Here is a 57,671-nt window from a genome sequence, read left to right as displayed (position 1 = left end):
ATTTATACTCCATATTCAATTTCAAAAGGAACTAATGCTACAATTGGTATTAAAATTCTGTTTAAGATGATAATTGATATCTTAAAAAAATTTTAGGTTTAAATATAGCTATAATAAATTGGATAATAAGAAATACTTTGAAAATACTAGTATAATTAATGAATAAATAATCAGTTATCATATGTATTTTCATTGAAACAGGTGTAAAAATGATATATCAATATTTAGGTGTATTAATAGGGATATTGGCCGTTATAATAGCTATTATTCGTTTTAGAGATGGTAAAACATCTTCTTCTATGTTAATCTTTTGGATAGTTATATGGTCATTGATTAGTTTATTATCTGTATTTCCAGAAACTACTACTATTTTTGCCAACTTGTTTGGAATTGGCAGAGGGCTTGATTTAATTTTGATTTTAGGTCTTATCGCATCTTACTACCTCATATTTAAACTGTACACTCTGATTGAAAAACTGGAAATGGAAATTACTGAACTAGTACGCCAAATTGCACTTAATCAGGAAGAAAATGAGACAAAAAAAGATATTAATGAAGATGAAGATCTTGAAGAATAAGAATACCTTGAAAAAATAAGATCATAATTAATAAAATTGTTAATTATTTTAATCATTAATTTAAAATATTTATATAAAATGGTTTTATCATGAGAATATGCATTATCACAGAATACTTCCCCAAAAGCGAAAATTTCGAAGTTAAAGGTGGTGTAGAAGCTGCTGCCTATAATGAAGCTTATCAATTAGCAAAAAAGCATGAAGTAATAGTTTTAACTTCACTTGAGGAAGGAGTTCCTAAGGAATATGAATTAAATGGAATTAAAGTGATTGGTTGTAGTAGGGAAAGATCTTATGTCCAAACAGGATCCTTTAAAAACCGCTTGTCTTTTATGAAAGATGCATATAATCAAGGAAAAAAACTAGATATAGATTTAACAATTGGATATAATTTTATTACATATCCTGTGGCCTGGAAAATTTCTCAAAAATTAAAAATACCTTGTGTTGCGCGATATATGGATGTATGGATTGGGGAATGGATAAATAACATTGGAATCAGTGGTGTGGTAGGTGAAGTATTGGAAAGGTACGTCTTGTCGCGAAAATTTGATTTAATAATTTCTATTTCAGACTATACTAGAAAAAAATTGGAAAGATATTTCCCTGCAGAAAAAATCATTGTGATTCCACCTATAGTTAATTTTCCCCCGGTACATGCAGAAAAATATTCACAAACAACTATTTCCTGTGTGGCACGTCTGGTAGAATACAAAAAAGTTGATAATTTAATCAGAGCCATGCATATTCTCATCGAGGATTTTCCACAACTTCAATGCAAGATAGTAGGAACTGGCCCTAAAGACCAGGATCTTAAAAATCTGGTTAAAAAGTTGAATCTAGAGAATAATATTGAATTTTGCGGTTTTGTTGAAAAACACCAAGATGTATTAAAGATTATAAAGTCCTCACATATATTCTGTCTTCCCAGTAAAGTAGAAGGATTTGGAATAGTAGTTGTAGAATCATTGGGATGTGGAGTTCCATTTGTTGCATCAAAAATACCACCTATAATGGAAGCCAGTGGTGAAAAAGGAGGATTATTCTTTGAACCAGAAAAATGGATGGAATTATCTGAAAAGATAAAATATCTTTTGAATAATCCTCAAATTTATGAAAAACTCAAGAATGAAGGCGCAGCTCAATATAAAAAATATGAAGGGGCGCATATTACTAATCAACTGGAAAAACTTTATATTGGTTTATATGAACAGCAAAATAAGAATAAAACTGTTTTAGAGTCATAATTGGAATTTTTAATTAATATTCAATCGAAAGGTTCTTGATAAGTTACGTTTAATTTATTTATATAGATTCAATTTGGATTTATTAGATTATATTTAACAATATTTTATTTATTTAAGTAAATAGGCTTATTATTATTATTATTATTATAAAATTAAACGGTGCAAAAATGATATACTTCAGGGGCTGTGTAGCCCAAAAAAAGCTGGGAAAAATATCTGAATCCACAGAGGTCATCTTAAAAAAAGCAGGTGTAGATTATCAAATTATTAAAGATGAAACTTGCTGCGGATCTATTCTTTTACGGACGGGCTTTGTAGATGAGGCATCAGAACAAATGAAATTAACGGCCCAAATTTTAAAAGGAGAAAAAATACTTGTTTCATGTGCTGGTTGTTACCGTACATTTAAAAAGGATTATAAAGAGTTATTGGATGTGGATTTAGATGTGATTCATACCTCACAATTTTTCAGTGAATTAATCAGTAATAATAAAATTACTCTAAATAAATTTTCATTAAAAAAAGTAACTTATCATGATTCCTGCCATTTAGGACGGCACTGTGGTGAATATGAATCTACTAGGGATGTTATAAATTCATTTGCCACCTTAGTGGAAATGGAACATAACCATGAGAATGCCATGTGTTGTGGTTCTGGTGGGGGAGTAAAATCTGCATTTCCGGAAATTGCAGATGAAATATCATTGGAAAGATTAAAAGAAGCTAAAAAAACTGGAGCTGATACTTTAATCACTGCTTGTCCATTTTGCAAATTAAACCTTGAAAAAGGGGATTTAGAAGTTTTAGATTTATCAGAATTCATCATAAGGTGCATTAAGAATGAATAAAAGTGAATTAGAGACCATGAGGAATTCATTCAAAATACTGGATGAACGCAGAAGTGAAATTCTTCATGATCCCAAAATTAAAAAGCTACAGGAAAAGGTTAAACAGATTAGGGAAGAATCTATAGAAAACCTGGAAGAACTCGTGGAAACTGCACAAAAAAACTTTGAAGAGAATGGTATTGAATTATGCTATGCAGAAGATTCGAAAATAGCTTGTGATCTTATTTATGATTTGATTAAAAATGAAAAAGTCGTTGCCAAATCAAAATCAAACACGGTGTTTGAAATCGCCTTAAGTGATTTTTTAAAGGAAAAAAATATTAATCTGGTGGAAACTGATTTAGGAGATAGAATTGTTCAACTTAATCCCTATGATAAAAGACCTGCACATCCTATTGGCCCAGCATTACATCTTAATGTGGAAAAAATTGCTGAAATAATTTCTGAAAGTATGGATGAAGATATAGAACCACACCCACGAACTATTATGGAACTGGTTAAAGCAAATGTGTTGGAAGAGCTAAATAAGTGTCAGGTTGGAATCACCGGTGCCAATTCTGTTGCTGCTGAAGATGGTTCTTTAGTAATGGTCCATAATGAAGGAAATATAAGTTTGTTGACTATGATGGACACACATATAATTGTGGTGGGAATTGATAAACTGGTTAGTACTATTGAAGATTCTATTTCTGTAATAAAACTGGAAACTGCTTATGCTACAGGAACTAAAATACCTTCTTATATAAATGTTATTTCTGCACCATCAAAAACGGCGGATATTGAAAAAAGACTTTTAAATGGAATGTATGGGGCCAAAAAAGTTGTGGTTATTTTGCTGGATAATGGGCGGAGAGATGCTTTGAAAGAATGCTTGTGGTGTATTGGTTGTGGAAGTTGTATTGTGGCCTGCCCGGTTTATAATGCCGTGGGACATGAATTTGGTTATAAAGGATATTTGGGTGGTCGAGGAGTGGCTATGAGTAAATTTATTAAGAACGAAAAGACTAGTTTTGATTCTGGTCTTTATATGTGCACTCTTTGTGGTTTATGTACTTTAGAATGTCCAGTTAGTACACCAACATCAGAATTAGTAGAAAAACTACGAATAAATTCTCAAAAAGCGGGCTTCTATCCAAAAGCACATGGTGTTATTAAAAAAAATATCAAATCTTCGGGCAGTCCATTCAAATCTTAAAATTCAATCAATATAATTTAAGTATATCTCAAAACTAATCATAATAAATACTTTTTAAATATAATATTATAAATTCTTATTAAATATGCTTTAAAATTCTAAAAGTTTTTATAGGCTAATTCATCATATAATTAAAAAATACTTTAAAATACTAAAATTATTGCTTAGAATTTTTTTACTTAAAATTTCAATTTAAGTTATTGGTTAGAAAATATTATAAAAATATTATAAAAATATTATAATTGTTCCAATCAAGCATATTTTGGTAATGCACTTTAAAGTTGCTTTTTAAATATTTAATTTGTTTAAAATGTTTTAAATTCCTTTAGAATAATTTTAATTCATAAATATTTATTTAATAAATTAAATGCAATTAAATGATAAAAATTACAAATTTAAGGTAGGAGGTATAGGAATTGCTTCTGTTAATCAGTCCAATTAATACAGAGGAAGCACTGGAGGCCATTGAGGGCGGTGCAGATATTGTTGACGTTAAAAATCCAAAAGAAGGATCATTGGGTGCTAGTTTCCCATGGATAATAAAAGGTGTTCGGGAAATGACTCCTGAAGATATGCTGGTGAGTGCTACCTTGGGGGACGTTCCATATAAACCTGGAACAGTTTCTTTGGCAGCTATGGGTGCACTAGTTTCTGGTGCAGACTACATAAAAGTTGGTCTTTATGGTACCAAAAATTATGATGAAGCACTGGAAGTAATGGAAAATGTAGTACGCACTGTTCGGGAAAACAGTTCTGATGCAGTGGTAGTGGCCTCAGGATATGCTGATGCTCATCGTGTAGGTGCTATTGATCCTATGGAAATTCCTAAAGTTGCTGCTGAAGCTGGTGCTGACCTGGCCATGGTTGATACTGCAGTTAAAGATGGAAAAACATTATTTGACTTTATGGATATAGATGATTTGCAAAAATTTGTTAATGAAATTCATGACTACGGATTAAAATCTGCACTAGCAGGTTCTGTAAAAAAAGACCAGTTAAAACCACTATATGATATTAATTGTGATGTAGTAGGAGTTAGGGGTGCTGCATGCATTGGCGGCGACCGTAACACTGGAAAAATCCATCGTAGTGCTGTTGCTGAACTTAAAAACATGATAAGTGATTTGAGTAGCTAAACGGTGTTTGGGGAATGCTTTTGTAATAAATGTATATTTTTGCAAGTGTTTTCATTAAAAAAGATTTAAATTGAGATTAATTAGGGGGTAGGAGTTTTTATGTATTCAAAAAAATTGAAAGAAGCTAAAACAGGATATACATTTGATGATTTTCTTTTAGTACCAGGACCTTCAACTGTAGAATCAAAGGATGTGATTACTAAAAGTAAAGTATCCCGAAACCATGAAATAACCACTCCAATTATAAGTTCTGCTATGGATACTGTCACAGAATTTGAAATGGCCATAGCTCTTGCTCAAGTTGGGGGTTTAGGTGTTATCCACCGAAACATGACTATTAAAGAGCAAGTTCAACAAGTAAAAAAGGTTAAAAGGTCAGGTGACCTCACGATTCGTGATGTAATAACCATTGCTCCTGATTCTTCATTAAGGGAAGCACATCAAATTATGGATCAAGAAGAAATTAGTGGACTTCCTGTTGTTGAAAATGAGGAAGTTGTAGGTATTATAAGCCGACGTGATATAAAACCGATTCTCAATTCTGATGCACAAAGGAAGGTTAATGAAATAATGACCTCTGATGTGGTCACTGTAGATGAATCTATTACCCCAGGGGAAGCATTAGATATTGCCTATGAAAATAAAGTTGAAAGACTTCCTGTCGTTAAAGACAATAAAATTGTGGGAATTGTAACCATAAAAGATATTTTAGAGCATAAAAAGTTTCCTAATGCTTCTCGTGATGGTAAAGGCCGATTCATGGTTGCTGCAGCCACAGGCCCATTTGATTTAGATCGGGCTATGGCATTGGACGAAGCAGGTGCAGAAATACTGGCTATTGATAGTGCACATGGCCACAACCTGCATTTAGTTAAAAATTCTAAAGTTATAAAAGATAACATTGATGCTGATTTAATTGTAGGAAATATTGCTACAAAACAAGCCGCGGAAGATTTAATTGCTCAGGGAGTGGATGGCCTTAAAGTTGGTATTGGGCCAGGATCCATGTGTACTACTCGTATTATTGCTGGTGTGGGTGTTCCTCAATTGACAGCCATATCTGAAGTTGCAGAAGTTGCAGAAGAATATGGGGTTCCAATTATTGCTGATGGTGGTTTAAGATACTCGGGTGATATGGCCAAGGCCATTGCTGTTGGGGCCGATGCCGTAATGATGGGTAATCTTCTGGCAGGGACTTATGAAGCTCCAGGAGAAGTTGTTGTAATGAATGGACGTAAATACAAACAATACCGTGGAATGGGATCATTAGGCGCCATGACTGGTGGAATTGGCGCTGGAACTGACAGATATTTCCAGACTCAAGAGTCCAAAGGGCCTATGAAACATACGAAGCTGGTACCTGAAGGGGTAGAAGGTGTAGTTCCTTACCGAGGAACGGTCAGTGAAGTTATATTCCAAATGGTTGGGGGCCTCAGGGCTTCTATGGGCTATTGTGGTGCTAAAACGATCAAAGATATGAAAGAAAAATCAAAACTGGTTAAAATAACTTCCAGCGGTATCAAAGAAAGCCATCCCCATGATCTTTTGATTACCAATGAAAGCCCGAACTATCCTACCTTAGAATAAGGAATTACGTGAAGAATTATTTCTTCATATTTCTTAAATAAATTTTTTGTCATTAAATATGTGGATTTAATAGCTGTTTTGATCATATACTGAATTCCCTAATCCTTTTCAATATTTTTATTTTAAAAATAATCAAATTGAGGTTGTTAAAATCCTAAAAAAATCTTCAAGATCATTTATTATCCTTTGCGGCGGTTTGAGCACTAGAATGGGTGAAGATAAGGGACTAATGAATTTTAAAGGCGAACCTCTTATTTTATATATTTTAAAAACAGTTAATAAGTCTGCAGATGAAGTTTTACTTATTCTTAGGGATGATAATCAATTAAAAAAATATAAAAATACTATAATGGAGTTTATTGGTCTTGAGTTTTTTAATTTTAATTTAAAGTTTTTTGTTGATGAATTTAAAGGAAAAGGCCCATTAGCTGGAATACTTGTTGGATTATCAAATATTAATAATGAATATGCTTTGGTATTGCCCTGTGACTCACCTTTTGTATCAGAATTTTTTATAAATTCGATATTTAGCAAAATGGAGATATCTAATGAAAATTATGATTCAATTGTTCCTCAATGGAAAAACGGGGATTTAGAACCACTGCATTCTATTTATAGTGTAAAAACAAAAAAAATTATTTTAAAAATGATTTCCAATGATAAAAGGGACGTTAAATCATTTATTGGTGAAATTAATTCGCTTATGGTATCATCGGAAATTCTTGATCCCACCGGAATGAGCTTTAAAAATTTTAACAAACCGGAGGATATTATAATCTAACTTTACGGCTTAAAATAATACTTTAGAATAAATTATTAGATATTCAACAATCATTTTAATAAACCATAAAGAATATTGTTTTCAAGATTAATTAATTATTAAGTTAACCATTTAATTCAGCTCATTTAATAAAAAAAATTTATTTAAAATAGATGCACGATTATATCAATAATTTTTGAACAAGATGTCTTAAAAAAGAATATAACTATAAAAAAGATAACTAAAAGCTTATATTATGATTCTATTTCTACTGAACGTGGATTTCTTCCCATTTCCAGTATGAATTTATTCACGCGCTCAATCATGTCAATGTAGCTATCTTTTTCAATTCTACATCCATTAACAAGGGCGTATTCAGGCATTATGCCCTTTTGATTTTTGAATTCTATTATTTCATTAACCATTTCTCGATATTGTTCTAGACTTAAACTATCCATCAATATCAACCAACTAAGTTTTTTTATACTCTATTCATCTAACTATATAAAAATAGTTGTTTTGGTTTTCCTTTAAGCTTTTTATGACTTATATTAATATATTTAATACAATAAACTTGTTGAACTTAAAGTTAAAGATTTTAATAAAGGGTTAATTGAAGTTTTAGATCTGAAAACTAATTGCTATAAACGAATTTTAATAAAAAAATGAAATCTCTAACTTAAACAAATAATTCCTTTCATACCAGTTACTTCAAGAACAGAAGTATCCATACAATTTAAAAAAAGAAAAAGGAATCATGATTTTTAATAATAACTCCATTTTATTTTTGAAATATTTCACCAGTAACCGTCGGTGAACCTGATTCTAACCCAATCTTCTCCTCTGCTTGTAAGATATCCGCCCAGTGCTGTGAGATAAATAATTATAGGGTATATAATCAACCTTTCGGAACCTCCTTTACCTATTAGTGCTCCTATCGGGTTTGTAGCTCCCATACCAAAAATTAATGGTGAAATAAGAGTTATAAGGGCTATTAATCCAAGTAAAATGGATATGATGGTCATTGGGATATTGATTCCAAGCCGGTAACTGAATATGAGTGCTAAGCTTCCGGATATGAAAGCTATCGTTGCGAAAGTTACATGGATTGCATGGGTGTATTCTGGGAATATCCCTAGTGCTGCGATACAAATGCCAAAAATAGCAAGGCATGATGAGAAAAGACGGCAACCTCCACTTTTGAGGATTAGATAAACTGCTAACACAATTAAAATTCCTAAGAGGATATTACTGAGGTTGAAGATGAGGGCCGCTGGTTCGACCAATGGTAATGATCCCCCAAGATCGCTCAAACTGTTTAAAGCAATGCTGTACCCAGGAAACATTGCCTCGGCAATGTTAACTGCTAGAATATATTGGATACATCCAACTAACAATAATATTCCTGCACTTTTATAATGGTTATTTTCCGGTTTGAAAATACTTCCTTTTTGATATTTCATTCAAAATTTCCTCCTAATTAAAGATTATCTATATGAATTAAGTTTTTAATTCTGTAATTGTTAATTAATCTCTATTTGGCATCTGGATCAAACGGATTAGTCCTTAAGGCCAGTGAAAATAGATACGGATAATTATTCATTAGATGTTCCATGTAATGGAGCCATTCATAAATTAAATGGGAATAAACCAGTTCAAGATCTATGGAAAGGTGTTGGTAATCAGAATTAGGTAATTTATCTAAATTATATCTGTTTTCCAGTTCTTCAGCTAAATGAAATGCAGCCCATAACATATCTGTAAAACTTTCATGTTCTAATAAATTGGGGTTTTCGAGTAATCCTAGCATAAACTGTCTTTTATCCAATAATAATGATTTTAAACTTTTTAAAAGTAAAATCGAATTTTTATTATCCTCAGTTAAGTGTATGGAATAATCATAATTTTTAATTATATGTGATGATTCAGAGAAATTTTTTTCTTCCCATCCCATATCAACTTTCAGGTTCTTTCTTATATTATCAATATCTGGATCAAATGAAGAAATTTCTTTCAGTAAATCTGTTCCTAATTCACTAAAAAAGCTCCAATAACCATATTGAGTTTTTCCATCATCATGGCCTTTTCTTTGTTGATTATAACTCTTTCTATAACTAAAACTAAGATTAAAGATTCTAAGGGGATGAATGCCAGGTCTATTCCAATGTAAAAGAAAACTGTCTTGGCGTCGTGAAAAATCATATATACACAAAAATAGATCATGCTGGATATTAAAATTAGCACTAGGCCGGTTTTTATCTCCCAATTAGAATTTTTAAGTGATTTCATGATATCTCCAGTTTATAATTCTTTTAAATATTCATGCATTAATTAAATAGTATAAATAATGGCTATGGGGTTTTGAGAGAACATCATGGTTCCACGATCAATTATACGCCCTTTAGAAATATTTACTTCAATTATTTCCACTTCAAAACCTAATTCTTTAAGTTTGGATATGGATTGTGTTTTAGTTTCCATTAAAATTGCAGTAACTATTATTCTGCCGCCAGGATTCAGCTTGGTGCTGGCTTTTTCAATTATGGAATATAAATCTCCTCCACTTCCACCAATCATCAAAATGTCAAATTTTGGTATTGAATTAAGGACACTAAGCGCATCATCTTCAAATAATTTTACATTATCTAGAAGTTCATGTTTTAAAAGATTCTCTCTAGTTAGTTTAACCGCTTTTGGATTTTTATCAATTGAATAAACTTGTTTTGATCTTTTTGTAAACTCTAAAGTCAAACCACCGGTCCCACATCCAATTTCTACTACCGTATCATCTTTTTTTACTTTAGATTTACAAATTACAAGACATCTTATTTCTTCTTTAGTGGGGCCCGGCACATCCTTTTTTGTTTTAAAATCTGAATCTCTAAACATATTTTTAACCTTTAGATTTTAATATTTATTTAATAGAGTAATTTATTTAATAAATTGGAATATCAATATCCTAAAATAATGAGTAAATGGATTTTTTATATTAAATTATTTTATTTCCATTAGATATTATATTGCTTAATTAACAGAAAAAGTTTAAAAAAATAATATTGATTTTCAATTATTTGATTTCATTACCACTCCAGCGATTAAAAAGGTCATGATCAATTTCCAGAACATCTAAAACTTTTCCAGCAATAAAATTAGTTATATCATCTAAATTTTTAGGTTTATGGTAAAATCCAGGCATTGCAGGAAGAATTACTCCTCCTTCTTTACTAATTTTTAACATATTCTCCAAATGGACAGAACGCAGTGGTGTTTCACGAGGAACAAGAACTAATTTTCTCCTTTCTTTCAATGACACATCAGCGGCCCGGGTAACAGCATTATCTGCATAACCGTTAGCAATTGCAGATAAAGTTTTCATGGTGCAAGGAACAATTACCATACTTTCAAAAAGACAAGAACCACTATTGATAGAAGCAGTAAGGTCTTTTGAATCGTAATAATAAGTTGCAATATTTTTTAGATCTTCCAGTTGTATTCCTAACTCATAATCTAAAATAAGCTTAGCAGGTTCAGTAACAACTAGTCCAGTTTCTTTTCCACATTTTTTAAGAGATTTTAACACTTTTAAACCGTATGCAACACCACTTGCACCAGTTATGGCAACGATAATCATTTTATCACTTTTTAAATTAAATTTTTTAATCACATAATTAAATTTTTAATTATTTAACTTACCTTATTTGACTATTATGAATAACAATATATGAATAACTATTCAAAACTATTATAATGGACTTATTAGTCGCATTTGCTTGTCATGTCTGTTTTTTTGTTCAGGTAAGTTCAAATAATCGTAAAAATTGAAATCATGTAATTTTGATGTGTGTTCTTCAGGAACGTAAAGACAAAGATCCGCATGATTAAATCTAGCATCTCTTAAAGCGCCCACAATACTGGATATTTCACTTAATTTTACTATGGCATCGCCCACTGATACTAAAGTTCTCATTTCATCAAATGATGGATATTCTGGCATGTTAATAATTAAATAATCTTCAGGAATGTTTTTATCTTCAGCAATCTCTTTTTCAGCTTTTTTTAGCTCTTTCCTTTTAATCTTAAATGCTTGCTGTGGATCTTCAAGATCACTAATTTTTAGAGAACTTATATTTTTTAATAAATCCCGATTGTCTAATTTATGCATCATCTCCCCTATGAAACCTTCCTGACCTCTGGAAAGCGTAATTATATCTGCATCATCGTATTGGTATATTTTTTTGGCGTCAATTTCTTTTTTTTCAATTAATTTTCTTAAACAACGTCTAAACATGGCATTAACAATTCGGGTAGTATGGTGTTGATAAACACTGGGATACATGAAATAACGTGCTAAGAGTGTTGACTCTGCAGCTTGAACTCCTTTTTTATCAAGTACTAGATTATTTTCTAGTTTCATATTATAAATGAGTCTTTCTATGTCTATTATTCCGTATGCAACCCCAGTATAATGTGAATCACGTAAAAGATAGTCCATTCTATCTACATCAAGCTCTCCAGATATGGCCTGACCTAATACTGTTTTTCCATTTATTATATCAATTATTTGATTAATATCAAATTCTTCAGACAGCAATTCTCCAAGACTTGAGTTTTTGATGACCCTAGCAGTTAGAACTTCATGCTTTTCATCTAAAACTGCTTCAGAAACGTGAGAAAAGGGCCCATGTCCAGTATCATGTAAAAGAGCACATGCTCTTAAAATTCTTTTTTTCTCATTATCTAGCTTTAAATGATCAGCTAATCTAGAAGCAAGATACATGGTGCCAATGGAATGCTCAAAACGTGAATGATTTGCACCGGGATAAATTAAATTGGTAAATCCTAATTGCTTTATTCTTCTTAATCTTTGTATCTGTGGAGTATCAACTAATTTAAGCTCAAAATCGTCAATCTGTAGATTACCATGAACACTATCTCTTATAAACTTCAAATTAAACCCCCAATATGGATTTGCTAATTATTTGCAGTTAAATATGTAATTAATAAAGATTTATTGACTAATTTTGAAATATAATTGAATTAATATATTAAAATCCTGTTTAATTTAATTTAGAGTATTAACCACCAGACATTATAATATTAGTGCCTTTATTACTTTTTTCATCTTTTTGAAAGTCCAGATCAAATTTTGTTCTTTCAATAACTTCTTTTAATGCATCTAAAGTTTCATGACGGTGTGCACCTGCCACAACAACTAAAAATAAAGGATCTCCTATGTAAAATTCACCTAAATAATGTACTACAGCTATTTCTTTAACGGAATATTTGTCTTTAACTTCCCTAACAATTGATTCCAGACCTTTTTGGGTTTCAGTAATATTGGGAGTACTTAATATTAGTTTTTTAACTTCTAAATCCTTTTCTTTTCCTCTAACAATCCCTTCAAAGGAAAAAATAGCCCCGGATTCATCTATATATGGACTTTTTTTAACTTGATCAATGAGATCAGATATATTGATCTGCTCTTCGTCTTTTTTAATAATTTTAACTAGCATAAAATCCTCTTTAAATGTCTTTATAATCTTTAATATCAGATAATATTAGGTTTTTAATAATCCGATTATTTTGAGTTAATATATTTGCCATTTTTTTATTATTTTTCGCTTACTTCTTTTTTGGCTAGATGTTTTATTCGTTCCAGGCCGTCAATTTCACTTATGGCTTCTATTACTGAACTCGGAACAAGTGATTCCCAATCTTCTCCATTAAGCATTCTTTTCCGGACTTCAGTGCCCGATAAAGTATCTCTATAAAACAATGGTGGTGTGGTAACCTGGTAACCTTCTTCCAGGAATAAACGTTGAACTAGAGGATTTCCAGTGTATATTTTCTCAAAAGGTGGAGTTAACATCTTAATATGTGCCACCCACACCGAATTACAAGCTATATCTTGAATTGGTAATATGTAATATTTGGAAGCGGGAATCCCATCCTCACTTAATGCTTTGGTCAGCATCATCACTCGCTCTCCACCAGTAAAAGGATCTTTTAAAGTGTGACTCAGCTGAGCACTTCCTATGCAAATAATAACTTCATCTACTTCTTCTAGTATCCTTTTTACAACCTGAATATGGCCCTGATGAACTGGTTGCATTCTACCTACGAGTAATCCCCTCATTTAATCACCAAATTAATTTTATTAATTCTATTTATTCACTTTCTATTAATTAAGATTTTTTAATTAGAAACTAAGAATTATTTAATAAAACTCATATCTATTAGGAACATTAATTGATTATTTGAATTTTAGAATGGAATTAAAGAAATGGAATAATCATATCATATACTTTTAAGTGTATAATCATAGAAAAAGAATTTCATTGTATTTAAAATATATTCAGATAATACACAAGTTATATTCATATTCGGTATCTTAAAAAATTTTAAAGAAGTATTTTATAAAATTAAGATTAATGCAAGTTTCTTTACGGATTAATAATATCTTGGTGATACACATGATTGAAATTGAAAATCTTTCAAAAACTTATAAAATGGATAATGGAGCCGAAATTAAGGCCTTAGATAATATCAATCTTAAAGTTGAATCTGGTGAAATACTAGGAATAATTGGGATGAGTGGGTCTGGTAAAACCACTCTTTTGAGGATTTTAAGAGGCGTAGAGCCATTTGATGAGGGAGACATTGTATTGGATGATATCAAAGTTTCGCATGATTCAAACCCCTATTATTTTACCAAGCTCAAGAGGGCCACAGCTATTCATTTACAGAGATCATTCGGGCTCTGGGCAGAAACTGCTCTACAAAATGTAGTTAGAAAACTCTATGGTGCCAAGTATGGTGATGAATCCATGAGTGATAAAGAATATGCTTTTGATGAATTTGAGCAAGAGGCCATGGAATTATTGAAATTAGTGGGCTTAGAACATAAAGCACAGCACTTTGCACCAGTATTAAGTGGTGGGGAAAAACAAAGACTCATAATGGCTCGACAACTGGCTAAAAAACCAAAAGTCTTACTTTTAGATGAGCCGGCGACCATGTCTTGTCCTAAAACTAAACAGGAAATTTTTGATGCTATTAAAAATATAAATAAAGAACTGGGCGTTACTGTAGTTTTAGTATCTCATTTGCCAGAAATTCACCAATATCTCGCCGATAGATTAGTTTTAATGAAGAATGGGAAAGTTACCGATGAAGGTGAACCTAAAAAAATCATAAAAGAATTTTTAGAGGATTTAGAGCCAGAAGAAGAAATTAAATTAGAAGCTTCTTCTGAAGAAATTATAAAAATTAATGATATTGAGAAAAGATTTTTCCTGATAAAGGGAGGTTCTGTTCTGGATATTAAATCCATTAACTTTGAGGTCAATAAAGGAGAAATTATTTCTTTAATTGGTCCTAGTGGTGCGGGCAAAACGGTTTTGCTTAGGATGATTGCCGGTTTAGACTTTCCTGATTCTGGATCTGTGCAATTTAAAACTGATGGTGAATGGGTGGATATGCACGAGCCCGGAATTAAAAGAATGAAGATCAGAAGTCAGATGGGATTTATGCATCAAGAATTTGCATTGACTCACTATTCCACTATTAAGGATCAGATTGCTTCTCGTTTAGGAATTAAGGGACAAGATGTTGTAAGGCATGCTAAAAAAATTGCTGAAGAATTAGGTATCAGTGATCAGGTTTTAGATGTTTTATACCAGCTTACGGATCTACCTGAAGCTGAGGCCAAATCAAGATTGGAAAAAATAGGACTTTCTGCTGAAATTTTACATGAATTATTCCCTAGCTTCCCGGATAATGAAGTTAAAAAGTATGCAAAACCAATTTTTGAGGCTCTTGATTTGTCTTTGGATATTCTTGATAGAAAATCATTTGAATTATCTGGTGGGCAGAAGGTAAGGGCCACTATGGCACTAGTACTTGCTTCACAACCAGAAGTTTTAATTTTAGATGAGCCTTTTGGAGATTTGGACCCAATAACATTAAGATCTGTTTCTAATTCTCTCAAAAGAATAAATAATGAATTCGAAACTACTATTTTAATGGTGAGTCACCATCTGGACTTCGTAGAAGAATTAAGTACTCGCGCTATCTTAATAGATGATGGAAAATTCATAATGGATGGTATTCCTCAAGAGCTATGTTCAGAATTTATTAGAAGAAGTGATGTAGACTATTTAAATGATTAATAAAATTTAAGTGAGATATAACCTTTATTTGGTTTATCTCAATTAATTAATCATATAAATTTAAAAGTAGATTAAATTGTAAATTTTATTATAATTAAAATAATTATATTAATATTAATAATAAAATTATATTCCTAGAATTAATATTTTAGAATAATATTTTTCATAATATTACTTAAACGTGATTAAAATGAATTTTGAAGACTTTCCAGCAGAGAACGCACACAGAATATTAGCTCCCAGACCTACGGTTATCATAACGACAGTTAATTCTAAGGGAGATATTAATGCAGCTCCATTTTCATTTGTAATGCCTGTTTCAATGAATCCACCAATTATAGCTTTCGCATCAGCCCCTAAACATGATACTAACTTAAATATAAATGAAATTGGGGAGTTTGTGGTTAATCTTACTCCAGATAGCATTTTGCAGAAAATGTGGATTACAGGTGAAAAATTACCCTATGGTGAAAATGAACTTGAAAAAGCAGGATTGACATCCATACCGTCTAAAATTGTTTCCCCGCCTAGAATTGTAGAATCCATGGCCCATTTAGAATGTGAAGTTCTAAGGGTAAATACAGTCGGTGACCACAATTTGATAACTGCTTATGTGGTTCATGCCTCAGTTCAGGAAAATTGCATGAAAGATGGCCTTTTAGATGTTGAAAAAGTTAAACCTATTCTTCATTTAGGTGGAACTAGTTTCATTATCGGTGATAATCTCAAAAAAGTTGAATAACTGTTTTAAAGAGGGAGGGAGTTTTTATGTTTAATAAAATAATGATACCGAGTGATGGGTCAAAATTCGCGGAAAAAGCTGAAGATGTGGCCATCGATTTGGCTAAAAAACTTGAATCAACTGTCGTAGCGGTTCATATAATTGATGAAAAGCTCATTTATCCTTTTGATATTATGGAAGAAGAAGGAAATAAGATTTTATCTAAAATTAGTGAAAAGGGAAAGGCTAAAGATGTAAAAGTAGATGAGGTCCTTATTTTTGGAAATCCTAGGCATGATATGAAGAAAATTGCTGAAAAATCTCATGCCGATATGGTGGTTATCGGGTCACATGGGCGTTCTGGTATTGAAAAAATTTTAATGGGCAGTGTGGCCGAAAATGCTTTAAAAACAGTTGATGTACCTGTTTTACTTGTTAAGTAATTCTTTTTAATTTTAATATTCTTTTTTAATCTGAATAGATATTCATAATAATATAATTTAAATATATTTACCATGTTTTTAAATAGTTTAATATATCCATAATTGATATATCGAAAAATATAATATATAATGAATTCTAATATAATAAATTACAGTATCTGTGATAATTAATTATTTAGAGAATTTGATTCATTAATATGGGTGTTTATATGAATAAAATAATAAATGGCATTAAAAACTATTTTTTAGATTGGAGAAATTGGCTTACACACAGTTTAGTGGGAATTTTATTGCTAGCAATTGCAATTTTTGCCCCAATTAGTATTTATCTTAAAATAGCGTTTATAGTTTGTGTGGTGGGCTTTAATGTGTTTAGAATGAAATATTTTAGCAAATGAACCGATATTCAATTAATTAGGAGTTATTTTTATCCTTATTTAAAAATCAAGACTAAATACGAAAAATATTTTTTACCGATATTTATAAACATTTTAAAGTCCAATATAGATACATCTAAAAATTATATCTAATAAAATATTTTTTATTCACTAAGCTGAGGTAAAAAAAATGAGATATAAATGTCGAGTTTGTAAATATATTTATGACCCTGAATCGGGTGAAGCTCGTTCAGGTGTTAGTCCTGGAACTGAATTTGAACAACTTCCTGATGATTGGCACTGCCCTAAATGTGGCGCGGGAAAATTAAGGTTCTTACAGATTAAATAAAATTCATAAAATAAATAATGGAAGATAAATATATGAATTTACAGATAATTCAATTATAATCATTTATTATCAACTCAAAGATTAAAAAGGGTGTTTAGATGAAAAGATACAAATGTAAATTATGTGGCTATATATATGACCCCGAAAAGGGTGAATCTAGATCTAATATTGAACCTGGGACTTCTTTTGAAGATTTACCTGCTAATTGGAAGTGTCCATCTTGTGGAGCACCCAAAAGAATGTTTATTGCTTTAAAGAACTAATTAAATACTTAATTAGGCATAATATTAAGCAAAAACTAGAAATTAATTAGAATAAAAATTAAAATATTAAAATTGATTTTTTAATCAAATATAATTAATTTAAGTATCGGAGGTAAAAATATGGCTAAATATATCTGTGAAATGTGTGGTTACATATATGATCCTGAAAATGGAGACCCAGACTCTGGAGTAGAGGCTGGAACTTCTTTTGAAGACATTCCTGATGATTGGGTCTGCCCCATTTGTGGTGTAGGAAAAGATCAATTCAAAAAGATGGATTGAAATGGCTGTTAGAATTATAAAAAGTGGAATCTACTCTGTTGGAGCTATTGACTGGGATAGAAAACTGTTTGATGAGTTAATACCCCTTCCACAGGGTACTTCTTATAATTCTTATATTGTGGAGGGAACAAATAAAACTGCATTAATCGATACAGTTGACCCTTCAAAAACACAAGAATTATTGGATAACCTGGATGAAACAGGCTTAAATATAGATTATATTATTTCTAATCACGCTGAACAGGACCACTCTGGTTCCATTCCAGCAGTTCTGGAAAAATTTCCAGACGCAGTTATTGTAACTAATCCTCAATGTGAAAAACTTCTTAAAAGCTTTTTTGAACTTTCTAATGCAAAATTAAAAGTTATTGGAGATGGAGAAACCCTATCTTTAGGTGATAAAACTTTAAAATTTATTTTTACTCCATGGGTGCACTGGCCAGATACTATGGTGACTTATGCAATAGAGGATGAAATTCTCTTTTCCTGTGATTTTTTTGGCTCACACCTGGCCACTAGTGAATTATTTGGCCCAGAGGGTATGTCAAGTTTAATTCCATCAAAAAGATATTATGCGGAAATCATGATGCCTTTTAGACCTATGATATTGAATAATCTCAAGAAAATAGAATCCCTAGAAATTGAAATCATTGGACCTTCACATGGACCTTTAATTTCAAACCCTACTGAAATTATGAATTTATATGTAAAATGGGCTTCTAATGAGACATCTAATCAAGTAGTTCTTCCTTATGTTTCCATGCATGGAAGTACGGAATTAATGGCCAAATATTTGATAGATGCTCTGATTAAAAGGGGCATTGAAGTAAAACCATTTAATCTGTCTAAGATGGAATTGGGAGAATTTTTAATAGATCTAGTGGATTCATCTACACTAGTAATGGCGGCACCTACTGTTTTGACTAAACCACATCCTTTCATGGCCCAAATTCTTTATCTGGTAAATGTTTTAAGACCAAAACTTAATTATGGTGCGATTATTGGTTCTTATGGCTGGGGAACTATGATGGAAGATGAAATCAAGGGCCTATTAAATAATTTAAAAATTAATTACCATGAAACTCTATTAATAAAAGGTTTACCCAAAGAAAAAGACTTTAAAAAGTTAGATAATTTGGCAGATCAGATTTTAGAAACAATGGGGAATTAAACATTCATTTTTTTATTTAATTTTCTATTTAGATATTTTATTTTAATTCAAATATTTCCTCAAATTAGTTCAATAATAAAAATTTAGAGTATATGTAGATGTTTGATTGATGTTTTTTAAATTAGATTGGATTTGAATCAAATAATTAAGATTAATAAAAAAGAGGGATTAAAATGGTAAGTGAAAAAATGCAAGATGCTTTAAATGGACAGATGAATGCTGAATTGTATTCTGCTTATTTATATTTGGCCATGGCTGCTTATTATGAGGACTCGGATTTACCTGGATTTGCTAACTGGATGAGAGTCCAGGCCCAGGAAGAAATGACTCATGCCATGAAATTCTATGATTATTTGGTGCAAAGAGGTGCTCGGGTTGCTTTAGACACAATTGAAAAACCTCCATTTGATTGGGAATCTCCTTTAGATGTTTCTGAACGTGTTTTGGAACATGAAAAAAAGGTTACTGGATTAATTAATAATTTAGTAAATCTGGCCATGGATGAGAAGGACCATGCTACCAACAATTTTCTGCAATGGTATGTTGCTGAACAGGTAGAAGAAGAGGAATCTGTGGGTGCAGTACTTCAAAAAGTTCGTTTGGCAGGAAATTCTTCCAGTGGCCTTTTAATGGTGGATGCTGAATTGGCTACTCGTGTCTTTAATCCACCATTAGCACAGAAATAGATTATTTACTTAAATATTTACTTATTTCTAACTTTTTTATTTTTCTAGTTCCATTTCCATTCTATTATTCATCATATTCCATTATTTTTTCTATTTTTTTAAGACTTCATTTATTTTATAAAACTTAATTTTATTAATTTACACTTCCACAACGAAATTATAAATAAAAATAATTACAAATATATTAATTATATTAATTAATAGTATTAAACCATTAAAGGGGGCTTTAAATGGGAGATAAAGTATATGAAGTAAGAAAAATTAAGAAAAAAGGTCGAGGAATGCCATTAATAGGAGATAAATTTCCAAAAATGGAAGTTCAAACAACTCAGGGAATGATGAAACTTCCCAAAGCATTTAAGGGTAAATGGTTTATTTTATTTTCTCATCCGGCAGATTTTACACCAGTGTGTACTACGGAGTTTGTTGCATTCCAGAAGCGCTATGATGAATTTAAAAAATTCAACTGTGAATTGATTGGCCTAAGCATTGATCAGATTTTCTCGCATCTGAAATGGATAGAATGGATTGAAGACAATCTGGACACAGAAATTACATTCCCAGTAATTGCAGATACTGGTAAAGTAGCGGATACATTGGGTTTGATTCACCCGGCCCGACCTACTAATACGGTTAGAGCAGTGTTTATTATGGATCCTAAGGGTATAATACGTGCTATATTGTATTATCCTCAAGAATTAGGCAGGAACATGGATGAAATTCTGCGTATGATTGAAGGATTTAATAACATTGAGGAAAAAGGGGTGGCCATACCTGCTAACTGGCCAAATAATGAGTTAATCGGTAAAGGTCTTATAATACCTCCACCATCTGACGTAGAGTCTGTAAAAAAACGAAAAGAGCAACATACTTGCTATGATTGGTGGTTATGCCATAGAAATTATTATAAATGGTGATTAAGGCCACATTATTTTTTTATTTTTAATTAAATGGTTTTAATTAATAACTCAACAGATTAAAGGTCAATCGTATCAGAACTCAATAAATTAGATTATTAATTAGTTTTAATAAATAATAAACGGTATTGAGGTGTTAAAATGGAAAAAAAATTTTACGAACTTCCCGAGCTTTCTTATGGATATAAAGATTTAGAACCTTATATTTCTGAAGAACAATTATCTATTCATCATAAAAAGCATCACCAAGCCTATGTGGATGGAGCAAATGCATTATTAAAGAAATTTGATGAAACTCGAGAAAAAGGTGAAGATTTTGATATAAAAGCAGTTGCCAAGGAACTGTCATTTCATGTGGGAGGTTTTGTACTTCATAGATTATTCTGGGGGAATTTAGGCCCTGCAGATAAGTTTGGAGGAGAACCAGAGGGCATACTGGCCAAGTATATTGAAAAAGATTTTGGAAGTTTTGAAAGGTTTAAAAAAGAATTTTCTCAAGCAGCAATTGGAGCAGAAGGATCAGGATGGGCCGCATTAACTCTTTGTCGTAGGACTGACCGTCTTTTTATCATGCAAATTGAAAAACACAATGTTAATGTTATTCCAAACTTCAGAATATTGATGGTTCTGGATGTATGGGAACATGCCTACTATCTGGACTATAAAAATGTCCGGCCGGATTTTGTAGCGGCTTTCTGGAATATTGTTAACTGGGAAGAAGTCAATAAAAGGACTGAAATATGGTTGAATTCTCCTTTGTGACTTTTTTAATTCTTTAATTTATTTTAATTTTATTTTTAACAATGATTTGTTATTTTAGTTATTTTAGTTATTTTTTAAATTTTTTTCAATTAGCATATTTTTAAGTTAATTCTTTTTATTTTTATTTTATTATAAGAAACGTTTTAATAGTTATTTGCACCTAAACATAATTTATTGTTAACAAATTATGTTGTTTAAAAATTTGCAAAATTAAGCTATTCATTTAAATATTCTTTAAAATCAAATTTAATAAACATAAAAATGTTAATTGTTGTTATATGGTTTATATTTCGATTATAGGAATAATATTAGCAGATTAAATTGTTAATGATTATATTTACTTAATTAATGATTACAGCTATACTCGATTCAATCAGGATTTGATAAAATGGTCTGGAATGAAAAAGCAGAATGCATGTCTAGAGATGACTTAAATGACCTACAACTGAAAAAATTACAGGATGTTGTCAAAAGAGCTTATGAGAATGTTCCTTATTATAATAAAAAATTCCAAAATATGGGTGTTTTTCCAGAGGATATCCAATCTTTGGAAGATATTCAAAAGCTTCCTTTCACCACTAAAGATGATTTAAGGCAAGTTTATCCCTTTGGAATGTTTGCCGTACCTAAAAAAGATATTATTGAAGTCCATACCTCTTCAGGAACTACTGGAAAACCGGTTGTATCTGGATACACCAGAGAAGACCTGGATTTATGGGGTGAAGTTATGGCCCGGGGATTGACTATGATGGGGGTTGATGATGAGGATATTATTCAAAATACTCATGGATATGGTCTTTTTACAGGAGGATTTGGTGTCCATTATGGTGCCCAAAAAATCGGAGCTACAGTTATCCCTATTTCTACAGGACAAACCAGAAGACAGATTGAAATCATGACTGATTTTGGAACTACAGTAATGATTTTTACACCTTCTTATGGCCTTTATTTATCTGAGGTTGCTGAGGAGGAAGGATTTGTTCCTGAAAATTCTCAATTAAAGGCCATTGGTTTTGGAGCTGAGATGTGGACCAATGAAATGAGAAAGGAAATCGAAAAAAGATTTGGTGCACCTGCATTTAATATATATGGTCTTACCGAGATTATGGGGCCTGGAGTGGCCATTGAGTGCAATCAACAGAATGGATTGCATATTTTTGAAGATCATTTCTATCCGGAGATTATAGATACTAATACTTCTCAAAATTTGGATGCTGGAAATGCTGGTGAACTTGTTTTAACTACTTTGAGCCGGATTGGAATGCCAGTTATTCGTTTTATAACTAAAGATATAACCTCACTTCGCTATGAGAAATGTGATTGTGGCAGAAGTTTAGTTAAAATGGATAGAATAACTGGTCGTTCTGATGATATGTTAAAGGTTAAAGGTGTGGCGGTTTTCCCATCTCAAATTGAAAAAGCCCTTTTAAAAATTGATGGGGTTGAACCACACTATCAAATTATTGTTACTAGACCGCACAACCTTGATGAAATGGAAGTTAAGGTTGAAACTTCTGAAAGCTTATTCTCTGATGAAATAAAAGAAATGGTGGCCATAAGGAAAAAGATTGCTAATTTCATTGAAAATGAGATTGGGATACGTGTTAATATTACTCTAGTGGAACCTAAAAGTTTACCTCGCAGTGAAGGTAAAGCAGTTAGAGTCATTGACAAACGAAACATGTACTAAGCCAATAAACTTTGCATTTAATCGAGGCCGCTGCACATTAAAATCATATAAATTAATTTGTAGATAATTGATTATGATTACCAATTAATTATCATAACAATTTAATATCAGGGGTAAATTCTGGTTAATTAAAATATTTTATGGGATAATATTGGAAATTCGATTAGGGGATAAAAAAATGAAAATAAAACAACTATCTATTTTCCTAGAAAATAAAAAAGGAAGACTTTGGACGGCTTTAAATACTTTGGCCGGTGGTGGAATAAATATACGAGCTTTATCAATAGCTGATACTTCAGATTTTGGTATTTTAAGGCTAATTGTTCCGGAACCTGAAAAAGCTAAGAAATTACTTGAGAAAAATAACTTTATAGTTAAAATGAAGGAAGTTGTTGCGGTTGAGTTATCTGATCAGCCAGGCGGTCTAGCATCTGTATTGAAAATATTAAATGATTCAGATATTAATTTGGAATATCTTTATGCATTTGTTCATGAAAAAAAAGATAAAGCAATATTGCTTCTAAGTACTGATGATTTAGATATTTTAATGGAAGTATTAAATGATGGTGGGGCCACTTTAGTACCTCCTGAAGAAGTTTACGACCTTTAAATATTCATTTTTATTTTATTAAAATTTCATCATCTCTTTTAATTAATTTTTATTTTAGTTCTTTTTAAGAATAATAAAATTAAATCAAGTTTTAGTAACATCTTCTAACGTATAATGTACTCCTTCTTCATCTAATCTACGTGTTATACTATTTTTCATTTTACCAACTGCAAATACAAGGATGTCAAGGCCTCTTTTTGCTGCAGCAACGGTTGATTGGGGCGTTGCAAATTCAAAATCTATATTAATTTCCAACTTATCAACAACTGCTCTAGAAACAGTTCCCATTATTCCAACACGATCAAAACCTTTTTTATAGATTTCAAAGACCTTATCCAGATCTGTTTTATTGGAACCACCTTGATTTATGGTTGGTAGGACTAATATGACTACATTACCTGTTTTTAATTCAATAGTACCGCCCAAACCTATTAAAGCAACATCTTCCCCAGCCAAACAATCTTTTAAGACTTCTGCGCGTGCTGGAGCTTTTTTCTTCGAAGCATACAGAGTTCCATCTTTCATGAAAAGTCCTACTTCCTCTCCGGAATTAAGATTTTCCTCAGCAATAGCTGGCCAGACAGATTTATAACTATTCATAGTATCTAATACTTCTTCAGAATACTTTCTAAGAGCCAGAGCTTCTTTTTTTATTCGTTCAATACCTTTTTTTGTTATTTTATATCTGAAACGACCTCCACCGGATTCAACATAACCATCTTCTACAAGGCTTTTTATATTTTCTGAAACAGCTTGGATAGTTATTCCAAGCTTATTACCTATATCCTTTTGTCTTAGGTGAGGTTCATTTCTAGCAATTTCGCCAAGTATCTGAAAACGTGTTAATTCCCCTTTATTTTTGAAAACTTTCATTTTAACCCCTTTCAACTTTTTACTAATTACTTATTTTATTATTTAAATAATTATTAAAAACATTTAAGAACTCTTCTTTACTATTTGAAGGTATGTAAGCTCCACAGGCCACTGAATGCCCTCCTCCACTCCCACCAACTTTTTCAGCCACTTTCCGGATTATATGTCCAAAATGAATTCCATCATATGCTAAAAGTCTAGAACAGCGAAGAGAGACTTTAATACCACTATTTTCATCACTTATCTGAGTAAAACCAAGGATAGGTTTTTTCCAATCTCCATAACTTAAGATCATTCCAGCTATGGTCCCTATAACCTCACTTTTGATACCATTACCTTCAAAGTACTGTAAATTTTCCATAGGAACTATCATATCTTCATTTTCAATGAATTCTATTTTCTGGGCCAAATATCTTCTATGTTCTTTAGATAAGATTTCCATTTCATCCATAGCTGTATTTCGATTCCCTTTTAATATTTTTAATGCAACATCTGCTCTTTTATTCCTACTGCACGCATTTACTATTGTAGAAAATTCGCTAGCATCTCTAAGAGGAGTATATTTTTCTTCATTTAAAAAATCATAAGATTCTGCAGAAACTAATTTAGGCACGTGTTTAATGTATTTTGCAGGCACTTCCTTCGATAACATTCTTACCAGTTCAGAAAACAATTTTCCTTTTTCTTCAGGGGTTAAATCACAAAGTGAGCGCTGATTTTTACCATTTTTCTTTTCTATGCCTAATTTATTAAGCAATAAAATTGCTTCTGTTTTGTTATTAGTGATGGGGAGATTAACATCTCCAAAATAAGATAAAGCTACAAATAATGGTCTAGTTTGTCTACCATAAATTGAAATATCTTTTATGGACTCTACATATCCTTCATTGATACTTTCTTGTAGTATCATGCTATTTAGACCTTCTAATTTTCCTGAAAGGCTATTTTGCATGTCCCCTACCCCAGATAATACTCCCATCCAACTTAAATCCGTATGGCCAAATGCACGGGCCAATAGATATGACATTCCTCCTCCAGAAATTTCATTTGAGCCTTCAATACCATAGAAAAGCGGATTTATTTCCAGGAATTTTCCTTGAACAGTAGAATTATTAAAATTAGGGCCTCTTAATGATGGGTGATGGTCTAAAATTAGTATTTTAGATGATGATGTTGATAATTTTTCGGTTGCCTGGCCAGATCCCAAATCAGAAAATATGGTGAGTTCATTTTCAAGTTTAAGTTCATCAATTTTATCTAAACTAATGAATTCTACTTCATGTTCTTTACCCATCCGATCAAGCATAGTTGATAGAATTGCGCCGGCAGTTATCCCATCACAATCAATATGGCTATAAATTTTTATATCTTCTGCAGATTCTACCAATTTCTGGGCTTTAGTAAATTCTTTTTCCATAGGCAGGGGCACTTGTGTTTTCAAATTATTTCTCCTAATTTTTTAGTGGGTGAATGATAATTTTTGAAAAATTAAAAGTTTAGCTAATTTTAAGTTATTTTCTGTTTTAGGATGTTATAACTTATTATTTAATAAATAAAGAAATATTATAAGTGATACCATAAATTTATCATCCAAACCGATAATTTGATTTAATTTGATCTAGTACCTTTAATCATATTACTAATTTTTAAAAGAAGGTCTTTTTTTGAGATTTCTTCTCTTTCTACTACTATCCGGCCTGTTGATTCCCACCAAAGGCCAGGATAAGACTTATCATTTTCCGTATCTGGTTTTAAATCCAGTTTTCGCGCAGCTCTAGAAATTTCACCTAATCGAGGGGATGAAACACCATCCTTTTTGGATATTTTCCTTCCTTCTTTTTTAGTTCTTGTGGAATCTATATAAACTGGCCAAATAATTGTTTTCATATGTATCCTCCAGATAATTAGTATTATTTTAGCGATATTATTATAATTTGATATAATACTCGGATGTATGATTATTTATTTAATATAATTTTTACATTTAATTGTTATAAAGGATTATACACGTTCTATCTATAATATCTTAAAAATATTAATTAAACAATTATTTCCACTATAAGTTATCAAACAATTTCAGCATCATATCTTTCACCGTGTACTTTTCAGGAATTAAAGCATTAATTCCATATTCTTGTAATGTTTTTCCGGTTATAGGACCAATTGCTGCCACTAATACTTCTTTTTTGGATAATATTTTGATAAAATCGGGTTTATGTTCTTTTTCTACTAGATTAAATAGATTCTTAACTGTCAATGGACTGGTGAATGTAATAGCAGATATTTTTTTATCTAGAATTTTTTTTATTAAATCTTCTATTAAATCGTTTTCTTCAGGAACTATTGATTTATAAGTCTCTGCTACGAAAACATGTGCTCCCATTTTAGTTAATTCTGTAGGTAACACATCACGTGCGGCCGGAGTGCTTGGTATTCCAATAATTTTGCCTTCTAGATCATATTCTAAAAATGAATCCAATAAACCCTCTGCAGTATATTCTGAGGGCATTATTTCTGTAGTTAATCCTTTAGATTCTACAATGTGTTTGGTTTTGGGTCCAATAACTGCAATTTTGCACTGGGGATTTAGATGTTCTTTTAGGTCTGGACAAAAATTGAAAATAGATTCTAATGAAGCTGGAGAAGTGAATATTAGCCAGTCTAATTCTTTGAGTTGTTTTAACAGTCTCCTCAAAGTAGTAGTATAAGTAAATTTCAATTCCAAGGTAGGAACTACTAATGGAACTCCTCCAAATTCTTTAACAATATCAAATGTAAATTTGGAGCGTTCTATAGGTCGTGTGATGACTATTACTTTATTATTTAAAGTTTTAGACATTTTATTCTCCTTTAATTAATTAAATGGCCATTATAAGTAATTAAAAAATATTAAAAATAAAATAAAGGGCTTGAATGTTAAGTTTAAATAATTTAGGAAGTTGTTTTTTATAAAGAATATATGATATAAAATAACTCAGTTTCTGCTTACTTTTTCATTTTTTGGTAAACATCCACTACATTTCCTACAATTAAAATTGCGGGGGTGTTAATATCTTTTTCAGAGATGTTATCTAGCGTCCCAATTACTATTCTTTCCTTAGGAGTTGTACCATTTTCAATTATACAAACAGGAGTTTTAGGATCTCTATACTTCATCATTTCCTGAGTATTTTCTTTTATTTGACCAATTCCCATTAAAACAATAATGGTATCTGCAGTATAATCCCATTTTACCTGTTTTTCTTTTTTAGTTGGGTCTTCATGGCCAGTAACAATAGTAAATGATGTTGCTACTCCCCTATGGGTCACTGGGAGGCCAGCAGTGGTTGGAACTCCAATGGCGGATGTAACTCCAGGAATCATATCTACGGATATTCCTTCCTCGTGCAAGGCCAGAACTTCTTCTCCTCCACGACCAAATACAAATGGGTCTCCGCCTTTTAGCCTTACAACCTCATCATAAGCTTTTGCTTCATTAACTAGAATTTGATTTATTTCTTCCTGGGTTTTATAGTGCTCTCCTGCCTTTTTACCCACATAGATAAGCTTGGCGTTGGGGGCGTGTTTTAATATTTCTTCATTGGCCAATCTATCATAAATAACAACTTCTGCTTTTTCTAATGCTTTGACAGCTTTAAGAGTAATTAATTCCGGGTCTCCTGGACCTGCACCTACTAAATGTACTACCATTTCCTCACCAGCTTTAAATAAAGGATATAATTATAATTTTTTTATATAATTAATTTTAAATTTTTTTTTTTATTATGGTTAATATACTTACGGACAATTTTTAATTTTTATAAATCTAACATTTTTTAATAAAAATAGATTTTGATGGATTAAATATTATTTTAATTGGATTATTAAATAACCATTAAATTGCACTTTTAAACTCAATAATCTTATTCTAATTATCTAATAATTAATAATTCCTTTAAAGAATTTTAAACCATCGTCTGATCCTAATATCATTTCAGAGGCCCTTTCTGGATGGGGCATTACTGCACAAACTCGTCCTGTTTCGTCACAAACACCGGTGATTCCTTCCAGAGAACCATTAGGATTTTCTCCTTCGAATTGTAAAACAATCTGGTCATTATCCTTAGCCATTTCCAGGTTTTCGTTAAAATAACGGCCTTCGGCATGGGCCACCGGCATTTTTATAACTTCATTTTTATTATAAATGCTGGTAAATGGAGTTCGAGTGGTTTTAACCTTCATTTCACTCCACTGGCAATTAAATTTAGGATTTTCGTTCACGGTGAATACTCCAGGTACCAATCCAACTTCGGCTAGTATCTGAGCACCATTACATATGCCTAAAACGGGTTTTTCTTCTTTAGCCAGAGATTTTATTCCTTCAATTACTGGTGTTATAGCTGCTATTGCTCCAGCTCTTAAATAGTCTCCATAGGAAAATCCACCGGGAATCACTGCCGCATCAAGATTGGAGAGATCTTTTTGGTTCCACCAAATATATTCTGGTTCTCCACCGGCAAGTTCAAGAGCATGATAAACATCTCGATCACAATTAGAGCCAGGTAACCTTATTACTCCTACTTTCATTATTTGTCCTCTTATTTACTTAGTTAATTTGAATAAATTATTCTAATATTTCTGTTCTTAATTTAAACTTAAGGATTTGAAATTATATTCCTCAATCATATACAAATTCAGATCAACTTAATGGAACTATCTGGATTTGGTAATCATGAATAACTGGATTACATAACAAACGTTGACACATATCTTCTACCTCTTTTTCAACATCTGCTTGATTTTCCTCGTCCATAGTGAATTTTACTATATCAACAGTATCTGTATCTTGAACTTCATACCCTAGAAGTGCAAGGGCACGTTGAATAGTAGATGCTTCTGGGTTTAACATTCCTTTCTTCAAACTTATCTTAACTTCTACGTCGTATTTCATTAAACCACCATTAAATAAATTTAATTATATTATTTTTTTAATTATAAGATTAAATTTCTTTTAGTCCATACTTTTCAAGATCTTCTGGGTCTAGAATCATGGAAGCAACCTTTTTATAAGCATCCATTACTCCGCATTCCCCTTTTCTAAATAAATCTTTGTCAAGGACGTCACAGGTTTCAATATCCCAATAACGGCAAGTGTCTGGACTTATTTCGTCTCCTAAAACTATATTTTGGTTTTTATCATAACCAAATTCAATTTTAAAGTCTACAAGGCTGATACCTTTATTTGCTAAGAACTCTTTCAAGGTTTTATTAATTTTTAGAGTTATTTCTCTAATTGAATCCAACTCTTCTTTAGTAGCAAGATTTAAAGCTATGATTATATCGTCATTTAACATTGGATCATGAAATTCATCGTTTTTATAATCCATTTGTATAATGGGGGATTCAAAAACTTGTTTATCTTCAAAAGGAAATTTCCTTAGCAAACTCCCGGCTGCTATATTCCGAGTGATTACCTCTAAAGGTATCATTTTCAGCTTGTGTGAAAGCATTTCACCCGGTTTAATCAGCTCAATGAACTGAGTTTTTATTCCTTCTGCTTCTAAAACTTCAAATAATTTAGAAGAGATAATAGAATTGTAATAACCCTTGAGTTGAAGACTATCCTTTTTTTCACCGTCTCCGGCAGTTATATCATCTCTAAACTTAACAACTACTTTGTCAGAATGGTCAGTTTCATAAACGTCCTTCGCTTTACCACTGTAGATTAATTTTCCAACTTTTATCCTCATACTATCTCCATTTTTCTATTTGTTCTCAAAGGCTTATATATGTGTAAATCCAATTATAGAGATATATTGTGATTTAAGTAATATAATGATATCATTAAATAAAATTATTATATAAATTATCATAAGAATTAAATGAATAAAATATTTCTAAATTTATAATATAATATTTAATCTAAATTATAATAAATAATATTTAAAATTTTATGAGGCCAAAGATGCCTTTATAGGTGAAATGATGTGTGGTATAGTTGGATGTATCTTAAAAGATGATGAAGCAGCTCCAGTACTTTTAGAATGCGTAAAAAAGTTAGAATATAGGGGTTATGACTCTGTAGGTATTGCTACGTCATCTTCAAAGATTAATATCAGAAAAGATAAAGGAAAAATCAGTGAAGCTGAAAAGAACGTGAAACTTTCTGATTTACCGGGAAATATGGGTATTGCACATGTAAGATGGGCTACTCATGGTGTTCCTACTCAGAAGAATGCTCACCCTCACACAGATTGCAATGGCAAAATTGCAGTAGTTCATAATGGAATAATTGAAAATTATAAAGAATTAAAAAATAATTTAGAATCAGAAGGCCATATATTCAAGTCGGATACAGATACGGAAGTCATTCCGCATTTAATAGAAAAATTCATGGATCAAGGCTTTGATCTGGAGATTGCAGTACGGAAAACTCTGGAAATGATCCATGGGTCATATGCTATTGCAGTTATATCTACGGATGAGCCAGGCAAAATTATAGGGGTTCGGAAAGAAAGTCCTTTAATTGTAGGAAAGGGTGATGGGGATTATTTCCTGGCCTCAGATGTGCCAGCCATATTAAAACACACTAATAACATTATTTACTTAGAAGACGGGGAAATGGTTATTTTAGATGCTGATGGTGTTACTGTTAAAAATGTTCTGGGTGAAATCATTGAAAAAGAGGTCCATATAATTGAATGGACACCAGACATGGCTGAAAAGGGCGGTTTTGATCATTTCATGATAAAAGAGATTCATGAACAACCTGATGCGGTTAGAGATACTCTTATGGAGTCTTCAGAAATAGAAAAAATAGTTAATAACTTGGGTGACATTGAAAGAATCTGCTTTGTGGCTTGTGGTACATCTTATCATGCTTCTTTAATTGGAAAATATTTATTTGAAAGTTTAATGGGATTACCTACGGATGTAATTCTTGCTTCGGAATTCCAGTATTCTTCCAAGGCCATGGATGAAAAAACACTAGTGATATTTATCAGCCAGTCTGGAGAAACTGCAGACACTCTTAAAGCTCTTAGAACCGCTAAAAAAAGATCTGAAACATTGGTAATCGTCAATGTTGTAGGGAGTACTGCTACCCGGGAAGCTAAACATGTTGTTTTCACCAGAGCAGGGCCTGAAATAGGTGTGGCTGCTACTAAGACCTATGTAAGTCAGCTAACATGTGTATATCTTTTAGCAGCTCATATGAGCAAACGATTAGATTTGGTTGAAGATTTACATAAAATTCCTAAGTTCATGGCAGATGTTTTGAATAATGAGGATCATATTCATAGAATTGCTAAAAAATATAAAGATGTGCCTGATTTCTTCTTCATTGGAAGAGGGTTTTCTTACCCAACCGCTTTAGAAGGGGCTTTAAAACTAAAAGAAATTACTTATATTCATGGGGAAGGCTATGCTGCTGGAGAACTTAAGCACGGGCCATTGGCTTTGATTGATGATGGAGTTCCTGTAGTTGCTGTTGCACCTCCAGGAAATATCCATGATAAAACTTTAAGTAATGTAGAAGAAGTCAGGGCCCGAGGAGCCCATGTGATTTCGGTTGGTTCTGATAATGATGAAATTTTAAAATCAGAATCAAAGGATTTTATGGGGACGGATTCAGAGATTGATGAGTTGATTTCCCCTATTCCGTATATAGTTCCTTTACAGTTACTTGCATATTATATAAGTATTGAAAAGGGTATTGATCCTGATAAGCCGAAGAATTTGGCCAAGTGTGTTACTGTAGAGTAATTGAATAAATTAAAATATGATTCTTTTTTAATATTTAATCATATTTTATAGAAGTTTATTATTTTATTCCAATCAATAAAATCATAGTTTATCTATTCAAAACTTTCATATAAACATTTTCAACCTCTTTTTCGTATTCTTCATAAGGGCGTAAAATTTCATTTCTAATATTAAAAATTCTTTGGTTTAGTTCATTTATTTGTTCCGGGTTTTTGATGATATTAATCATTATATTGGACAATTCTTTTGGAGAAGAATCAACATTAACCCAGCCAGTAATATTATCTATAGTATATTCTGTTATTCCACCAAGATTATTTCCAATAACTGGTATACCTTTTGATAAAAATTCTAACCCTACAAAACCATAAACTTCTTCCCAAACTGAAGGTATTATTCCAACATCAATGGCATCTAATATATTATCTAAGTCCTTTGTATCATAATGTCCTTTAATAATTACATTTTCATGTTTATTGAGTTCTAATTCCCGAGATTTATCAATTTCTCCCAGTATATAGATATTATAGCGATTTGAATAAGATTTTAGTATATCTATGGTTTCTAATAAAAATTGAGATCCTTTTTCAACTGAAGAAAACCCATTCAAAACCCCAAAATTGATTGAATTATCATAATGTCTTGTTTTTTTAAAATTAATATTATTAAAATGATTTAAAAGATTTTGAACTATAAAAATCTGTGAATCTTCACCTAAAAATGTCTGGTAAATTTCTTTTGTTTTTGTAGAAGGTGAAATGAATGAATCAATTTTTTTTAATTTTAATATGTTTGAATCTCTTCTATCTTGGTATAAATTAGAAATTTTTTCGTAGTTATATATGGGGGTTACTGGAAAATTTATTTTAGGATCTTTTATTTTATCAGAACGAATGTTTTGTATAAACTTAAAAATTCTATTATAAATATTAAAAACAGGTATTTTGAATTTTTCTAAATGATAAGCTACTGTAGCAAGTAAAAAATAAGCACGACCCTCAAAATTATTACAACATAATAAACACATAGGGCCTACTTCATTTTCTGAACAAATTGTTTTATCTATTCTGTAAAGTTTCACAGTTGGACATAAAGGATAATAATCGTGAAGTGTCATTACTATTGGAATTCCTAATTCTTCTTTAAGTATGTCAATTAAAGAATAGGGTAATCCTAATATCTCTTGTATATGAATTATATCTGGTTTGTTACTTTTAATTATTTCTCGAAAAAGATTTTCAAATTCATAAACTTCTTTTTTGTTTTCTAAAGCACATTTAGATGGTAAAATTGGGGAATTGATTAATTCATGCATTATTATTCCATCTTTTTTGTAATTTTTTATCATAGTTTTTGAAAAAGGGTAGTATCTTCCAGAGAAGAAATAATGAACTTCATTTCCTTTTTTCGCTTGAAATTTCATTAAATTCATTGCATTCTTAATTGAACCACCGGTTCGCATAGGTAGAAAACCATGACCTATATGCATTATTTTTATTGTCATAGAATCACTCTTTTTTAATATTTTGACCTAATCCCCCAATGGATATACCATAGAGGTTCGCATAAAAAGTGGATAATGCATCATAATCTTTAAAAAATATTCTTTTGAATAAAAGATAAGGAAATAATAGTACACTTATCCAGTTCCTCCAAACATTTATCTCTAATTTTAAAAAACCGTTTTCTTTTAACAATCTTTCAACAGAGTAATAATTATATGGTCGTATATGTGTTGGTTCGCTCCAAAAATTTGCATTTCCTTCAGGAATAAATGCTGTTTTATAATATGGCATTTCTATATACAACAAACCATTGGATTTAACAACTCTATGAAACTCGATCATAAAATCATATGGATTTAATAAATGTTCAATAACATGAAAACAAACTAATAAATCAAACATATTATTCTCAAAAGGTATATTATCTCCTGAAGCTTTCTGGAAATTGATAAATGATGGAATAGAACTATTCATATCTCCAATATCGATACCATAAAGCTGTAAATCTGGCCTTAATTCATGAATGTTTTTAAGATAATTGGCTTTTCCACATCCTACATCTAATATCTTTCCATTCAATGGGAGATCTAAAACTAATTTACTAATTAATTTTTTATAGCCTTCACTTAGTACATCATTAATCGATTCATAATAAATCTCATTATATTTTGTTTCCATATTCTAACCTTCCATTATTTAGTTAATAATTATGAAACTTTAAGAAGAATTAAGGTTTCCATTTGTAAATGAACAATTTTTCTAAATCTTCAAATGGAACATTTTTTTTTATATTTTTATATTTATTCATGAAGTGTCTAATTTCTTTGTAGGCATCCCATTTAGCTTTTAATATGATCGTCTTTCTTCTTACTAAGTTTATACTAATTTGGGCTACTTCAGAAGCAAATAATAGCGGAAATTTTTTAATAATATATCTTTTTGGAAGATTTTTGAATATGGTCCAAGTTGAATTTCTCCAGGTATGATATATAGTGAAATCGCTTAATGGTTCATTAGTACCCCCTCTATAATGATACATTACTGCCTTTGGGCAGTAGTAAGATTTCCAACCCGCTCTGCGAAGTCTTAATGCTAAGTCTGTATCTTCACAATATGCAAAAAAATCTTCATCAAAATATGTATTTTCATATTTTACATCGGATAATGCTTTTTTTTTATAAAGACAACCTGCAGGAGAAGATCCCATTATTTCTTCTTCATTTTCATACTTATCCAAACTTTCATAAGCTCCTCTTTTAAAAGCTAATCCATTGATAGAATATTCAATTCCAACCACATCAATAAGGCTAGTATTTTGACCCCATATAATTTTTGACTGTATGCTACCTGCTTCAGGATGTTTTTTTGACATTAAAATTAGTTTTTCCAAAAAATCTTCTTTAATTTCAGTGTCATTGTTTAAACAAACAATAAACTTGCATTCAAAGTCTTTAAAACTCTCGTTTATCCCCTGGTTGTTTGCTTTAGCAAAACCATAGTTTTCATGGTTTTTAATAATTTTGATTTTACCAGATTTCAGTTCATTATAATAATTTTGATTAATATAATCAATAGAATCATTATTTGGTGAATTGTCTACAAATATAATCCTAAAATTTGAATAAGTCTGATTGAAAAGAGAAATAAAGTATTTTTCTAAAAATTTCTTGCCATTATAATCTGGGGTGATAATATAAGTCTCTACCATTCAAATACTTCCTTAAATATGATTATAAATATTTAAAATGTCTTTAACAATTTTATCCCAGATGAAACTCTTTTCTACAATTTTTCGCCCATTTTCTCCTAAATTATTTCTTTTTAATGGATTTTTTAATATAGAATCTATTACAACTTCTAATTTTTCTAAATCAAATGGTTCAACCAAATAACCATTAACTCCATCTTCAACAACTTCCACCACACCACCTGAAGCATAGGCCACAACTGGAATCCCACATGCATTAGCCTCGGCTAACACCATTCCAAAACCTTCTCGGGTAGAAGGTAAGACTAACACATTAGATTTTTTCATTTCACCCATCAGTTCGTTATAATCTAAATTATCCAAAAATTGAATACTATCTCGAAGATCATATTCTTTAGTCATTGAAATTAAATTTTCTTTCTCAACACCATTACCAACTATCAGTAAATTAATATCTGAAATTTCTTTTTTCAGAGATTTAACAACTTTCAATAAATGATCAACATGTTTATGTGGTGCTAGTCTGCCTACGAAGATTATAGTATTTTCATATTTCTCATTAACTTTAACAGAATCTATTAATTCCAAATCCACACCAGCGTAAACCACAGAAACTCTATTTTTTTGGACACCATAATATTTAACCAGAGATTTTTTAGTTTCATTACTCACAGTAATTATTTTATCATATGGGAACCTAACCAAAATTTTTTCAGCCAAAGCAGCAATTTTAGATGATTGAATCCACTGATCATCATCTTCTGTACTTACATCATATATTGTTCCAATAATTGGAGTTCTTTTCAATTTTGCACCGAAAAAAGCAGGAATAAGTGGAGCATAAGCTTGAGCATCTATTATATCATAATTATGAGTCACAATCCACTTAAAAACTGCAAATATGAAATTTATAAAATTTGATGAACTTCTGTGCGGAGGTTTGTTAATGGTAGGTCCAATATGATGAATATTAATTCCTTCAATTTCTTCATATTTATTTACACCAGCTATTTTCATACAAATAACATCAACCTGATGGCCTTTTTTCACTAAACGTTTAGAAATTTCATAATAACGCCTTTCGCCACCGCCGTGATAGTGAGGAATAAAAAAATCACATACTATACATATTTTCATAATAGGCCTCTTTATTGATTTGATATATAATTATTAATTAGATTTAATTAGATTCAAATTTATATTTATTTAATAAATTTTATTTAATTTATAGTGATAAAATGAATTACCAACATTCAGAATCATTAACTCCTCAAAAAGAAGCAATATCTCTAATAAACTATTATTTTCAAAAAGAAATACATGGAGATTTAAAAGCGAGGAATCATCTCAAAAATGAATTTCTAAAATATTTAATTAAAACAGATGATGGATCCTACACCTTAAACTCTGGGGAAATTAATGGTAATTCTGAAACTATGCATACCAATAAAGGAGCCATCACAGAATCATTGGAAAAATTTGTAAAACCATCAAATCTGAATAATAAAAGTAATATTAAAGTTTTAGATACATGCAGTGGGTTTGGTTATAATTCAGCTACATTAATTGATTATTTAGGTGCTGATTCAAATACTGATATTGATTTAAGCTTAGATTTGATTGAAATTTCCATTGAAACTCTTGCGGGAGGCCTATTAGTACCAGTTCCTTTAGCAACACACAATATAGTTAAAAAGGCCATTGAGGAAAAATTAATTAAAGAAAATTACGCGAAATTCAACTTTGAAAAGGGGACTATCCCAAAAAATATTCAATTTAATATTTATTCTAAAGATGCACGGGAAGTAGTCCAAAATCTTGATTCAGATTATTATGATGCTATCTTTCTAGACCCATTCAGCCCTTCAAAGGCTCCGGAACTATACACGGTTGAATTTTTCAAAGAATTAAAACGAATTATAAAAAATGATGGTGTTCTAGCCACCTACACCTCTGCCGCCCCGGTCAGAAGTGCCTTGGTCGAAGCAGGGTTTTATATCGGTGAAGGCCCTATCTTTGGCCGTAAATCCGGGGGAACAATTGCTTCTAATTCTTTAAGTAATATTAAAAAAGATATTTCCGAGGCTGATGAGAGAATGATTTCTCTTTCTGATGTTGGTATTCCCTTTATAGACCCTTTTTTAGATTTATCAGGTACTGAAATCTCTAAAAATCGTTCAATTGCTAGAAAAAAGGCTAGAGGAACATATAAATTTTCTTCTGCAGCTAAAGCACCTATTTTTTTGGGTAAAGAAATTGAAATGAATAGGTGGGGCCGCAAAGTTGTAAGAAATATTAATCAGTTACATATTGATGATTTAAAATCAAAAAAGGCTTTATATTTGGTTTGCTGTCAAAATGAATTATGTTATTGTGGTTGTAATATTAATAGAATATCTAATTCTAGAGATAGGATAAAAAAGATGTCTCAAAGGCTTTCTAATCTAAGGAATGTCATGGAATAGTTCATTTTAAGGATATAAATATTATATTGTTCACGAGTAAGAATATTGTTCTGAAATGGAATAATTGTGCTTAAAATTGACTATTAATCCCTATTTTGAATATTTAGCTCCAGTATCAAGAAAAATTTAAATAGTATTAATATTAATTTCATTATGTATTAGTATTATTACTAATATGGTATGGAAATGGGGGACTTCTAATCTACATAAAAAAATATTATTTTTACTTTACTAGCAATCAACTTTAATATCTATAAAATTCTGATAAGTTTTATAAAGAAATATTTGAATCTTTTTTTCTTATTAAGATTGCAACTAATATTAACTGAATAGATTTATAATATTGTAGATTCACATTCATATAGAGGATCTTCCATTAAAAGGAGACAGATAAATGTTTGAAATAAAATTAAAAGATAATTTAGGAAGAACCGGAATTATTAAAACTAAACATGGCGAAATCAGGACACCAGCACTAATGCCAGTGATTCACCCGGGAAAGCAATCTATTGATGTAAAATCTTTAGGTGCTGAAATAGTAATTACTAATGCATACATTATTTACAAAAATGAAGAATTAAAGGAAAAAGCTTCAAAAGAAGGTGTCCATTCTTTAATAAACTTTGATGGCCCAGTAATGACTGATTCTGGTTCTTTTCAACTTTCAGAATATGGTGATGTTGATATAAACAACCAGGAAGTTATTGAATTCCAGGAACTAATAGGTTCAGATATAGGAACTTCACTTGATATTCCTACACCACCTTTTGTAAGCAGAGGCCGTGCTGAAAGGGAACTGGAAACAACACTGGAACGGGCCAAAGAATCTTTAAAATATAGAAAAGACATTTCGTTAAATTCTGTGGTTCAGGGATCGACTTTTCCGGATTTAAGATCAAAATGTGCTGATGAATTGGGTAAAATGGACTTTGAACTTCATCCTATTGGTGCGGTGGTCCCTTTAATGGAAAAATATCAATATAAAGACTTGGTTGATGTGGTAATTGCCTCAGTTTCTCATTTACCAGATTCCCGGCCTAGGCACTTAATGGGCGCTGGACATCCTATGATTTTTGCTCTAGCAGTGGCTATGGGCTGTGATTTGTTTGATTCTGCAGCATATATTCTTTATGCTGAGGATGACAGATTTTTAACAGTTTCTGGAACTTACAAACTGGAAAACCTTGTTGAAATGCCATGTTCCTGTCCAGTGTGTATTGAATACACTCCAGATGACTTAAGAAAAATGGAAAAGAGTGAGCGAAAGGTTTTTATTGCTCAACATAACTTAAATGTAAGCTTTGCAGAGATAAGGATGATAAAACAAGCCATTGCAGAAGGTAATTTAATGGAACTTGTTGAAAACCGATGCAGAGCACATCCTCGCCTTTTAGATGCATACCGTCAACTAGGAAATTATATGGACGTTATGGAAAAATATGATCCCGCATCTAAAAAATCTGCTTTCTTTTATAGTGGCCCAGAATCATTGAAAAGGGTGGAAGTATACAGGCATCTGGAAAAAATGGGCCAAATGCCAAAAAAGAGCAGAATAATGCTTTTGCCATCTAATCGAAAACCTTATCATAAATATTTGCCTCAAGAATTAGGGGAATTTTATAGCATGGGTTCATCTAAAAAGACTGGAATGGATGATCTTCAAATAATGGTAGTGGATGTTCCTTTTGGCCTGATACCTCTTGAATTGGATGAAGTATATCCTCTGGCTCAAAATGATGCTCCTAAAATATTAGACTTGGATTCCATAAAATTTATCCAAGAAATAGTAGAAGGACTATTTGAAAAATATGAAGAAGTCATTGTCAGTGCCGATATTGTAAAACAATTTGAATTAGAACTAATTTTAAATTATTCAATCCCAGAATCATTTAAAATAAAAATAGCTGATCAGCAAAAAATAATTATGGTAGCGGATTACCAATTTGGACATGGGGCGGGTGAAGCGCTTTTTGCAGGCAAATTAGAAATTGTGAGAAGTAAAAAAACAGGAAAAATAAGGCACATATATTATGGAAAAGAGTTAATAGCAACTATGAGAGCATCAGACGGATTTTTTGTTCTCAGTAAAGAAGGTGCCCGGCGACTTCATTCTAGAATGGAATTTCCTAAAAATAGGGTTGTGGTGAATGCAGACTCTGAACCATATGCTCGTGAGGGAAAAAGTATATTTGCTAAATTTGTTATAGAATGTGATAAGAATATAAAATCTAATGAAGAGGTTTTAATTGTAAATGAAAATGATGATTTACTGGCCTTTGGTAAGGCACTTTTAAATAGTGCTGAAATAATGGATTTCCAAGTGGGTCAGGCAATTAAAACCAGAAAAGGAGGATTATGATGATACCTGGAGCAGGAATGAACCCTAAACAACTTAAACAGATGCAGCGAAGCATGAAACAAATGGGCATGGACATGAAAGAAGTTCATGGTGCCACAGAAGTTATTATAAAACTAAAAAACAAGGAAATTATCATTAAAAATCCTAAAGTAAACATAATGGACTTCATGGGACAGCAAACTTATCAAATAACTGGAAAATCCAAAGAAAAAGCTATTGAGACTGAATTGGTTATTCCTAACGATGATATTGAACTGGTTGCCACCCAAACTGGTGTTAGTAAAGAAGATGCAGAAAAGGCACTAAAAGAAACTAAGGGAGATTTAGCTGAAGCTATTATGAGGTTGAGTTAATGTTTGTACATTTAGCTGAAGCTATTATGAGGTTGAGTTAATGGTCTTAATTGCCCATTTATCTGATCTTCATGTAGGTGCACATAATCATGTTGAAAAAACTCTCCTAGATGCCATAGATCAGATTAATAATTTAAATCCTGATTTAATTGTTTTAACCGGGGATTTAACTGATAATGGTTATTATTTGGAGTTTTTAAAGGTTAATGAATATCTTGACTTGTTTGAAAATCCTGTAATGGTAGTTCCAGGCAATCATGATGCTCGACATGTGGGCAATGAAACTTTTGAAGAAATTTTTCATGACCGCAGTGGTACATTAAGCAATGATTCTGATAATTTAACTGTAATTGGCCTGGATAGTAGTGAACCCGATCTTGATTATGGAAAAGTGGGCCGTCCTCAACAAATCTGGATGGAAGATGAATTATTAAAGGCCCAAAACAATAATCAATATCAAATTATTGCTCTTCACCACCATATAATTCCTGTTCCAAAAACAGGTAGAGAAAGAAATGTTTTGGCAGATGCAGGGGATATTCTTCATTCTTTAACTAACAATAATGTTGATTTAGTTATTTCTGGCCATAAACATGTCCCCCATTTATGGGAATTGCAGAAGACTGTTTTTGTTACTGCAGGAACAGTTTCTTCTCTTAAACTCAGAGGCAAGGACCTTAATTCTTTTAACACATATAATATAGAAGAAAATGCACTTGAAATAAATTTAAATCAAGTATATGGAAAAAAGCATTTGATGGCTAAATTTGAAAATAAATGTTCTATCTAATTGATTGCTAGTATATAAATTATTTTAATTATATTATATTTTTTATAGATTTTACTTAGTACTTGGGTTATTAATATTAAAAATAACTTAATTTTCCCTAATTATTTATATATTTTAATTATATAATTTAATATAAAATATTTGATATCAGAATACTTATAAACTAAAATTTAGATTGTATTTCTTTATTATCAGATAATATTATTAACTAAACAGATTAATTAATAACTGATTGGTGTTAATATAATATATTTGGTAATATAAATAAATTATAAATAGAATCATTTCTTAGATAAAAAATTGAATCATTGAATACGTATAAATTAATTCCAAATTATATTTTAAGTTAAGAATATCTATAATTAGTTGGCTATAGGTGGTTAATTGAAAGTTATTATAGATGCATCGAATGTGGCCCATTATGGGAAAGGAAAAGATGAAAAACCTCTTTTGAAGAATATATTGAGTTCAATAGAATCTTTAAAGAAATTGGGTTATGAACCGGTAATCATTGCAGATGCATCGTTACGTCATGAAATTGATAATAAAGAATCATTTAATAATTATTTGCAGGATGGTGAGTTTCATCAAGTTCCTTCTGGAACTACGGCTGATCATTACATTCTGAAATTGGCTGAAGAAGATGATGCTAAAATACTTTCTAATGATAACTTTAGAGAGTATTTTGATGAATTTCAAGATATTAATAGTCGAAGAATACCATTCACTTTAAAAGATGGTGAAATTGATATTGGAACCTCTTCTAAACCAAAGAAAATAAAGAATATTCTGCAAAAAATTTCTACGGAAACTCTTTCTCAATTTGAAAAGAAGAACATGGACTCTTACAGAATTAAAAAAGGTAAGAAACTTAGTGGGATAGCTATTGCTAAGGAAGCTATTGATAGAATCACTAAAAGCAAAGAAGAGGGCATTGAACCTAAATTAGAGGGACTTTTTATGAAGATTCCTCTTTTTGAGAAAGTTATGAGCATGGTGGAAGAAGCAGAAAAAACCAGTGATTTCATTATTTTTGTTTTAGTACATCCCAAAGATTACAAGGATGCTGTAAAGAATGCAGGTAACATAGCCGTTACTGTTGGTGATAGATTAAAACTGGATCACGCACCATTGGTTGCGGTTCGTAATGATCTTTTCACTAGACCAGGTAGCTTTGAATTAAATATAATATACTCCGATGAGATTTTAGAAGAATCCCCTTATAATGTAAATATAACTATTAATGATCATGACTATTCTTTTGTAAAAAAGAACTCCCGAAACATTGCTAGTACCATTGCAGCCAGACTTGGAACCTGGAAATTTCCTATAGTATCTGTAAAACCGAGTATGCTTATGGAAAAACCAGGTCAGTTTGATATTATCCTAGAAAAGGGAGGAAATGATTAATGGTATCAGACTATTTATTAAGGGCGCTATCTGGGTTTTTTCTCAAACATAAAGTGCTGAGTATAGGCACTAAATATTATCCCACGAATAATACAGAAAGGGAATACGTGGAAATGATAAACTACACTCAGACCATGCTTATAGAGATAGAAAAAGCCAATATTACTACTAATAAGATTTTTGAAAACCTTATTAATGAGGTTGGAAAGGAAAATATTCCTGATAACAAACGATTCATCGAAATAAAGCCTGCTGAGGATAGAGTGGATGAATACGCTCTTTTAAGTAATATTATCATGGGCAGTGATCGTTACTTGTATGTGGAAGTTTTTAATAAAGGACGAATAGTTCAGGAATTTGCAGAAATAATTAAACGAGAAAATGGTACAATTGTTGAACAGAGCACCAGCGAGATTGTTGCTAAGTTGCTTTCTAAAAATGATGCTATAAGAGTGGCTATTGATCTTATTAGGGTCGGTAACAATAAGGATATCAGTGTTCGGGCTGCAGTAGGAATGACTGGTGCAGCATCCATTGAAAGATCCATTAATTTAAATAGAGAAATAGGCGAAGTTTCAGGGGTCGGTTTCACGAAACTTGGAGGCGAGTTCGCTGTAGTTTTCCCTTCAAAATTCTCCAAACTCAAAGGTGAACCTCTTTTATATGACAACTACCTTTTTATTGATGTTATTGATTCCACTAAATTTATTGATGAAAAGGGCAGAGATCATTTAGTAGAAATAATGAATGATATTAAAGCATTCATTGAAAAAGAGTGCAAAGGAAAAATTGAAGGTTATAGGGAAGGTGGAGATGACCTTATCGCTAATTTCCCTACAAAAGATTTGGCTCTAAAAGCAGGAATTGACTCTGCATGGCATGCGCTTAATAATGGTGCTAAAATTAGGGCAGGTATAGGAAAAAGTCGAAGAGAGGCTGGTGAAAGAGCTCAGCTTGCTGATGGTATCAAACTATGGAATCCTAGTTCATTGATTGTATTTGATGTAGCAGATGGAGTATATGGTTATTTTATTCCCTCAGAATTTGCAAGATCAATTATGGATTTTGTTTCGCATAAAAAATCAAAAGCATTTTTAATATTCTTGCTTGTATTTTTTGCTACATTTATAGGTTGGAATATAGGATATTGGCAGTTTGGAATAGTAGCAATTTTCCTAGCTGTACTCTACGCTATTACTACCTAAAGGTAACCTTTTTAAGGAGATAAATACAAAATTTATATGTGGAGGTAGCATGAGGCCCGAGACTGAAGGAAAAATAATTGTTGGTTTAATAATTTCCTTGATTGCATTTGGTTGTGGCTCTGGTGTGGGCATAGTGATAGGTATTTCTCAAAATGATACCACTTCTCCTTTTTCACTCAATTATAGTCAGCCAAACAGTTCGGATTTTCCGATAACAACTACTAAATCTACAGATCTTTCAAACACTTCCCCATCACAAGATTCTCAGAGCAGTGATTCCGAAGTGGTTTATGTGACTAAATCTGATAGTAATAGTGGGAATAGCAAGGGAAGTACTAATAATGGCAATATTAATAACAATAATAATGAAAGTCCAGATTAAGATTAATTACTAGATATTTTCATGATATTGAGCATTAAAATTAATTTTAAATAAAAAAATTAGTTATTCAAGGTTATTTAAAATAATAATTACTACTCAATGTTTATTGATTTTGTTAATCTGGATTCTAAATATTCTTGTTTTAGAATATTTTAATTGCTTAAATATATTTAAATTATTAATATAATCATTCAAATCTCATAAATATGGAATTTATTAAATTTTATTTTTATTAATTTTAAAATATTTTGGTGACTTATCATGAAAATTATTAGTGGTGGTGTTTGTGCTGTTGATGGAGTTCTGGCTTCTGGGGCACAAAAAGGAAAATATGGTGTGGGAATCATCTTTAATGAAAAAAGTAATGCTTCAGCAGTATTCACATCAAATAAAGTAGTTGCAGCTCCAGTTATTATTACAAAAAAGTCAATTGAAAATGGCCATATTTCGGCAATAGTGGCCAATAGTGGCAATGCAAATTGTTTCACTGGCGAGAATGGTATTTCAAATGCAATTAAAATGGCAAAAACAGTTTCTAAGTTTTTAAAAATTGACTCAGACGATGTAGGGGTGGGATCCACAGGAGTAATTGGTCGGGAAATGCCTATGGAAATAATAAATCCTTTAATTGATGAATCTCTAAAAACTCTAGAAAATACTCCTGAAGGGTCTTTAAGAGCTGCAGAGGCCATAATGACGACAGATACATTTTCTAAAGAATTTGCAGTGGAGACTACTCTTGAAGATGGTAGTGTTGTTAAAATTGGTGGTATAACCAAAGGGTCTGGAATGATTGCGCCTAATATGGGGACCATGCTTTCTTATATAACCACTGATGTTAAGGCATCACCTGAAGAACTCCATAAAGCTCTTAAAGAGGCAGTGGAGCAAAGTTTTAATATGGTTATAGTGGATGGTGATGAAAGTACCAATGATATGTTGGTTATAATGGCTAATGGGAAGTCTGGAAAGATTGATGAGAACTTCCAGAAAGCATTGAATTTTCTTTGTCAGATGCTAGCAAAAATGATGGCCAAAGATGGGGAAGGAGCTACTAAATTCATGGAAGTTGAAATTAAAAATGCAGAGTCTATTGAAGATGCTCGTTTAGCTTCTAAATCAATTGCCAAATCTCCTTTAGTCAAAACTGCATTGTTCGGTGCAGATCCTAACTGGGGGCGTATAGTGGCGGCTACAGGGTATTCTGGAGCCAAAATGGATGAGAAAATTATCAGTGTTTCTTTAAAAGCATTAAAATCTTTTTCAAACCATGAATTAACTATTGAAACATCATCTGATGATAAAAATACTGTTAAAATAGTCGATAAAGGTAATGTGTTGGCCTTTGAAAATACAAAAGAACTATCTGATGCGGAAGCTATAATGAAAAGCAAGGATATAAAAATTATTGTTGATTTAGGATTAGGCCAGTACTCGGCCACGGCTTATGGCTGTGATTTAAGTTATGATTATGTAAAAATTAATGCGGAATATACAACATAGTTTATGATATAACTTGCAGTAAATGTGTTGAATCTTATTCAAAGATTAAATATTATTAATTATATTTCATAATAATTATTTCATAATAAAATTATTATTGTTATAGTAGGTATCTAAATGAAAACAGTGAATATTTTGGTGGAAGCCCTGCCTTATATTAAAAAATTCCACGAAAAAAAGATTATGATAAAGTATGGTGGCCATGCCATGATTGATGAAAAGGCCATGGAATCCACAGCCAGAGATACAGTTCTCTTGAAATATGTAGGTATGGAACCGGTGGTAGTACATGGCGGAGGTCCAGAAATATCTAGATCCATGAATAAAATGGGTAAAGAACCTAAATTTATTGAAGGGCTACGTATAACTGATGAAGAAACCATGGAAATTGTTAAAATGGTTTTAGTTGGAAAAATTAATACTAGTATAGTATCTAATATTTGTTTACATGGTGGTAAAGGTGTAGGATTATCTGGAAAGGACAGTGGACTTATTAAGGCACGAAAAAAAGCACCTCATGTATTTAAAAATATTGAAACCGGTGAAGAAAGACAGATTGATTTGGGATTGGTTGGTGAAATAGAATCAATAAATACCGAGATTATTGAAATGCTAACTGATAATAATTATATTCCTATTATTTCTCCTATTGGTGTGGATAACACCGGGAATACTTTAAACTTAAATGCAGATACGGTTGCGGGTGATATTGCTTCAAAAATAGATGCTGAAAAGTTAATAGTTTTAACCGATGTGCCTGGAATTTTAGAAGATCCTAAAGATCCAGAATCACTGATAAAGAAGATAAGCATTGATGAAATTAGCGAATTGGTTAAAGATGGCATTATTAAAGATGGAATGCTTCCTAAAACTATGACTTGCATCCAGGCCATACAAGAAGGTGTTTCTTCGGCCCATATTATTGATGGGAGAGTAGAACATTCTATATTACTGGAAATATTCACTAAAAAAGGAATAGGGACTATGATAACCAAGTAATCATGTTATTTGATTTTTAGTTTATTAAAATAATTAAATTAATAAATTGAGAATCAATAAACTTATTTTATCTAAATTTTAAATTTTTTTTTAAATAATCATAAACTAAATTTAAAATTAAATATTAATATTTTTTATAACTTCTCTGGCTATTTCCATGGTTTTGGAGTTACCCCCCAAATCTGGTGTTAAAAATTTTCCTTCTTTTAGAACTTTAAGCAATGAATTTTCAACCAAATTCGCACTTTCTAATTCTCCAAGGTGTTTAAGCATCATAACGGTTGATAAAATCATTCCTGATGGGTTAGCTATTCCTTTACCCGCAATATCTGGTGCTGAACCATGAACTGGCTCAAAAAGTCCATTATTTTCACCTATATTTGCGGAAGGTGTCATTCCAAGCCCACCTACCAAACCTGCTCCTTCATCCGAGAGTATGTCTCCAAAAAGATTGGTGGTAACCACTACATCGAAAATATGGGGCTTTGTTACGAAATACATGGCCGTGGCATCCACGTAATAATCATTTGATTCTATGTCCGGATAATTTTTAGCAGTATTGTAAAATGATTCTTTGAACAAGCCGTCTGTTTTTTTAAGTACATTTGCTTTATGGACGGCAGTAACTTTATTTCTATTATTGGTTTTAGCATATTCAAAAGCAAATTTGCATATGCGCATTGAAGCATTTTTAGTAATTAATCGGGAGGCATTGGCTCCCTCTGGTGTGTATTCTTCTAATCCAGAATACAACCCTTCAGTATTTTCTCGAATTATTACAAAATCCAGGTTAGGGTATAGGGATTTAATTCCTGGAAGTGATTTAATTGGTCTTAAATTTGCAAAAAGGTCTAAATTTTTTCTAAGTGTTATTATGGCACTTTTTTGTCCAGGGACAGTTGTAACTGCTCCAAAAAGAGTAGCATCAGTTTTTTTTGCAATTTTTATTGTTTCATCAGGTATGTTTGTTCCATTTTTTTGAAAACATTCATTTCCTGCTTCAGCTATTTTGTATTCTAAATTCAATTCTAAGGAATTTAAAACTGAAATAGCGGCTTCTATTACTTCTTTTCCTATTCCGTCTCCACCTATAACCGTAATTTTTTTCATGAAAAAGCACCGATTTTTTTTAAAAATCAACAATAATGTTCTTTAAATGTAAATTATATATGTTTATAAGAATATAATTAAGTTAAATATCTCTATTATAATATCTCTTGGATAATATAATTATTGGGGGATTATTTTTAATAGATATGGATTTATATATGATATTTTCATATCATGACTAGAATTACTTTTAGTTTAATGTTTAAGAAGTTCTAATGGATGGATTAATTATTAGAATCGAGCAAACTTTGTTTGGAAGTCTCATTAAAGTGCATGAAAATAGATTAATTATAATTTATAAAAGTTAATTATATCTTATAATCGAAAAAAATTTTCTGTCGAGAATTATAATTAAGAGATGATTTATATGAATGATGTTCTGTTAATATTGGGATTTATGGATGTTTTCACCGGCAGTAAAAAGGGTTCTATAAAGTATTATGAGGAAAAGCTTCATGAGTTTCAAGAAAAAGAAGCCGAGACATTAATTGATATTGGCGCCATTTATTTGGAAAAAAATGATCTTCAAAATGCTTTAAAAAACTTTAATGATGCTTTAAATACCTATAAGAAACTCAAATATCATGAAGGTGTAGCTTATACCTTTGATCTTATTGGTGATACATATTTGTCTGCTAGAAACTGTGAAATGGCCCTAAGAAATTTTAAACAAGCAAGGGAAATTTATGCTAGTATTGGCTCTTCAATAGCAGATGAAATGAGTGAAAAAATCGATGAAGTAGGCCATATAAATGAGTCTATGGACATGGATCTGGATTTAGTAGATTTTGATGAAAAAGAGAATTCAGTTGATCAGAAAGAATATGCTGATGACGATTATTTTGATGAGGTACCCTTTGAGGATATAAATGCTGCGGGTGAAAATTTAGATGACCCTTCTAAATCTGATAACTCTTCTAAATCTGATAAAATATCCATGAAAAAGATTGCTAAAAAGTTAGAAGAATCAATAATGCTTCTTGAAAATTCTGATATTTATTCAATTTATTATAAAGATTCTAAAGATGAGGGTATAGAATATCTTAAAGAAGCCTTATTAACTGCTGAAGTAATTGATGATACTAAAGGGCAAGCTACTCTTCATTTAATGATAGGAGATAATGATTTAAAAAATAAAAATACTGCTCAAGCTTTAAATCACTTTGGCCAGGCACGAAAAATCTTTGAAAGAAGTAATGATAAAAAGGGCAAAGCTATTGCCATGCTTTTGATGGGTGCTGTATTTTTTGTCCTAGATGAAAAAGATGAAATGTATGATTTATTTAAAAATTCTTTTAACTTATTTCATGAGATTAAATATAAAGATGGAGAAAATGTTGCCAAAGACCTTATTGGGATGCTTTCTATTTAATAAAATAAATTTTGCAGAATTGATTATATTTTAATAGAAATCATTATTGTAGAAATCTTTACAAAGATGGCCCAATATAGAAAAATCTTTTATCAAAAAGATACAATATTAAACTATATCATTATTTATTGATTAAATATCGAGGTGAAAAAATGGAGAAAAAAGAAAATGTGATTAGACTCATCGAATCTTTACAGGAAGATGATGAACACGTTAGAGTGCAGGTTATTGAACTTTTAGAAGAAATCGGAAATCCTGCTGTTGATCCACTCATTGATGTCCTTGATAGTCCGAATAAATATGTTAGAATGGGTGCTGCTAAGGCTTTAGGGGTCATTGGGGATTCTAAAGCAATTGAACCCCTGATTAAAACTTTGAAAGATGATAATAAGTGGGTTCGCAGAGATGCTTCAGGTGCTTTGGCTCAAATGGGGACTGATGCAGTTGAACCTTTGATAAATATTCTCTCAGATGATGATTGGAAAGTTAGAGGTGCAGCCACTTGGGCTTTAGGTAATATAAAAGACCCTAGAGCTGTTGAGCCTTTAATAGGTGTTTTAAATGATGAAAGTGGATTTGTAAGGGGCGGTGCTACCTGGGCTTTAGGTAATATTGGTGGTGAAAAAGCCGAAAGTGCATTAAAAGAAGTTGCTAAGGGCGAAGGAACATATACTAAAAAAGTTGCTTCTAATTATTTGAATAAAGATGATAATTAATTTGGGTTATCATCTTAATTTTAATTTATTATATTAAATTCTGGGCCTTAATGGCTTTCTGAATTTTTAATTTATTTAAAGTACCCAATTTTCAGGGTTAAATGAAAATTAAGATTAATATATAAATTTCTATTATTCATTGAGCATCATTAATATCTAGCTCATCTCAATTTGTTAAAGATAATAAAAAATAATAGATAATACAGTAATTAACTTAAACAGGTGTTTATTTGAAAGTAAGTGTAATTGGAGCTTCAGGAAAGGTTGGAAGTTCTGCTGCCTTTTGTTTGGCAGAAGAATATTCACTTAGAGAGTTGGTCCTTGTTTCTAGAGAAGAAAGTTTAGATAAGATTAAAGGGGAAGCTATGGACATGTATGATGCTTTAGCAGCAAAAGATGTTCATGTTGATATTAAGTCAACTAGTAATCTGGAAGATTTGGCTGGTTCTAATATTATTGTTTTGACATCAGGTATTGCTCGAAAAGAAGGTATGTCAAGGATGGACTTGGCTATTCCCAATGCTAAAATTGTTGCAAAATATGCGAAAGCAGTTGCTAAATATGCTCCCGATTCTATATTGCTTGTAGTGAGTAATCCTGTAGATGTAATGACTCATGTGGCTTTAAAAGCTTCTGGAATGGATAAAACCCGTGTTATTGGTTTGGGTAATCACCTGGATTCTTTGCGTCTTAAAACTTTCATTGCCCGCCACTTCAATATAAATGTTAGTGAAGTAAGATCCAGGGTTATTGGAGAACATGGGGCAAATATGGTTCCTCTTTTAAGTTCAACATCTATTGGTGGTATTTTACTCAAATATTTCTCTAATTATCATGATTTTGATATGGGGAACATTATAGAGAAGGTTAAAAGCGCAGGGGAAGAAGTAATTATTAGAAAAGGAGCAACTGAATTTGGCCCAGCTTATGCAATTTCTAATATTGTAACTACCATCTTAAATGATCAAAAAAGAATCTTGACCGTTAGCGCATACCTTGATGGTGAAATTGAGGGCGTTAAAGGTGTATGTCTGGGAGTACCTGCTAAAGTCGGTGCGAAGGGTATCGAAGAGATCATTCCCATAAAAATGAGTGATTATGAAATTAAAGCTTTTCTTAAAGCTGCTGATGTGGTTAAATCTTTGACTGACGATGTTTTTAAAGCGGCAGACATTTAATTGTTTATTTTTTTTATTTAATGTATATTTGATATTAATATACTTTTTCTGGAACAATCGGAGCATAATGTAGGATATAATATTTTTATTAATAAATGATTGAATATTACCTTAATTTTTTGATAATTTTATATAATTTGAATAATGTTTAAAAAAATTTACTATTTTTTGATTTTTAGTTTAGTTATATGATAATTTAAGTATAATTACTTTAGAAATACAATAATTTATACTTATTTTGTTTACTAAATATTTTTAAAAATCGAAGCAAATATTTATATCATCGTTCAGTTATACTATATTTAACTAATATATTTCTGAACATTGTACATTAATACTGGAATATAGAAATCAAAATTCAGAAAATAACTCCAGTCGGCAATGATTTTCCGGTAGGTTTATATATCATTATTTAAATAATATGTGATTACTTAGATTATGATTTTATAAAATTACAGCTTATCTTTAACTATAATAGGTAAATCTAATTCATAATCTTATAAAAAACCCATCAAAAATAGTGAAGGAGCAAAAATGATACGAATTGGAATCTTAAATTTGCAGGGAGATGTTTCAGAGCATTTTCAGATTGCTCAGAAAGCTCTGGAAAATCTGAAAGTTGAATACCAGTTACTGAATGTGAGAACGGCTGAAGATGCTTCTCAATGTAATGGAATAATAATATCTGGTGGAGAAAGCACTGTCATTGGTAAATTGATGGTGGAAAATGGAATAAAAGATATTATAATTCAAAATAAGATTCCAGTTTTTGGAACTTGTGCTGGAATGGTGCTATTGGCTAAAGAAACTGATTATGAACAACCTTTGTTAGATTTAATGGATATGCGAGTCAAAAGAAATGCTTTTGGCCGTCAAAAAGATTCTTTTGAGCAAGAAATAGAGATATTAGGTGGAAAATATACTGGAGTTTTCATCCGAGCCCCGGCCATAGAAAAAGTATGGGAGGATGTTCAGATAATTTCTAAAATTGATGATATAATTATTGGGGTGAAGCAGGGGAAAAATATGGCCCTGGCATTTCATCCAGAACTTACTGAAGATACTAGATTACATGAATACTTTATAAAGGAGGTATTATAGTGTGTGGAATTGCAGGCGTAGTTTATAAAGATAAAAAGCTTCACCCCGTGGGAAGCGACATGACAAAAATGCTAAATGCTCTACAACACAGAGGTCCTGATTCCGCAGGGTTTTCTCTATATGGGGGATTAGGCCTTGAAAATAACGAGTATTTACTCAATATTGAAGTTAAAGAAAGACCAGGACTAATTGAATCTGTTAAAGAAATAGTGGAATTTGTTAGCCCTATAAAATCTGAAGAAATAATTCCTTCTGTGGAAAATTTCAACATCTATCGATGTAAAATTTCTCTGAATGAATTTTCCCAGTTAAAACCCCTGATTATGGATATTGACAAACTGGAAGATGTTATGGTACTAAATGGTAGTCATTCATTTGAAATGATTAAAGATGTAGGCTCTGTCTTAGAAATTGCGGATAGATATGACACCTGGTCAAAAATGGGAACTCATGCTATTGGCCACACTCGATTTTCCACTGAAAGTCTGGTAGATAGATATCACGCCCACCCTTTCCAGACCTATATTATACCTGACATAACTGTTGTTCACAACGGCCAGATAACTAACTACTGGAAAATAAGGGACCCTCTGGAACGTAAAGGACACATATTTGAAACTAATAATGATACGGAATGTATTGTGCATTATGTGGCCGATAAATTGGACAATGGATATTCTTTAGAAGAAGCTCTGGAACAATCTGTTAAAGACATGGATGGGCCGTTTTCTTACATTATAGGGACTCCTAATGGTGTAGGAATTGCCAAAGATCAACTGGGACTTCGTCCGGGAGTAATGTCTGAAAACGATGATGTATTTGCCATCGCCTCAGAAGAAGTTTCCCTGAGAGAAGTAATGGATACTCAGAATGTGGAACAGATTTCCCCTGGAGAAGTTAGGGTTTACGAAATTTAATAATTTAAATTTGATATTATTCGCATGATTATATATGAAGGTGATTTAATGAGGGAAATAGAAATTGACGCTCAATCAAAAACTCCCAGGGAAATAAACCGTGCTATACGGGATATGAGTCAGGAATATGATAGAATTATCCTGAAAAATCCTGATGCCAAGCATTACCTTGCTGCTGGCCTTACAAATGATGTGGAACTAGTCATTGAAGGTTCGGCAGGATACTTTGTAGGAACTATGACTCACAACGCTCGTATAAAAATAAATGGTAATGCAGGATGGTTTCCAGCAGATAACATGACTGAGGGCGAAGTGATTGTTGAAGGGTCTGCTGGAGATGGTGTAGGTCAGGGAATATATGGTGGAACTGTAGTGGTACGAAGGGATGTTGGATCTCGTACTGGAGAAATAATGAAGAATGGAACCGTAATTATCGGTGGAAATTCTGGATTTATGACGGGTATATTTATGATGGGTGGTAGAATTATCATCCTGGGTGATTTGGCTGAAGATGCAGGAGAATCTATCATAAGGGGAGCTATTTACGTTCTAGGTGAAATTAAGAGCCTGGGAAAAAATGCTAAAATAGAAGAAATAGACGAGGAAGATAAAAAGGAATTGAAGGAACTCTTACCTTCTTATGGTTTTGAATTAGATGATTCAAAATATGATAACTTCCGTAAAATAGTCCCAAGGAGTAAAAGACCGTTCTATGGTCAAGATTCGGAGGAAGGATAATGAATAATAACTCTGTTAAAAATCAAGCTGAAATACAAGCGGGCAATTGTTCGGAGAAAATCGCTATGACCGGAACCCCCTGCCAAATAATGGCCGCTTCTATTATGGATGATTATTCGGGTCATTTGGGAGATTTACCAATAGATTTGAAAATAGGCCTTTTCTGTATGGAAAACTTTTCCTACAGTTATTTGAAGGAACTTTTGAAAAAGCACGACATTGATTTAAAGGATGTGAACCAGTGTCGTATTGAAAAGGGCTATTTATGGTTATATCTCACTGAAGATCAAGTATTCAAAATATCTTTAGATGAAGCTAAAACTTGCATCCGAAAGAGCTGCCAGATATGTATGGACTTCACTTCTGAACAGTCTGACTTGTCAGTAGGTTCGGTCGGATCACCAGAAGGATGGTCCACAGTCATAATTCGTAATGAAAAAGGATTAGAATTAATGGAAAATGCTGAGGAAGCTAAGTACATTGAAACTAAACCTATTTCTGATTCCGGTATTAAACTAATGGAAAGATTAGCCCTTAAAAAGAAATCTGAAAACTTAAAAGAAATTAAAAAACGGGAAAACATGGCTCGCCCAGTTTTATACTGGAGAATAATGCCTGAAGGAGAATACTTGGAAGAAATTGCAGATAGTCAATTTGCAGACCTTAAAAGCGATGTTATTGATGTTGGTGCATGCGTTCTTTGTGGGGCCTGTTTATTGTCATGTCCTGAAAATATTGTAGAAATAAATGGTAGAAAACCAGAAGTAAAAGGAAAATGCCCAGAAGGTTGTAATGCCTGTTATGTGGCCTGTCCTAGAACTTACGTTCCGGATAATATGGTTAGTCATGACGCTGAAAAATCTGCCTTTGGAGATTATATTAAAATAGTCTCTGCCAAGGCTGCCATGTTCCAGGGTCAGGATGGGGGAGTTGTTACTTCTATATTAAGCTTTGCAGTTTCTAGCAAAGTAGTTGAAGAGGCATTAATAGTAGATAAAAGTGCCCATGACCCATGGAAACCAAAACCCGGACTTACTGGTGATGTGGAGGCAATTGTTAAAGCTTCAGGGACTAAATATTCTGCTTGTCCCATTTTTAAACCATTAAAAGCTGAACAAAATAATTCATTAAAAAATAATTCATTTAGTGAATCAGGATCCAATAAATTAAAATCTAATGGGGGATCATAATGCCTTTCAAAGTAGAAAGAAGTAAAGAGCTCTGTATGAGAAATTTTGACAGGCCTGGATGCTGCTGGTACTTATGTGACAACCGGGACGAAAGTCAATGTAAAAACTGTTACTCCTGTTATAACAACTGTCCTCATGATGTTTATGAAATAGTTGGGGATCAACCTTACCCACTTCACCATGAAAACTGTGTGGGATGCCGTATATGTGAAGAAATGTGTCCTAACGATGCAATTGAAGTAAATGCAGTGCCAGAAGATACTCGTAATGTTTGGTCATTCTCAGATCTATTGGAAATACAGAGAAAATCTAACGAAGGATCCTACAAAGTTAGGGGATGTGGTGCAACCCGTATCATACCTACATTTGATGATCTGGTAATTGTACCGGCCCAGGTTTCCAGGCCGCCTATTGATAAGTATCGGGAACCATGCAACACCAAAGTGGTTTTAGGAAGTCGTTACGCTGAAAACCCACTGGTACTGGACACACCTATTATGATTGCCGCCATGTCATTTGGTGCACTAAGTAAAGAAGCCAAAATTGCTCTGGCTATGGGAGCTACTCTTGCTGGAACAGCTACCAACACTGGTGAAGGTGGAATGCTTCCAGAAGAACGTAAATATGCTTCTAAATTAATTGCCCAATATGCATCTGGTCGATTTGGTGTATCTGCAGAATACCTGAACAATTCAGAGGCCATTGAGATTAAAATTGGTCAGGGAGCAAAATCAGGTATGGGAGGACACCTTTTAGGTGAAAAAGTTACCGCAGAGGTATCTAAAATACGAATGATTCCTGAAGGAAGTGATGCTCTAAGCCCGGCCCGACACATGGATATTGTAGGTCCAGAAGATTTGAGCATGAAGATTTCTCAGTTAAGAGAAATCAGCGACTGGAAAGTTCCAATCATGGTTAAATTCACCTCTGGAAGAGTTAGTGACGATGTAAAAATCGCTGCTAAAGCTGGAGCAGACATAATTGTAGTGGATGGTATGCAGGGAGGAACTGGTGCTGGTCCGGATATAGTAACTGAACACTCTGGTGTTCCAACTATTGCAGGAATTGTGGAAGCAGATGAAGCATTAAAACATATCAACCTGAGGGAAAAAGTAAGTCTTGTAGCTGCAGGAGGTATCAGAAATGGTGCAGATGTGGCCAAGGCCATTGCTTTAGGTGCAGATGCAGCATACATCGCAACTTCGGCGCTTGTTTCCATAGGCTGCCGTGTTTGTCAAAAGTGTTACACTGGAACCTGTAGGAAAGGTATTGCTACACAGAATCCTCAATTTAGAAGGAGACTGGACTATGTGGAAGGTGGTAAAAAGGTGGCCCGCTACATAGAAGCCATGACTGAAGAAGCTTGCATGCTTACCCAGCAGGCAGGAAATACTGATGTGAGCAAACTGGAAAAGGACGATCTTCGTGCATTAACTATCGAGTCATCAGTCCTAACTGGTGTGAAAATGGCCGGATTGGAAGCCCCTTTCATTAAAAAATAATTCCTTTTAATATTTTAAGAGGAATTTTATATTCTCTTTTTTAACAGATTATAGAATTAAAATTAATAGTAGTTAATAAATTTTATATTCTCTTTTTTCATTATTTTAATTAGAATTTTAAATGATATTAAATTAATTAAATTAGTTGAATAATTATTTGTGATGTTTTTTAGAAGTTTTAGCTTTATTTATTATATTAGTTGATTCATTAGAATAATCTTAAGTTTTATCAGGAATAACATTTTTCTTTGCTGGATTAAAAACATTCTGGGCAAATGGTTAATTCATTAAAATGCCATATTTCGTCTGTAAAATGCCCTATAAATTCTTATTTAAATTTTAATTTATAAAAATCTTCTTTATTAAATTTTTTCCCGCAGTTTTCACCTTCTTTCATAGCATCAACTCAAACTTAATTTAATCAGTCTATTTGAGTAATTTTAATTATAATATCATATATTTTAACTTTATTTTATTCCATGTGACCAAGTATTTTGGCTAAAATAAAGGAATGTAAATATATTCAATAATTTAAAGAAAAATATTTTTTAGGGTTTATTATCAATTAAAAAAAATCTTGTTTTATAAGAAAATATATATTATTAATAGGCATATTTTAATCATTGGAGATAAAACATGCAGAAAATATCAGTGAAACATTATGTGCTCATTATAGCTGCCCTTTCATCTTTTTTAACTCCATTTATGGGTGCATCAGTGAATGTTGCTCTTCCTGCTATAGCAGCACAGTTTAAAATT

The 57,671-nt window shown here is 31.8% G+C and carries 61 protein-coding genes and 1 pseudogene (2 of these 62 only partly in view); 40 read left to right on the top strand and 22 right to left on the bottom strand.

What is annotated here, in order from left to right:
• The 8 genes and pseudogenes from Q7I96_01970 to Q7I96_01935 form a co-directional block, all read left to right on the top strand.
• Positions 1-96, top strand: the 3' end of a protein-coding gene (locus tag Q7I96_01970) for a glycosyltransferase family 2 protein (protein ID MDO9626379.1). Its footprint begins 660 nt before the window's first position; 96 of the gene's 756 nt are visible here — the last part of the coding sequence; its start codon lies off the left edge, out of view; the stop codon is at positions 94-96.
• Between the two features lie 113 nt (positions 97-209).
• Complete coding sequence (locus tag Q7I96_01965) at positions 210-578, top strand: DUF2304 family protein (protein ID MDO9626378.1); 369 nt, start codon at positions 210-212, stop codon at positions 576-578.
• Between the two features lie 89 nt (positions 579-667).
• Positions 668-1,825: a glycosyltransferase family 4 protein gene (locus Q7I96_01960; GenBank protein MDO9626377.1), complete on the top strand. Its 1,158-nt coding sequence runs from the start codon at positions 668-670 to the stop codon at positions 1,823-1,825.
• A 167-nt stretch (positions 1,826-1,992) separates the two neighbouring features.
• A pseudogene (locus Q7I96_01955) lies at positions 1,993-2,655 on the top strand ((Fe-S)-binding protein).
• Between the two features lie 10 nt (positions 2,656-2,665).
• Positions 2,666-3,868 (top strand): LUD domain-containing protein, encoded by a 1,203-nt coding sequence (locus Q7I96_01950; GenBank protein ID MDO9626376.1) that lies wholly within the window; start codon positions 2,666-2,668, stop codon positions 3,866-3,868.
• A gap of 416 nt (positions 3,869-4,284) precedes the next feature.
• Positions 4,285-5,004 carry a (5-formylfuran-3-yl)methyl phosphate synthase gene (locus tag Q7I96_01945; protein ID MDO9626375.1) on the top strand — a complete coding sequence of 240 codons (720 nt, stop codon included), beginning with the start codon at positions 4,285-4,287 and terminating at the stop codon, positions 5,002-5,004.
• A gap of 99 nt (positions 5,005-5,103) precedes the next feature.
• A complete protein-coding gene (gene guaB, locus Q7I96_01940; protein MDO9626374.1) occupies positions 5,104-6,591 on the top strand; it encodes an IMP dehydrogenase in 1,488 nt (495 codons plus the stop codon).
• A gap of 181 nt (positions 6,592-6,772) precedes the next feature.
• Entirely contained in the window at positions 6,773-7,372 is a 600-nt protein-coding gene (locus Q7I96_01935; GenBank protein MDO9626373.1) for a molybdenum cofactor guanylyltransferase, read from the top strand.
• 233 nt (positions 7,373-7,605) lie between these two features.
• Here the strand turns inward: Q7I96_01935 and Q7I96_01930 are convergent, their stop codons facing one another.
• From Q7I96_01930 to Q7I96_01890, 9 genes are all read right to left on the bottom strand, one after another.
• Positions 7,606-7,809, bottom strand: a complete 204-nt coding sequence (locus Q7I96_01930) for a pseudomurein-binding repeat-containing protein (protein ID MDO9626372.1) — start codon at positions 7,807-7,809, stop codon at positions 7,606-7,608.
• Between the two features lie 339 nt (positions 7,810-8,148).
• Positions 8,149-8,814 (bottom strand): DUF998 domain-containing protein, encoded by a 666-nt coding sequence (locus Q7I96_01925; protein ID MDO9626371.1) that lies wholly within the window; start codon positions 8,812-8,814, stop codon positions 8,149-8,151.
• Between the two features lie 71 nt (positions 8,815-8,885).
• Complete coding sequence (locus tag Q7I96_01920) at positions 8,886-9,305, bottom strand: hypothetical protein (protein ID MDO9626370.1); 420 nt, start codon at positions 9,303-9,305, stop codon at positions 8,886-8,888.
• Positions 9,306-9,379: 74 nt separating this feature from the next.
• The gene (locus Q7I96_01915) at positions 9,380-9,640 is read right to left on the bottom strand and encodes a hypothetical protein (protein ID MDO9626369.1); all 261 of its coding nucleotides are present in this window, start codon (positions 9,638-9,640) and stop codon (positions 9,380-9,382) included.
• A gap of 42 nt (positions 9,641-9,682) precedes the next feature.
• Positions 9,683-10,240 carry a precorrin-6Y C5,15-methyltransferase (decarboxylating) subunit CbiT gene (gene cbiT / locus Q7I96_01910; GenBank protein MDO9626368.1) on the bottom strand — a complete coding sequence of 186 codons (558 nt, stop codon included), beginning with the start codon at positions 10,238-10,240 and terminating at the stop codon, positions 9,683-9,685.
• Positions 10,241-10,418: 178 nt separating this feature from the next.
• Positions 10,419-10,982: a UbiX family flavin prenyltransferase gene (locus tag Q7I96_01905; GenBank protein ID MDO9626367.1), complete on the bottom strand. Its 564-nt coding sequence runs from the start codon at positions 10,980-10,982 to the stop codon at positions 10,419-10,421.
• A 111-nt stretch (positions 10,983-11,093) separates the two neighbouring features.
• Positions 11,094-12,299, bottom strand: a complete 1,206-nt coding sequence (locus tag Q7I96_01900) for an HD domain-containing protein (GenBank protein MDO9626366.1) — start codon at positions 12,297-12,299, stop codon at positions 11,094-11,096.
• A 127-nt stretch (positions 12,300-12,426) separates the two neighbouring features.
• Positions 12,427-12,864, bottom strand: coding sequence for a molybdenum cofactor biosynthesis protein MoaE (locus Q7I96_01895; GenBank protein ID MDO9626365.1), 438 nt, complete (start codon positions 12,862-12,864; stop codon positions 12,427-12,429).
• A 98-nt stretch (positions 12,865-12,962) separates the two neighbouring features.
• Positions 12,963-13,487 carry a nicotinamide-nucleotide adenylyltransferase gene (locus Q7I96_01890; GenBank protein ID MDO9626364.1) on the bottom strand — a complete coding sequence of 175 codons (525 nt, stop codon included), beginning with the start codon at positions 13,485-13,487 and terminating at the stop codon, positions 12,963-12,965.
• Positions 13,488-13,824: 337 nt separating this feature from the next.
• Here Q7I96_01890 and Q7I96_01885 point away from each other — a divergent pair, with 337 nt between their 5' ends.
• The 13 genes from Q7I96_01885 to Q7I96_01825 all read left to right on the top strand — a co-directional run bounded on the left by Q7I96_01885 (position 13,825) and on the right by Q7I96_01825 (position 23,793).
• A complete protein-coding gene (locus Q7I96_01885; GenBank protein MDO9626363.1) occupies positions 13,825-15,522 on the top strand; it encodes an ABC transporter ATP-binding protein in 1,698 nt (565 codons plus the stop codon).
• A 190-nt stretch (positions 15,523-15,712) separates the two neighbouring features.
• Complete coding sequence (locus Q7I96_01880; protein MDO9626362.1) at positions 15,713-16,264, top strand: flavin reductase family protein; 552 nt, start codon at positions 15,713-15,715, stop codon at positions 16,262-16,264.
• Positions 16,265-16,290: 26 nt separating this feature from the next.
• Positions 16,291-16,686: a universal stress protein gene (locus Q7I96_01875; GenBank protein ID MDO9626361.1), complete on the top strand. Its 396-nt coding sequence runs from the start codon at positions 16,291-16,293 to the stop codon at positions 16,684-16,686.
• A gap of 209 nt (positions 16,687-16,895) precedes the next feature.
• Positions 16,896-17,084 (top strand): hypothetical protein, encoded by a 189-nt coding sequence (locus Q7I96_01870; GenBank protein ID MDO9626360.1) that lies wholly within the window; start codon positions 16,896-16,898, stop codon positions 17,082-17,084.
• Positions 17,085-17,253: 169 nt separating this feature from the next.
• Positions 17,254-17,412, top strand: a complete 159-nt coding sequence (locus Q7I96_01865) for a rubredoxin (GenBank protein MDO9626359.1) — start codon at positions 17,254-17,256, stop codon at positions 17,410-17,412.
• 98 nt (positions 17,413-17,510) lie between these two features.
• Complete coding sequence (locus Q7I96_01860; GenBank protein ID MDO9626358.1) at positions 17,511-17,675, top strand: rubredoxin; 165 nt, start codon at positions 17,511-17,513, stop codon at positions 17,673-17,675.
• 120 nt (positions 17,676-17,795) lie between these two features.
• Positions 17,796-17,957 (top strand): rubredoxin, encoded by a 162-nt coding sequence (locus tag Q7I96_01855; GenBank protein ID MDO9626357.1) that lies wholly within the window; start codon positions 17,796-17,798, stop codon positions 17,955-17,957.
• A 1-nt stretch (position 17,958) separates the two neighbouring features.
• Positions 17,959-19,128 (top strand): FprA family A-type flavoprotein, encoded by a 1,170-nt coding sequence (locus tag Q7I96_01850; GenBank protein MDO9626356.1) that lies wholly within the window; start codon positions 17,959-17,961, stop codon positions 19,126-19,128.
• A gap of 173 nt (positions 19,129-19,301) precedes the next feature.
• Entirely contained in the window at positions 19,302-19,814 is a 513-nt protein-coding gene (locus Q7I96_01845) for a ferritin (GenBank protein ID MDO9626355.1), read from the top strand.
• A 230-nt stretch (positions 19,815-20,044) separates the two neighbouring features.
• A complete protein-coding gene (locus Q7I96_01840; GenBank protein MDO9626354.1) occupies positions 20,045-20,731 on the top strand; it encodes a peroxiredoxin in 687 nt (228 codons plus the stop codon).
• Positions 20,732-20,872: 141 nt separating this feature from the next.
• Positions 20,873-21,493 (top strand): superoxide dismutase, encoded by a 621-nt coding sequence (locus Q7I96_01835; GenBank protein ID MDO9626353.1) that lies wholly within the window; start codon positions 20,873-20,875, stop codon positions 21,491-21,493.
• Positions 21,494-21,881: 388 nt separating this feature from the next.
• Positions 21,882-23,183 carry a phenylacetate--CoA ligase gene (locus tag Q7I96_01830; protein ID MDO9626352.1) on the top strand — a complete coding sequence of 434 codons (1,302 nt, stop codon included), beginning with the start codon at positions 21,882-21,884 and terminating at the stop codon, positions 23,181-23,183.
• Between the two features lie 178 nt (positions 23,184-23,361).
• Positions 23,362-23,793, top strand: coding sequence for an acetolactate synthase (locus Q7I96_01825; GenBank protein MDO9626351.1), 432 nt, complete (start codon positions 23,362-23,364; stop codon positions 23,791-23,793).
• 84 nt (positions 23,794-23,877) lie between these two features.
• Here Q7I96_01825 and Q7I96_01820 read toward each other — a convergent pair whose 3' ends face one another.
• The 8 genes from Q7I96_01820 to Q7I96_01785 form a co-directional block, all read right to left on the bottom strand.
• Complete coding sequence (locus tag Q7I96_01820; protein ID MDO9626350.1) at positions 23,878-24,666, bottom strand: MarR family transcriptional regulator; 789 nt, start codon at positions 24,664-24,666, stop codon at positions 23,878-23,880.
• Positions 24,667-24,688: 22 nt separating this feature from the next.
• Complete coding sequence (gene recJ / locus Q7I96_01815) at positions 24,689-26,083, bottom strand: single-stranded-DNA-specific exonuclease RecJ (protein MDO9626349.1); 1,395 nt, start codon at positions 26,081-26,083, stop codon at positions 24,689-24,691.
• A gap of 191 nt (positions 26,084-26,274) precedes the next feature.
• A complete protein-coding gene (locus tag Q7I96_01810; protein MDO9626348.1) occupies positions 26,275-26,553 on the bottom strand; it encodes a signal recognition particle subunit SRP19/SEC65 family protein in 279 nt (92 codons plus the stop codon).
• Between the two features lie 169 nt (positions 26,554-26,722).
• On the bottom strand, positions 26,723-27,505 hold the full coding sequence (locus Q7I96_01805; protein MDO9626347.1) for a uroporphyrinogen-III synthase: 783 nt from the start codon (positions 27,503-27,505) through the stop codon (positions 26,723-26,725).
• 146 nt (positions 27,506-27,651) lie between these two features.
• Complete coding sequence (gene cobA / locus Q7I96_01800) at positions 27,652-28,356, bottom strand: uroporphyrinogen-III C-methyltransferase (protein ID MDO9626346.1); 705 nt, start codon at positions 28,354-28,356, stop codon at positions 27,652-27,654.
• Between the two features lie 225 nt (positions 28,357-28,581).
• On the bottom strand, positions 28,582-29,232 hold the full coding sequence (purQ, locus tag Q7I96_01795) for a phosphoribosylformylglycinamidine synthase subunit PurQ (GenBank protein ID MDO9626345.1): 651 nt from the start codon (positions 29,230-29,232) through the stop codon (positions 28,582-28,584).
• Between the two features lie 112 nt (positions 29,233-29,344).
• Positions 29,345-29,596 (bottom strand): phosphoribosylformylglycinamidine synthase subunit PurS, encoded by a 252-nt coding sequence (purS, locus tag Q7I96_01790; GenBank protein ID MDO9626344.1) that lies wholly within the window; start codon positions 29,594-29,596, stop codon positions 29,345-29,347.
• Between the two features lie 49 nt (positions 29,597-29,645).
• Complete coding sequence (locus tag Q7I96_01785; protein ID MDO9626343.1) at positions 29,646-30,389, bottom strand: phosphoribosylaminoimidazolesuccinocarboxamide synthase; 744 nt, start codon at positions 30,387-30,389, stop codon at positions 29,646-29,648.
• 241 nt (positions 30,390-30,630) lie between these two features.
• Between Q7I96_01785 and glmS the strand changes: the two genes are divergently transcribed.
• Positions 30,631-32,409 carry a glutamine--fructose-6-phosphate transaminase (isomerizing) gene (glmS, locus tag Q7I96_01780; GenBank protein ID MDO9626342.1) on the top strand — a complete coding sequence of 593 codons (1,779 nt, stop codon included), beginning with the start codon at positions 30,631-30,633 and terminating at the stop codon, positions 32,407-32,409.
• A gap of 88 nt (positions 32,410-32,497) precedes the next feature.
• On the opposite strand, the gene Q7I96_01775 is transcribed toward glmS, so the two are convergent.
• The 4 genes from Q7I96_01775 to Q7I96_01760 are packed head-to-tail and all read right to left on the bottom strand — an operon-like array spanning position 32,498 to position 36,759.
• On the bottom strand, positions 32,498-33,913 hold the full coding sequence (locus Q7I96_01775; protein ID MDO9626341.1) for a glycosyltransferase: 1,416 nt from the start codon (positions 33,911-33,913) through the stop codon (positions 32,498-32,500).
• 4 nt (positions 33,914-33,917) lie between these two features.
• Positions 33,918-34,592 (bottom strand): class I SAM-dependent methyltransferase, encoded by a 675-nt coding sequence (locus tag Q7I96_01770; protein MDO9626340.1) that lies wholly within the window; start codon positions 34,590-34,592, stop codon positions 33,918-33,920.
• A 49-nt stretch (positions 34,593-34,641) separates the two neighbouring features.
• Complete coding sequence (locus tag Q7I96_01765; protein MDO9626339.1) at positions 34,642-35,622, bottom strand: glycosyltransferase family 2 protein; 981 nt, start codon at positions 35,620-35,622, stop codon at positions 34,642-34,644.
• 12 nt (positions 35,623-35,634) lie between these two features.
• Positions 35,635-36,759 carry a glycosyltransferase family 4 protein gene (locus Q7I96_01760; GenBank protein ID MDO9626338.1) on the bottom strand — a complete coding sequence of 375 codons (1,125 nt, stop codon included), beginning with the start codon at positions 36,757-36,759 and terminating at the stop codon, positions 35,635-35,637.
• Between the two features lie 101 nt (positions 36,760-36,860).
• On the opposite strand from Q7I96_01760, the gene Q7I96_01755 reads away from it, so the two are divergent.
• The 9 genes from Q7I96_01755 (at position 36,861) to argB (ending at position 47,088) form a co-directional block, all read left to right on the top strand.
• Entirely contained in the window at positions 36,861-38,087 is a 1,227-nt protein-coding gene (locus Q7I96_01755; GenBank protein ID MDO9626337.1) for an MnmC family methyltransferase, read from the top strand.
• Between the two features lie 394 nt (positions 38,088-38,481).
• Positions 38,482-40,446 carry a tRNA guanosine(15) transglycosylase TgtA gene (gene tgtA, locus Q7I96_01750; GenBank protein ID MDO9626336.1) on the top strand — a complete coding sequence of 655 codons (1,965 nt, stop codon included), beginning with the start codon at positions 38,482-38,484 and terminating at the stop codon, positions 40,444-40,446.
• A complete protein-coding gene (locus Q7I96_01745) occupies positions 40,446-40,799 on the top strand; it encodes a nascent polypeptide-associated complex protein (GenBank protein MDO9626335.1) in 354 nt (117 codons plus the stop codon). Before tgtA ends, Q7I96_01745 begins: the two co-directional genes overlap by 1 nt.
• A gap of 40 nt (positions 40,800-40,839) precedes the next feature.
• A complete protein-coding gene (locus Q7I96_01740; GenBank protein ID MDO9626334.1) occupies positions 40,840-41,589 on the top strand; it encodes a metallophosphoesterase in 750 nt (249 codons plus the stop codon).
• 384 nt (positions 41,590-41,973) lie between these two features.
• Entirely contained in the window at positions 41,974-42,999 is a 1,026-nt protein-coding gene (locus tag Q7I96_01735; protein MDO9626333.1) for a Zc3h12a-like ribonuclease, read from the top strand.
• Positions 42,999-44,204: a hypothetical protein gene (locus Q7I96_01730; GenBank protein MDO9626332.1), complete on the top strand. Its 1,206-nt coding sequence runs from the start codon at positions 42,999-43,001 to the stop codon at positions 44,202-44,204. Before Q7I96_01735 ends, Q7I96_01730 begins: the two co-directional genes overlap by 1 nt.
• A gap of 49 nt (positions 44,205-44,253) precedes the next feature.
• The gene (locus tag Q7I96_01725) at positions 44,254-44,586 is read left to right on the top strand and encodes a hypothetical protein (GenBank protein ID MDO9626331.1); all 333 of its coding nucleotides are present in this window, start codon (positions 44,254-44,256) and stop codon (positions 44,584-44,586) included.
• 261 nt (positions 44,587-44,847) lie between these two features.
• A complete protein-coding gene (argJ, locus tag Q7I96_01720; GenBank protein ID MDO9626330.1) occupies positions 44,848-46,089 on the top strand; it encodes a bifunctional ornithine acetyltransferase/N-acetylglutamate synthase in 1,242 nt (413 codons plus the stop codon).
• A 117-nt stretch (positions 46,090-46,206) separates the two neighbouring features.
• Entirely contained in the window at positions 46,207-47,088 is an 882-nt protein-coding gene (gene argB, locus Q7I96_01715; GenBank protein ID MDO9626329.1) for an acetylglutamate kinase, read from the top strand.
• Positions 47,089-47,205: 117 nt separating this feature from the next.
• Here the strand turns inward: argB and aksF are convergent, their stop codons facing one another.
• A complete protein-coding gene (aksF, locus tag Q7I96_01710; protein MDO9626328.1) occupies positions 47,206-48,198 on the bottom strand; it encodes a homoisocitrate dehydrogenase in 993 nt (330 codons plus the stop codon).
• Between the two features lie 367 nt (positions 48,199-48,565).
• Here aksF and Q7I96_01705 point away from each other — a divergent pair, with 367 nt between their 5' ends.
• The 9 genes from Q7I96_01705 to Q7I96_01665 form a co-directional block, all read left to right on the top strand.
• Entirely contained in the window at positions 48,566-49,570 is a 1,005-nt protein-coding gene (locus Q7I96_01705; protein ID MDO9626327.1) for a tetratricopeptide repeat protein, read from the top strand.
• Between the two features lie 152 nt (positions 49,571-49,722).
• Positions 49,723-50,286: a HEAT repeat domain-containing protein gene (locus Q7I96_01700; GenBank protein MDO9626326.1), complete on the top strand. Its 564-nt coding sequence runs from the start codon at positions 49,723-49,725 to the stop codon at positions 50,284-50,286.
• A gap of 230 nt (positions 50,287-50,516) precedes the next feature.
• Positions 50,517-51,464, top strand: a complete 948-nt coding sequence (locus Q7I96_01695) for a malate dehydrogenase (protein MDO9626325.1) — start codon at positions 50,517-50,519, stop codon at positions 51,462-51,464.
• Between the two features lie 534 nt (positions 51,465-51,998).
• The gene (gene pdxT, locus Q7I96_01690) at positions 51,999-52,565 is read left to right on the top strand and encodes a pyridoxal 5'-phosphate synthase glutaminase subunit PdxT (GenBank protein MDO9626324.1); all 567 of its coding nucleotides are present in this window, start codon (positions 51,999-52,001) and stop codon (positions 52,563-52,565) included.
• On the top strand, positions 52,565-53,482 hold the full coding sequence (locus Q7I96_01685; GenBank protein MDO9626323.1) for a glutamine amidotransferase: 918 nt from the start codon (positions 52,565-52,567) through the stop codon (positions 53,480-53,482). The genes pdxT and Q7I96_01685 overlap by 1 nt, the downstream gene beginning before the upstream one ends.
• Before the next feature lie 48 nt (positions 53,483-53,530).
• Positions 53,531-54,220: a GXGXG domain-containing protein gene (locus Q7I96_01680; GenBank protein MDO9626322.1), complete on the top strand. Its 690-nt coding sequence runs from the start codon at positions 53,531-53,533 to the stop codon at positions 54,218-54,220.
• The gene (locus Q7I96_01675; GenBank protein MDO9626321.1) at positions 54,220-55,410 is read left to right on the top strand and encodes a Coenzyme F420 hydrogenase/dehydrogenase, beta subunit C-terminal domain; all 1,191 of its coding nucleotides are present in this window, start codon (positions 54,220-54,222) and stop codon (positions 55,408-55,410) included. Before Q7I96_01680 ends, Q7I96_01675 begins: the two co-directional genes overlap by 1 nt.
• Positions 55,410-56,912 (top strand): glutamate synthase-related protein, encoded by a 1,503-nt coding sequence (locus Q7I96_01670; GenBank protein MDO9626320.1) that lies wholly within the window; start codon positions 55,410-55,412, stop codon positions 56,910-56,912. Before Q7I96_01675 ends, Q7I96_01670 begins: the two co-directional genes overlap by 1 nt.
• Before the next feature lie 636 nt (positions 56,913-57,548).
• Positions 57,549-57,671: the 5' portion of an MFS transporter gene (locus Q7I96_01665; GenBank protein ID MDO9626319.1), read on the top strand. It continues 1,263 nt past the right edge of the window; 123 of the gene's 1,386 nt are visible here — the first part of the coding sequence; it begins with the start codon at positions 57,549-57,551; its stop codon lies off the right edge, out of view.

The organism is Methanobacteriaceae archaeon (assembly GCA_030656015.1).
Taxonomy (GTDB): Archaea; Methanobacteriota; Methanobacteria; order Methanobacteriales; family Methanobacteriaceae; genus UBA349.
Note: the sequence above shows the minus strand (reverse complement) of the source record. Positions and strands in the feature narration are given on the sequence as shown.

Excerpts from the sequence above, each read along its gene's own strand:
- Q7I96_01875 (MDO9626361.1), top strand. The coding sequence starts at position 16,291 with ATGTTTAATAAAATAATGATACCGAGTGATGGGTCAAAATTCGCGGAA.
- Q7I96_01675 (MDO9626321.1), top strand. The coding sequence starts at position 54,220 with ATGAATAATAACTCTGTTAAAAATCAAGCTGAAATACAAGCGGGCAAT.
- Q7I96_01870 (MDO9626360.1), top strand. The coding sequence starts at position 16,896 with ATGAATAAAATAATAAATGGCATTAAAAACTATTTTTTAGATTGGAGA.
- argJ (MDO9626330.1), top strand. The coding sequence starts at position 44,848 with ATGAAAATTATTAGTGGTGGTGTTTGTGCTGTTGATGGAGTTCTGGCT.
- Q7I96_01740 (MDO9626334.1), top strand. The coding sequence starts at position 40,840 with ATGGTCTTAATTGCCCATTTATCTGATCTTCATGTAGGTGCACATAAT.
- purQ (MDO9626345.1), bottom strand. The coding sequence starts at position 29,232 with ATGAAAGTAGGAGTAATAAGGTTACCTGGCTCTAATTGTGATCGAGAT.
- tgtA (MDO9626336.1), top strand. The coding sequence starts at position 38,482 with ATGTTTGAAATAAAATTAAAAGATAATTTAGGAAGAACCGGAATTATT.
- argB (MDO9626329.1), top strand. The coding sequence starts at position 46,207 with ATGAAAACAGTGAATATTTTGGTGGAAGCCCTGCCTTATATTAAAAAA.
- Q7I96_01840 (MDO9626354.1), top strand. The coding sequence starts at position 20,045 with ATGGGAGATAAAGTATATGAAGTAAGAAAAATTAAGAAAAAAGGTCGA.
- Q7I96_01755 (MDO9626337.1), top strand. The coding sequence starts at position 36,861 with ATGAATTACCAACATTCAGAATCATTAACTCCTCAAAAAGAAGCAATA.
- Q7I96_01705 (MDO9626327.1), top strand. The coding sequence starts at position 48,566 with ATGAATGATGTTCTGTTAATATTGGGATTTATGGATGTTTTCACCGGC.
- Q7I96_01895 (MDO9626365.1), bottom strand. The coding sequence starts at position 12,864 with ATGCTAGTTAAAATTATTAAAAAAGACGAAGAGCAGATCAATATATCT.
- Q7I96_01865 (MDO9626359.1), top strand. The coding sequence starts at position 17,254 with ATGAGATATAAATGTCGAGTTTGTAAATATATTTATGACCCTGAATCG.
- Q7I96_01905 (MDO9626367.1), bottom strand. The coding sequence starts at position 10,982 with ATGATTATCGTTGCCATAACTGGTGCAAGTGGTGTTGCATACGGTTTA.
- aksF (MDO9626328.1), bottom strand. The coding sequence starts at position 48,198 with ATGAAAAAAATTACGGTTATAGGTGGAGACGGAATAGGAAAAGAAGTA.
- Q7I96_01830 (MDO9626352.1), top strand. The coding sequence starts at position 21,882 with ATGGTCTGGAATGAAAAAGCAGAATGCATGTCTAGAGATGACTTAAAT.
- Q7I96_01930 (MDO9626372.1), bottom strand. The coding sequence starts at position 7,809 with ATGGATAGTTTAAGTCTAGAACAATATCGAGAAATGGTTAATGAAATA.
- Q7I96_01860 (MDO9626358.1), top strand. The coding sequence starts at position 17,511 with ATGAAAAGATACAAATGTAAATTATGTGGCTATATATATGACCCCGAA.
- Q7I96_01770 (MDO9626340.1), bottom strand. The coding sequence starts at position 34,592 with ATGGAAACAAAATATAATGAGATTTATTATGAATCGATTAATGATGTA.
- Q7I96_01960 (MDO9626377.1), top strand. The coding sequence starts at position 668 with ATGAGAATATGCATTATCACAGAATACTTCCCCAAAAGCGAAAATTTC.
- glmS (MDO9626342.1), top strand. The coding sequence starts at position 30,631 with ATGTGTGGTATAGTTGGATGTATCTTAAAAGATGATGAAGCAGCTCCA.
- Q7I96_01845 (MDO9626355.1), top strand. The coding sequence starts at position 19,302 with ATGGTAAGTGAAAAAATGCAAGATGCTTTAAATGGACAGATGAATGCT.
- Q7I96_01760 (MDO9626338.1), bottom strand. The coding sequence starts at position 36,759 with ATGAAAATATGTATAGTATGTGATTTTTTTATTCCTCACTATCACGGC.
- Q7I96_01915 (MDO9626369.1), bottom strand. The coding sequence starts at position 9,640 with ATGAAATCACTTAAAAATTCTAATTGGGAGATAAAAACCGGCCTAGTG.
- pdxT (MDO9626324.1), top strand. The coding sequence starts at position 51,999 with ATGATACGAATTGGAATCTTAAATTTGCAGGGAGATGTTTCAGAGCAT.
- Q7I96_01745 (MDO9626335.1), top strand. The coding sequence starts at position 40,446 with ATGATACCTGGAGCAGGAATGAACCCTAAACAACTTAAACAGATGCAG.
- Q7I96_01810 (MDO9626348.1), bottom strand. The coding sequence starts at position 26,553 with ATGAAAACAATTATTTGGCCAGTTTATATAGATTCCACAAGAACTAAA.
- Q7I96_01920 (MDO9626370.1), bottom strand. The coding sequence starts at position 9,305 with ATGGGATGGGAAGAAAAAAATTTCTCTGAATCATCACATATAATTAAA.
- Q7I96_01950 (MDO9626376.1), top strand. The coding sequence starts at position 2,666 with ATGAATAAAAGTGAATTAGAGACCATGAGGAATTCATTCAAAATACTG.
- Q7I96_01820 (MDO9626350.1), bottom strand. The coding sequence starts at position 24,666 with ATGAAAGTTTTCAAAAATAAAGGGGAATTAACACGTTTTCAGATACTT.
- Q7I96_01825 (MDO9626351.1), top strand. The coding sequence starts at position 23,362 with ATGAAAATAAAACAACTATCTATTTTCCTAGAAAATAAAAAAGGAAGA.
- Q7I96_01730 (MDO9626332.1), top strand. The coding sequence starts at position 42,999 with ATGGTATCAGACTATTTATTAAGGGCGCTATCTGGGTTTTTTCTCAAA.
- Q7I96_01850 (MDO9626356.1), top strand. The coding sequence starts at position 17,959 with ATGGCTGTTAGAATTATAAAAAGTGGAATCTACTCTGTTGGAGCTATT.
- Q7I96_01700 (MDO9626326.1), top strand. The coding sequence starts at position 49,723 with ATGGAGAAAAAAGAAAATGTGATTAGACTCATCGAATCTTTACAGGAA.
- Q7I96_01805 (MDO9626347.1), bottom strand. The coding sequence starts at position 27,505 with ATGTCTAAAACTTTAAATAATAAAGTAATAGTCATCACACGACCTATA.
- Q7I96_01670 (MDO9626320.1), top strand. The coding sequence starts at position 55,410 with ATGCCTTTCAAAGTAGAAAGAAGTAAAGAGCTCTGTATGAGAAATTTT.
- Q7I96_01885 (MDO9626363.1), top strand. The coding sequence starts at position 13,825 with ATGATTGAAATTGAAAATCTTTCAAAAACTTATAAAATGGATAATGGA.
- Q7I96_01835 (MDO9626353.1), top strand. The coding sequence starts at position 20,873 with ATGGAAAAAAAATTTTACGAACTTCCCGAGCTTTCTTATGGATATAAA.
- Q7I96_01725 (MDO9626331.1), top strand. The coding sequence starts at position 44,254 with ATGAGGCCCGAGACTGAAGGAAAAATAATTGTTGGTTTAATAATTTCC.
- Q7I96_01890 (MDO9626364.1), bottom strand. The coding sequence starts at position 13,487 with ATGAGGGGATTACTCGTAGGTAGAATGCAACCAGTTCATCAGGGCCAT.
- purS (MDO9626344.1), bottom strand. The coding sequence starts at position 29,596 with ATGAAATACGACGTAGAAGTTAAGATAAGTTTGAAGAAAGGAATGTTA.
- Q7I96_01855 (MDO9626357.1), top strand. The coding sequence starts at position 17,796 with ATGGCTAAATATATCTGTGAAATGTGTGGTTACATATATGATCCTGAA.
- Q7I96_01765 (MDO9626339.1), bottom strand. The coding sequence starts at position 35,622 with ATGGTAGAGACTTATATTATCACCCCAGATTATAATGGCAAGAAATTT.
- Q7I96_01925 (MDO9626371.1), bottom strand. The coding sequence starts at position 8,814 with ATGAAATATCAAAAAGGAAGTATTTTCAAACCGGAAAATAACCATTAT.
- Q7I96_01965 (MDO9626378.1), top strand. The coding sequence starts at position 210 with ATGATATATCAATATTTAGGTGTATTAATAGGGATATTGGCCGTTATA.
- cobA (MDO9626346.1), bottom strand. The coding sequence starts at position 28,356 with ATGGTAGTACATTTAGTAGGTGCAGGTCCAGGAGACCCGGAATTAATT.
- recJ (MDO9626349.1), bottom strand. The coding sequence starts at position 26,083 with ATGGAAAAAGAATTTACTAAAGCCCAGAAATTGGTAGAATCTGCAGAA.
- guaB (MDO9626374.1), top strand. The coding sequence starts at position 5,104 with ATGTATTCAAAAAAATTGAAAGAAGCTAAAACAGGATATACATTTGAT.
- Q7I96_01775 (MDO9626341.1), bottom strand. The coding sequence starts at position 33,913 with ATGACAATAAAAATAATGCATATAGGTCATGGTTTTCTACCTATGCGA.
- Q7I96_01880 (MDO9626362.1), top strand. The coding sequence starts at position 15,713 with ATGAATTTTGAAGACTTTCCAGCAGAGAACGCACACAGAATATTAGCT.
- Q7I96_01680 (MDO9626322.1), top strand. The coding sequence starts at position 53,531 with ATGAGGGAAATAGAAATTGACGCTCAATCAAAAACTCCCAGGGAAATA.
- cbiT (MDO9626368.1), bottom strand. The coding sequence starts at position 10,240 with ATGTTTAGAGATTCAGATTTTAAAACAAAAAAGGATGTGCCGGGCCCC.